The sequence below is a fragment of the Pedobacter sp. KACC 23697 genome, from assembly GCF_045348445.1.
In the GTDB taxonomy this organism is placed as follows: Bacteria; Bacteroidota; Bacteroidia; order Sphingobacteriales; family Sphingobacteriaceae; genus Pedobacter.
Window position 1 is genome coordinate 5,017,272 of sequence record NZ_CP157485.1, and the last position, 57,671, is coordinate 5,074,942.

52 protein-coding genes (2 of these 52 cut by a window edge) are annotated in these 57,671 nt (G+C 38.4%); 34 read left to right on the top strand and 18 right to left on the bottom strand.

Annotated elements, in window-relative coordinates:
• The 22 genes from ABEG20_RS20505 to ABEG20_RS20610 form a co-directional block, all read left to right on the top strand.
• Positions 1–1,637: the 3' portion of a tetratricopeptide repeat protein gene (locus tag ABEG20_RS20505; protein WP_406825081.1), read on the top strand. It extends 85 nt beyond the left edge of the window; the window shows 1,637 of its 1,722 coding nt (coding positions 86–1,722); its start codon lies off the left edge, out of view; the stop codon is at positions 1,635–1,637.
• Between the two features lie 82 nt (positions 1,638–1,719).
• Positions 1,720–2,091, top strand: coding sequence for an NADH-quinone oxidoreductase subunit A (locus ABEG20_RS20510; protein WP_138819655.1), 372 nt, complete (start codon positions 1,720–1,722; stop codon positions 2,089–2,091).
• 226 nt (positions 2,092–2,317) lie between these two features.
• Entirely contained in the window at positions 2,318–2,860 is a 543-nt protein-coding gene (locus ABEG20_RS20515; protein ID WP_108197409.1) for an NADH-quinone oxidoreductase subunit B, read from the top strand.
• Positions 2,860–3,360: an NADH-quinone oxidoreductase subunit C gene (locus ABEG20_RS20520; protein WP_406825082.1), complete on the top strand. Its 501-nt coding sequence runs from the start codon at positions 2,860–2,862 to the stop codon at positions 3,358–3,360. Before ABEG20_RS20515 ends, ABEG20_RS20520 begins: the two co-directional genes overlap by 1 nt.
• 3 nt (positions 3,361–3,363) lie before the next feature.
• Entirely contained in the window at positions 3,364–4,578 is a 1,215-nt protein-coding gene (locus tag ABEG20_RS20525) for an NADH-quinone oxidoreductase subunit D (RefSeq protein WP_406825083.1), read from the top strand.
• Positions 4,571–5,086 carry an NAD(P)H-dependent oxidoreductase subunit E gene (gene nuoE / locus ABEG20_RS20530; protein ID WP_293787518.1) on the top strand — a complete coding sequence of 172 codons (516 nt, stop codon included), beginning with the start codon at positions 4,571–4,573 and terminating at the stop codon, positions 5,084–5,086. Before ABEG20_RS20525 ends, nuoE begins: the two co-directional genes overlap by 8 nt.
• 75 nt (positions 5,087–5,161) lie before the next feature.
• Complete coding sequence (gene nuoF / locus ABEG20_RS20535; RefSeq protein WP_406825084.1) at positions 5,162–6,529, top strand: NADH-quinone oxidoreductase subunit NuoF; 1,368 nt, start codon at positions 5,162–5,164, stop codon at positions 6,527–6,529.
• Positions 6,530–6,586: 57 nt separating this feature from the next.
• A complete protein-coding gene (locus tag ABEG20_RS20540; protein ID WP_406825085.1) occupies positions 6,587–7,126 on the top strand; it encodes an ORF6N domain-containing protein in 540 nt (179 codons plus the stop codon).
• 69 nt (positions 7,127–7,195) lie between these two features.
• On the top strand, positions 7,196–8,206 hold the full coding sequence (locus tag ABEG20_RS20545) for a 2Fe-2S iron-sulfur cluster-binding protein (protein ID WP_205058712.1): 1,011 nt from the start codon (positions 7,196–7,198) through the stop codon (positions 8,204–8,206).
• Entirely contained in the window at positions 8,206–9,243 is a 1,038-nt protein-coding gene (gene nuoH, locus ABEG20_RS20550; protein ID WP_406825086.1) for an NADH-quinone oxidoreductase subunit NuoH, read from the top strand. The genes ABEG20_RS20545 and nuoH overlap by 1 nt, the downstream gene beginning before the upstream one ends.
• A 2-nt stretch (positions 9,244–9,245) precedes the next feature.
• The gene (locus tag ABEG20_RS20555) at positions 9,246–9,749 is read left to right on the top strand and encodes an NADH-quinone oxidoreductase subunit I (RefSeq protein WP_090504254.1); all 504 of its coding nucleotides are present in this window, start codon (positions 9,246–9,248) and stop codon (positions 9,747–9,749) included.
• 134 nt (positions 9,750–9,883) lie between these two features.
• Positions 9,884–10,387 (top strand): NADH-quinone oxidoreductase subunit J, encoded by a 504-nt coding sequence (locus tag ABEG20_RS20560; RefSeq protein ID WP_108197414.1) that lies wholly within the window; start codon positions 9,884–9,886, stop codon positions 10,385–10,387.
• Positions 10,387–10,716 (top strand): NADH-quinone oxidoreductase subunit NuoK, encoded by a 330-nt coding sequence (nuoK, locus tag ABEG20_RS20565; RefSeq protein WP_055908793.1) that lies wholly within the window; start codon positions 10,387–10,389, stop codon positions 10,714–10,716. The genes ABEG20_RS20560 and nuoK overlap by 1 nt, the downstream gene beginning before the upstream one ends.
• 19 nt (positions 10,717–10,735) lie before the next feature.
• Complete coding sequence (nuoL, locus tag ABEG20_RS20570; protein WP_406827405.1) at positions 10,736–12,631, top strand: NADH-quinone oxidoreductase subunit L; 1,896 nt, start codon at positions 10,736–10,738, stop codon at positions 12,629–12,631.
• Positions 12,632–12,650: 19 nt separating this feature from the next.
• Entirely contained in the window at positions 12,651–14,114 is a 1,464-nt protein-coding gene (locus ABEG20_RS20575) for a NuoM family protein (RefSeq protein WP_406825087.1), read from the top strand.
• A gap of 3 nt (positions 14,115–14,117) precedes the next feature.
• Positions 14,118–15,491 carry an NADH-quinone oxidoreductase subunit N gene (locus ABEG20_RS20580; protein ID WP_406825088.1) on the top strand — a complete coding sequence of 458 codons (1,374 nt, stop codon included), beginning with the start codon at positions 14,118–14,120 and terminating at the stop codon, positions 15,489–15,491.
• 47 nt (positions 15,492–15,538) lie between these two features.
• Complete coding sequence (locus ABEG20_RS20585) at positions 15,539–16,198, top strand: DedA family protein (RefSeq protein WP_406825089.1); 660 nt, start codon at positions 15,539–15,541, stop codon at positions 16,196–16,198.
• 2 nt (positions 16,199–16,200) lie between these two features.
• Positions 16,201–16,752 (top strand): inorganic diphosphatase, encoded by a 552-nt coding sequence (locus ABEG20_RS20590; protein ID WP_025146339.1) that lies wholly within the window; start codon positions 16,201–16,203, stop codon positions 16,750–16,752.
• Positions 16,752–18,176, top strand: coding sequence for a hemolysin family protein (locus tag ABEG20_RS20595; protein ID WP_406825090.1), 1,425 nt, complete (start codon positions 16,752–16,754; stop codon positions 18,174–18,176). The genes ABEG20_RS20590 and ABEG20_RS20595 overlap by 1 nt, the downstream gene beginning before the upstream one ends.
• Positions 18,177–18,184: 8 nt before the next feature.
• Positions 18,185–18,889, top strand: a complete 705-nt coding sequence (locus tag ABEG20_RS20600) for a 16S rRNA (uracil(1498)-N(3))-methyltransferase (RefSeq protein WP_406825091.1) — start codon at positions 18,185–18,187, stop codon at positions 18,887–18,889.
• Positions 18,890–18,975: 86 nt separating this feature from the next.
• Entirely contained in the window at positions 18,976–19,593 is a 618-nt protein-coding gene (locus tag ABEG20_RS20605; protein WP_406827406.1) for a DUF4159 domain-containing protein, read from the top strand.
• A gap of 3 nt (positions 19,594–19,596) precedes the next feature.
• Complete coding sequence (locus ABEG20_RS20610) at positions 19,597–20,097, top strand: acetyl-CoA carboxylase biotin carboxyl carrier protein subunit (protein WP_406825092.1); 501 nt, start codon at positions 19,597–19,599, stop codon at positions 20,095–20,097.
• Positions 20,098–20,391: 294 nt separating this feature from the next.
• Here ABEG20_RS20610 and ABEG20_RS20615 read toward each other — a convergent pair whose 3' ends face one another.
• The gene (locus tag ABEG20_RS20615) at positions 20,392–22,074 is read right to left on the bottom strand and encodes an SUMF1/EgtB/PvdO family nonheme iron enzyme (protein ID WP_406825093.1); all 1,683 of its coding nucleotides are present in this window, start codon (positions 22,072–22,074) and stop codon (positions 20,392–20,394) included.
• A gap of 641 nt (positions 22,075–22,715) precedes the next feature.
• On the opposite strand from ABEG20_RS20615, the gene porV reads away from it, so the two are divergent.
• Positions 22,716–23,906 carry a type IX secretion system outer membrane channel protein PorV gene (porV, locus tag ABEG20_RS20620; RefSeq protein WP_406825094.1) on the top strand — a complete coding sequence of 397 codons (1,191 nt, stop codon included), beginning with the start codon at positions 22,716–22,718 and terminating at the stop codon, positions 23,904–23,906.
• A 17-nt stretch (positions 23,907–23,923) separates the two neighbouring features.
• Positions 23,924–24,400, top strand: coding sequence for a 2-C-methyl-D-erythritol 2,4-cyclodiphosphate synthase (gene ispF / locus ABEG20_RS20625; RefSeq protein ID WP_406825095.1), 477 nt, complete (start codon positions 23,924–23,926; stop codon positions 24,398–24,400).
• 84 nt (positions 24,401–24,484) lie between these two features.
• On the opposite strand, the gene ABEG20_RS20630 is transcribed toward ispF, so the two are convergent.
• From ABEG20_RS20630 to ABEG20_RS20675, 10 genes are all read right to left on the bottom strand, one after another.
• Positions 24,485–27,781, bottom strand: a complete 3,297-nt coding sequence (locus tag ABEG20_RS20630) for a glycosyltransferase (protein ID WP_406825096.1) — start codon at positions 27,779–27,781, stop codon at positions 24,485–24,487.
• Positions 27,782–29,280: 1,499 nt separating this feature from the next.
• Positions 29,281–30,150 (bottom strand): pirin family protein, encoded by an 870-nt coding sequence (locus ABEG20_RS20635; protein ID WP_406825097.1) that lies wholly within the window; start codon positions 30,148–30,150, stop codon positions 29,281–29,283.
• Positions 30,151–30,227: 77 nt separating this feature from the next.
• Complete coding sequence (locus ABEG20_RS20640) at positions 30,228–30,758, bottom strand: YceI family protein (RefSeq protein WP_406825098.1); 531 nt, start codon at positions 30,756–30,758, stop codon at positions 30,228–30,230.
• Between the two features lie 253 nt (positions 30,759–31,011).
• Entirely contained in the window at positions 31,012–31,599 is a 588-nt protein-coding gene (locus ABEG20_RS20645; protein WP_406825099.1) for a Crp/Fnr family transcriptional regulator, read from the bottom strand.
• Positions 31,600–31,611: 12 nt separating this feature from the next.
• Entirely contained in the window at positions 31,612–31,770 is a 159-nt protein-coding gene (locus ABEG20_RS20650; RefSeq protein ID WP_084153161.1) for a FeoB-associated Cys-rich membrane protein, read from the bottom strand.
• Between the two features lie 226 nt (positions 31,771–31,996).
• Entirely contained in the window at positions 31,997–33,184 is a 1,188-nt protein-coding gene (locus tag ABEG20_RS20655) for a hypothetical protein (protein WP_406825100.1), read from the bottom strand.
• Positions 33,185–33,221: 37 nt separating this feature from the next.
• Positions 33,222–34,049, bottom strand: a complete 828-nt coding sequence (locus tag ABEG20_RS20660) for a type 1 glutamine amidotransferase (RefSeq protein WP_406825101.1) — start codon at positions 34,047–34,049, stop codon at positions 33,222–33,224.
• 8 nt (positions 34,050–34,057) lie between these two features.
• Positions 34,058–35,158: a carboxylate-amine ligase gene (locus ABEG20_RS20665; RefSeq protein WP_205058729.1), complete on the bottom strand. Its 1,101-nt coding sequence runs from the start codon at positions 35,156–35,158 to the stop codon at positions 34,058–34,060.
• Positions 35,159–35,187: 29 nt separating this feature from the next.
• Positions 35,188–36,267: a RimK family alpha-L-glutamate ligase gene (locus ABEG20_RS20670; protein WP_406825102.1), complete on the bottom strand. Its 1,080-nt coding sequence runs from the start codon at positions 36,265–36,267 to the stop codon at positions 35,188–35,190.
• 99 nt (positions 36,268–36,366) lie between these two features.
• Positions 36,367–37,074 (bottom strand): esterase family protein, encoded by a 708-nt coding sequence (locus ABEG20_RS20675; RefSeq protein WP_406825103.1) that lies wholly within the window; start codon positions 37,072–37,074, stop codon positions 36,367–36,369.
• A 171-nt stretch (positions 37,075–37,245) separates the two neighbouring features.
• Here ABEG20_RS20675 and ABEG20_RS20680 point away from each other — a divergent pair, with 171 nt between their 5' ends.
• The 3 genes from ABEG20_RS20680 (at position 37,246) to ABEG20_RS20690 (ending at position 40,796) form a co-directional block, all read left to right on the top strand.
• The gene (locus ABEG20_RS20680; protein WP_406825104.1) at positions 37,246–38,058 is read left to right on the top strand and encodes an alpha/beta hydrolase; all 813 of its coding nucleotides are present in this window, start codon (positions 37,246–37,248) and stop codon (positions 38,056–38,058) included.
• Between the two features lie 324 nt (positions 38,059–38,382).
• A complete protein-coding gene (locus ABEG20_RS20685; RefSeq protein ID WP_406825105.1) occupies positions 38,383–40,047 on the top strand; it encodes a sensor histidine kinase in 1,665 nt (554 codons plus the stop codon).
• Entirely contained in the window at positions 40,044–40,796 is a 753-nt protein-coding gene (locus ABEG20_RS20690; RefSeq protein ID WP_406825106.1) for a LytR/AlgR family response regulator transcription factor, read from the top strand. The genes ABEG20_RS20685 and ABEG20_RS20690 overlap by 4 nt, the downstream gene beginning before the upstream one ends.
• 138 nt (positions 40,797–40,934) lie before the next feature.
• On the opposite strand, the gene ABEG20_RS20695 is transcribed toward ABEG20_RS20690, so the two are convergent.
• Complete coding sequence (locus ABEG20_RS20695) at positions 40,935–41,612, bottom strand: TIGR02117 family protein (RefSeq protein ID WP_406825107.1); 678 nt, start codon at positions 41,610–41,612, stop codon at positions 40,935–40,937.
• A gap of 141 nt (positions 41,613–41,753) precedes the next feature.
• On the opposite strand from ABEG20_RS20695, the gene ABEG20_RS20700 reads away from it, so the two are divergent.
• A complete protein-coding gene (locus ABEG20_RS20700; protein ID WP_406825108.1) occupies positions 41,754–42,206 on the top strand; it encodes a VOC family protein in 453 nt (150 codons plus the stop codon).
• 83 nt (positions 42,207–42,289) lie between these two features.
• Here ABEG20_RS20700 and ABEG20_RS20705 read toward each other — a convergent pair whose 3' ends face one another.
• Complete coding sequence (locus tag ABEG20_RS20705) at positions 42,290–42,637, bottom strand: hypothetical protein (protein WP_406825109.1); 348 nt, start codon at positions 42,635–42,637, stop codon at positions 42,290–42,292.
• Positions 42,638–42,919: 282 nt separating this feature from the next.
• Here ABEG20_RS20705 and typA point away from each other — a divergent pair, with 282 nt between their 5' ends.
• The 5 genes from typA (at position 42,920) to ABEG20_RS20730 (ending at position 49,440) form a co-directional block, all read left to right on the top strand.
• Positions 42,920–44,725 carry a translational GTPase TypA gene (typA, locus tag ABEG20_RS20710; RefSeq protein WP_406825110.1) on the top strand — a complete coding sequence of 602 codons (1,806 nt, stop codon included), beginning with the start codon at positions 42,920–42,922 and terminating at the stop codon, positions 44,723–44,725.
• Between the two features lie 296 nt (positions 44,726–45,021).
• The gene (locus ABEG20_RS20715) at positions 45,022–45,942 is read left to right on the top strand and encodes a lysophospholipid acyltransferase family protein (RefSeq protein WP_406825111.1); all 921 of its coding nucleotides are present in this window, start codon (positions 45,022–45,024) and stop codon (positions 45,940–45,942) included.
• A 91-nt stretch (positions 45,943–46,033) separates the two neighbouring features.
• A complete protein-coding gene (locus ABEG20_RS20720) occupies positions 46,034–46,954 on the top strand; it encodes a lysophospholipid acyltransferase family protein (protein WP_406825112.1) in 921 nt (306 codons plus the stop codon).
• A gap of 32 nt (positions 46,955–46,986) precedes the next feature.
• Positions 46,987–48,177 (top strand): serine hydrolase domain-containing protein, encoded by a 1,191-nt coding sequence (locus ABEG20_RS20725; protein WP_406825113.1) that lies wholly within the window; start codon positions 46,987–46,989, stop codon positions 48,175–48,177.
• Positions 48,178–48,396: 219 nt separating this feature from the next.
• Positions 48,397–49,440, top strand: coding sequence for a hypothetical protein (locus tag ABEG20_RS20730; protein ID WP_406825114.1), 1,044 nt, complete (start codon positions 48,397–48,399; stop codon positions 49,438–49,440).
• A 137-nt stretch (positions 49,441–49,577) separates the two neighbouring features.
• Here ABEG20_RS20730 and ABEG20_RS20735 read toward each other — a convergent pair whose 3' ends face one another.
• From ABEG20_RS20735 to ABEG20_RS20755, 5 genes are all read right to left on the bottom strand, one after another.
• Positions 49,578–50,138, bottom strand: a complete 561-nt coding sequence (locus ABEG20_RS20735) for a type 1 glutamine amidotransferase domain-containing protein (protein ID WP_406825115.1) — start codon at positions 50,136–50,138, stop codon at positions 49,578–49,580.
• A gap of 65 nt (positions 50,139–50,203) precedes the next feature.
• Positions 50,204–51,631: an ATP-binding protein gene (locus ABEG20_RS20740; protein WP_406825116.1), complete on the bottom strand. Its 1,428-nt coding sequence runs from the start codon at positions 51,629–51,631 to the stop codon at positions 50,204–50,206.
• 104 nt (positions 51,632–51,735) lie between these two features.
• Positions 51,736–52,482, bottom strand: a complete 747-nt coding sequence (locus ABEG20_RS20745) for a glycosyltransferase family 2 protein (RefSeq protein ID WP_406825117.1) — start codon at positions 52,480–52,482, stop codon at positions 51,736–51,738.
• 4 nt (positions 52,483–52,486) lie between these two features.
• Positions 52,487–53,212, bottom strand: coding sequence for a DUF1016 N-terminal domain-containing protein (locus ABEG20_RS20750; RefSeq protein ID WP_406825118.1), 726 nt, complete (start codon positions 53,210–53,212; stop codon positions 52,487–52,489).
• Between the two features lie 110 nt (positions 53,213–53,322).
• Entirely contained in the window at positions 53,323–54,603 is a 1,281-nt protein-coding gene (locus tag ABEG20_RS20755) for a glycosyltransferase family 4 protein (protein WP_406825119.1), read from the bottom strand.
• A gap of 127 nt (positions 54,604–54,730) precedes the next feature.
• Between ABEG20_RS20755 and ABEG20_RS20760 the strand changes: the two genes are divergently transcribed.
• Positions 54,731–57,671, top strand: partial view of a S41 family peptidase gene (locus ABEG20_RS20760; RefSeq protein WP_406825120.1) — the 5' portion only. 257 nt of this gene lie beyond the right edge of the window; 2,941 of the gene's 3,198 nt are visible here — the first part of the coding sequence; the start codon lies at positions 54,731–54,733; its stop codon lies off the right edge, out of view.

Consider the following 57,671-nt stretch of genomic DNA (forward strand, 5'->3'; position numbering starts at 1 on the left):
CGAAAAAAGCCATCGACGCGGAGCAATATCAAAAAGCATCATCAATGCTTAAATCGCTGGTGAGCTCAAAAGCTTCAGATGGTGAAAATTATTACAATCTTGGTTTGGTTTATTTAAAAACCGGTTATATAGATTCAGCTAGAGCTGTATTTAATAAAGGTATTACCGCTGATCCTAAAAATAATTTAAACTTAATTGGTTTGGGCGAAGCGGATCTGTTATCTAATGATCCAACATCAGCAAAAACTAATTTTGATAAAGCTGTAGCATTGGCTCCTAAAGATTACAAAACTTATTTGTATATCGGTAAAGCTTATTTAGCACAGGATAAACCAAGTGATGATGTATCAAAACCTGACTTTACCAACGCTTTAGCCAACATCACTAAAGCTGATGAGTTGGATGCTAAAGATAAGGATGCAGAAGTTTTCCTGGCACAAGGTGATGCTTATGCTTTACAAAAGAAAAATTCTGAAGCATTAGGCCCATATATGCGTGTAAACGATGTTGATCCGAACAATAGAAGAGCAAAAACGCAGATCGGTAAAATGTATAAGGAATCGAGGGCTTTTCCTGAAGGAGAAAAAGAGTTACAGGATGTAATTGCAGCAGATGCTAATTATGGTCCGGCTTACCGTGAATTAGGTGAATTATACTTGCAATGGAGTAGCTTTGGTGTTGATAAAGAAAAAGCTGCAAAAGCAATTGAGAATTATAAAAAATACATGGATTTAACTGATAAATCTTTAGAGTCTCAATTACGTTATGCTCAATTCTTGTTTTATGCAAAAGATTATAAAACATTAGAGCAAGTGGCTTCTTCGTTACAGGTTCCCGCAAATGATCCTAAGGGCAATGTTGTTGCGAGGATGAAAGGTTGGGCCGCTTATGAAAACGGCAATTATCCTCAGGCATTAACCAGCTTAACTGAATTTTTTGCAAAAGAGAAAGACAAATCTAAAATTTTAGGTAACGATTATCTTTATTTGGGTAAAGCTCAATTAAAAGCTGGCCAGGATAGTTTAGGTGTAAATAATATTATCGAAGCAGCAAAAATCGATTCGACCAACGCTGATGCATTAGCAGAGGCTGGTTTAGCTTTGTATAAAGCGAAGAAATACGGTAAGGCAGCTGAAATTTATACTTTAGCAACTAAGTACAATCCAAATGGTAAAGGTTCATTAACCAATTACTATTATATAGGTCAAACCAGGTTCTTAGAAGGATATTTTGCGCAAAAAGATAAAAAGCCTTTAAATACCGCTGCATTAGTTGAAGCCGATTCAGCATTGAGTCACTTAAATAAAGTTTCTCCTGAATTTGCATTAGGTTATTTTACAAGAGCAAGGATTGCTAATCTTTTAGATGATAAAGCAAATCCAAAATATGCTTCTATTCCACTCTTTGAAAAATATATCAGCTTGGTTAAACCAGAAGAACAAGCTACAAATAAAACAAACCTTGTAGAAGCTTATGATTATCTTGGTGCATATTATGCTGATAAAGATAAAGCAAAAGCTATCGACTTTCTAAACAAAAGTATAGCGTTAGATCCTCAGGGTCCTTTTGCTGCCGCCAAACTTAAAGAATTGCAGTCGCCGGCAGGTGCTTCAAAAGCAAAAGGTAAAGGAAAATAATTTTAAAGTTAAATAATTTAGAAAAGGCAGAGTTTGGTTACTCTGCCTTTTTCTTTTACTTTTGCATCACAAAATAAAGATTATGCAAGCGCAAAGTTCAGCTATAGATTTTTTACCAATTATATTCCAGGTAATTGTTGCTTTAGGTTTTGTGGTAACAACATTGGTTGCTACCCACTTTTTAGGCCCAAAACGCAAAACGAGTGATAAGTTAGAAACTTTTGAAGCAGGTATAAAATCTGTGGGTAATGCCCGTCAGCCTTTTTCTATCAAATATTTTGTAGTAGCCATCTTATTTGTACTGTTTGATGTAGAGGTTATTTTTATGTATCCCTGGGCGGTTAATTTCCGTGCATTACGGATGGATGGAATGATTGAAATGTTCATCTTCATGGGTACATTGTTGCTTGGTTTCATTTACGTCATCAAGAAAAAAGTTTTAGACTGGAACTAATTCAGTTCACAGTTTTTAGTTCACAATTGGCTGTTAATAGGACTCGGTTATAGACATTAAACTGCAAATGGCCAACTGAAAACTGAATGTGTATCACATACACTAACTAATGGCATCTTTTTTATTTAGAAAGGTTCTAAATCAAGTAAAGCTCGCTCGTTTGCCTTTAAAATATTGTAAATTTGTTGCTCATTCTGCAAAGGGATGAGCATTTTTTGTTTATAACATGAGTGAAATTAATATAGTTGATGCGCCTCCAGGAATAGAAGGATCTGGCTTTTTTGCCACTTCTCTTGATAAAGTGATTGGTTTGGCCCGCTCAAATTCATTATGGCCTTTACCTTTCGCAACTTCATGTTGTGGGATCGAGTTTATGGCAACCATGGGTTCTCACTACGATTTAGGTCGTTTTGGTGCAGAGCGTTTAAGCTTTTCTCCCCGCCAGGCAGACGTTTTGATGGTTATGGGTACCATTGCAAAAAAAATGGCCCCGGTATTAAAGCAGGTTTATATCCAGATGGCAGAGCCACGCTGGGTAATGGCAGTTGGTGCCTGCGCAAGTAGTGGCGGTATTTTCGATACTTATTCCGTGTTGCAAGGCATTGATGAGGTAATTCCCGTAGATGTTTATGTTCCGGGATGCCCGCCAAGGCCAGAAGCTATTTTAGATGGTTTCCAACGTATTCAGGATTTAGTGAAGAACGAATCGGGCAGAAGAAGAAATTCTGATTATTACAAAGAACTTTTAGGCCAGTATGGCATTAAATAATGGAAGGAACGACACTAAATAACGACATACACGTTAAACTGACTGAAAAGTTTGGCGAAAAAGTTACTGCTGTTTCTGAACCTTATGGTTTATTAACTTTTGTAACTTATAAAGATGTTATCGTAAATGTGCTTTCACATCTTAAAGAAGAATTAAAATTTAATTTTCTAACAGATATTACAGCAGTTCATTATCCGGGTAAAGATCATGGTATAGCAGTGGTTTACCACTTGCACAACATGGTTGAAAAAGTAAGGATCAGGATTAAAGTATTCATTTCAGAACAAAACCCAACTATCCCTACGGCCACAACGGTATGGAAAGGTGCAAATTGGATGGAGCGTGAAACTTACGATCTGTTCGGGGTTAAATTTGAAGGCCACCCTGATTTACGCCGTATTTTAAATATGGATGATTTAGGTGTTCACCCGATGCTGAAACAATATTCCTTAGAAGATCCGAATAGGGTAGATAAAAAAGATGAATTTTTTGGAAGGTAAACTATGAATCATAACCATCCGGTATTTACAGATAACGACCCGCAAAGTGAGCTGGTAACCCTAAATTTAGGTCCAACACACCCTGCAACCCACGGCGTTTTTCAAAACGTTCTGCAATTAGATGGCGAACGTATTGTGAGCGGCGTTTCTACTATTGGGTATATACACCGTGCTTTCGAAAAGATTGCCGAGCATCGCCCATTTTATCAGATTACACCACTTACCGACCGTTTAAACTACTGTTCTTCGCCTATCAATAACATGGGCTGGCACATGACGGTGGAAAAGCTGTTGAATATTCAGATGCCGAAACGTGTAGATTATCTCCGGGTAATTATTATGGAGCTTTCGCGTATTGCCGATCACATTATTTGTAATACCATTATTGGTCAGGATACAGGAGCTACCACTACTTTCCTATATCTTTTTCAGTTTCGTGAGCATATTTACGAAATCTTTGAAGAAGTATGTGGTGCACGTTTGACCACGAATATAGGGCGCATTGGTGGTTTTGAAAGAGATTTCAATGATATTGCCTTTGCCAAAATCGATAAGTTTTTAAAAGAATTCCCTAAAGCATTAAAAGAGTTTGAAAATCTGTTAACGCGTAACCGTATTTTTATTGACAGGACGGCTGGCGTTGCAGAGGTAACTAAAGAAACTGCTTTAGAATACAGCTGGACTGGCCCACTGTTACGGGCTACCGGAGTAGATTATGATGTGCGCATAAGCGATCCGTATTCCTCGTATCAGGATTTCGACTTTGAAGTACCGGTGGGTACAAGTGGCGATATTTATGACAGGTATTTGGTGCGGAATGAAGAGATGTGGCAAAGTGTCCGCATTATCGAACAGGCAGTTGTGAAGTTAAAAACAGAGCCGAAAGGTATTTTTCATGCCGATGTTCCTGAATTTTACCTTCCTCCAAAGCAGGAAGTTTACAATAATATGGAAGCATTAATCTATCACTTCAAAATTGTAATGGGTGAAATTGATGCACCAAAAGCAGAAGTTTATCACGCTGTAGAAGGTGGAAACGGCGAATTGGGATTTTATCTGATTAACGATGGAGGACGTACTCCATACCGTTTACACTTTCGCAGACCAAGTTTTATAAACTACCAGATGTTTGCACCGATGAGCGAAGGCATGTTGTTGTCTGACGCTATCATCAACATGAGTAGTATGAATATTATTGCAGGAGAATTAGATGCTTAAAGTAGAAGAACAAACACCTGTAGTGTTTTCATCAGAATTGCTGGCCAAATTTGATGAAGTAAAAAGCCGTTATCCGGAAGGAAAACAAAAGTCAGCTTTATTGCCATTATTACATTTGGTACAGGCTGAATTTCTTTGGGTGCCTACTTCAGCTATGGATCAAGTTGCTGAATATTTAAATATCCAGCCAATTGAAGTTTACGAGGTAGCTACATTTTATACCATGTACTTTTTAAAACCACAAGGTAAATATGCCCTGGAGGTTTGCCGTACTGGCCCATGTTGCCTGGTTGGTGCTGAAAAAATATTAAGTCACCTGGAAAATAAATTGGGTGTTAAAGAAGGTGAAGTTACTGCCGATGGTTTATTCAGCTTTAGAGGGGTTGAATGTTTAGCCGCCTGTGGTTATGGCCCGGTGCTACAAATTAGCCCGGAATATACTTTCTACGAAAACTTAACTACTGAAAGTGTAGATAAATTGATTGAAGATTTGAAAAATAAGTCCTAAGTCGAGTGTCTTAAGTCATGAGTCGCTTTGATTCAGGACTATGGACTATAGACTACAGACTATAGACTAATTAAAATGTCTCGAAAACTGTTACTTGAGCATATAAACGTACCGGGCATCAATACACTTGAGGTCTATCGCCAGAAAGGTGGGTACCGTGCTGTCGAAAAAGCCCTTAAAACCTTAACACCAGAAGAAATTGTGGAAGAGGTTAAAAAATCAGGCTTACGCGGTCGCGGAGGTGCAGGTTTCCCAACCGGGATGAAGTGGAGCTTTTTGGCTAAACCAGAAGGTGTTGCACGTTATTTGGTGTGTAATGCTGATGAATCAGAGCCAGGAACTTTTAAAGACCGTTATTTGATGACCTATATTCCCCATGCTTTAATTGAGGGAATGATTGTTTCCAGTTTCGCCTTAGGCGCAAAGGTTTCTTATATCTATGTACGTGGGGAGATGATGCCTCAAATCCGCATTTTGGAAAAAGCAATTGCTGAAGCTAAAGCTGCCGGATGGTTGGGTAAAAACATTCTAGGAACAGGTTATGATTTAGAATTGTATGTTCAACCCGGCGGTGGTGCCTACATTTGTGGTGAAGAAACTGCTTTGTTAGAATCACTGGAAGGCAAAAGAGGTAATCCACGTATTAAACCGCCGTTTCCGGCCATTGCGGGTTTATATGGTTGCCCTACTGTAGTAAACAATGTTGAATCTATTGCTGCAGTAGTGCCGATTATTAATGATGGAGGCGATGAGTATGCCAAAATCGGTATTGGTAGAAGTACGGGTACAAAATTAATATCAGCATCTGGTAATTTAGTTAAACCGGGTGTTTATGAAATAGAATTGGGTTTACCTGTAGAAGAATTTATCTACTCGGATGAATATTGTGGCGGTATTGCCAATGGCAAACGCTTAAAAGCAACAGTTGCCGGTGGTTCATCCGTGCCTGTTTTACCGGCTAACCTCACTTTAAAATTGGCCAACGGCGAACCTCGTTTAATGAGTTATGAATCCTTATCAGAAGGTGGATTTGCAACTGGAACCATGTTAGGGTCGGGTGGTTTTATCGCTTTTGATGAAGATCAGTGTATCGTACGTAATACCTGGAATTTCTCTCGCTTTTATCACCACGAAAGCTGTGGACAATGTTCTCCTTGTCGTGAAGGTACAGGATGGATGGAAAAAGTATTGCACAAAATCGAACACGGACATGGAACCATGGAGGATGTTGATTTATTGTGGGATATCCAACGTAAAATTGAAGGAAATACGATTTGTCCGTTGGGTGATGCTGCTGCCTGGCCGGTTGCCAGTGCAATACGTCACTTCAGGGATGAATTTGAATGGCATATTAAAGAGCCGGTAAAGAGCCAGAGCCAAAATTATGGTATTGCTAATTATGCAAACCCAATTGAAAAAGCTCCGGTAACGGAAGAAAAATAAGTAATATTTTACTTAGGAGCTGGTCGCAATTTGCGACCGCCTTTGAAATATATAACTATGGCTAAAGATAAATTGTCGGTAAAAATACCAGCTGAGATTATCCTCAATAAAATTATTGAAATGAGAGATAAAAAAGTAATGGTTGATACTGATTTGGCCGAGCTTTATGGGGTAACTACTAAAAGATTAAATGAGCAGGTAAAACGAAATATAAAACGCTTTCCAGAAGATTTTATGTTTCAGATTACAAAGGATGAAAAAGATAGTTTGATTTCGCAATTCGAGCACCTAAATAAATTGAAATTCTCATCAGCTCTACCTTATGCTTTTACAGAACATGGGGCGGTAATGCTGGCAAGTGTATTAAATAGCGATAAAGCCATTGAGGTAAATATCCAAATTGTTAGAGTATTTACAGAAATTAGAGAATTATTGGCTTCGAACCTGAACTTAAGATTAGAAGTAGAAAAGATAAAAAAGAAAGTAGATAACCAGGATAAAAACATTGAAGTCATCTTCAGGTATTTTGATGAGCTACTGGAGCAGCAACAACAACCAAGAAAAGAAATTGGTTATAAAATCCCGGAAGGGAAATAATATAATTGAATGGGTTAGTGGAGACACAAACCAATGCGAGATCAAGAAATAAAAAGAATATCATTAACCATGAGTGAAAAAGTTAAGGTTACGATAGATGGGATAACAGTAGAGGTTGATAACGGAACAACCATTCTGAATGCTGCAAGGCAAATCGGAGGTGATATTGTTCCGCCGGCAATGTGCTATTATTCTAAATTACAGGGCAGTGGCGGTAAATGCCGTACCTGTATTGTAAAAGTGACTAAAGGTTCGGAGAAAGATCCCCGCCCAATGCCTAAGTTGGTGGCTTCCTGCCGTACCACCGTAATGGATGGGATGGAGGTGCTTAATATTACTTCACCTGAAGTTTTGGAGGCGCGTGCAGGCGTGGTAGAGATCTTATTGATTAACCATCCTTTAGATTGTCCTGTTTGCGATCAGGCAGGGGAGTGCGATCTCCAGAATTTGGGTTATGAACATGGTTTGCAAAAAACACGTTATGAGTTTGAGCGCCGTACTTTCGAGCGCATTGATATTGGTGATAAGATCCAGTTGCATATGAACCGTTGCATTTTATGCTACCGTTGTGTTTTTACAGCCGATCAGATTACCAATAAGCGTGTTCATGGTATTTTAAACCGTGGCGATCACTCAGAAATTTCTACTTATATCCAACAAGCTGTTGATAACGATTTCTCGGGAAACGTAATCGATGTTTGCCCGGTAGGTGCTTTAACCGATAAAACTTTTCGTTTTAAAAACCGCGTTTGGTTTACCAAACCTGTTGATGCACATCGCGATTGTGATCACGAAAAATGCAATGGCAAAGTAACTCTTTGGTATAAAGGAGCAGATGTTTTACGTGTTACTGCCCGTAAAGATCAGTTTGGGGAAGTAGAAGACTTTATTTGCAATACTTGCCGCTTTGATAAAAAGGCAACTGCTGATTGGGTAATTGAACGTCCAACACATATTGATGATACTTCGGTAATTGCATCTAACCACTACGAAACCTTAAAACCTTTGCATGTAATACAGCCAAATGAGGCTTTACAGGCTGCAAATGAAATTGAATTACATAAAACAGTTAAATACTAATGGATAGCGCTTTTGTTATAGAAAAATTTATCCTGGTAGCTGTAATTTTCGGCATCAGTTTAGTTATTGCCATGTATTCTACTTATGCAGAGCGTAAGGTTGCTGCATATTTACAAGATCGTTTAGGTCCCGATAGAGCTGGTCCGTTTGGTATTTTACAACCACTGGCAGATGGTATTAAGATGTTTATGAAAGAGGAGATTATTCCTACATCATCAAACAGATTCTTGTTTATCGCTGGTCCTGGTTTGGCATTACTTTGTGCCTGTATTGGTACGGCCGTTATTCCATGGGGTAGCCCGGTTTTAATTGGCGGCAAAACTATTTCCTTACAGGTTTCAGATATCAACGTTGGTGTTTTGTATATTTTCGGTGTAGTATCTTTAGGTGTTTATGGGGTAATGATTGGTGGATGGGCCTCAAATAATAAATACTCTTTATTGAGTGCTATCCGGGCGGCTTCACAGAACATCAGTTATGAAATTGCAATGGGGTTATCAATCATCGCTTTGCTTTTAATGACCAATACCTTAAGCTTAAAAGAGATTGTTGGTCAGCAACATGGATTAAACTGGAATGTTTGGTATCAGCCACTTGGATTTTTAATCTTTATGGTTTGCTCTTTTGCTGAAACCAACCGTGCACCGTTCGATTTACCTGAATGTGAAACCGAGCTGATCGGTGGTTATCATACTGAATATTCATCAATGAAATTAGGTTTTTACCTTTTCGCAGAATATATCAACATGTTTGTATCGTCGGCAGTAATGGCAGCCTTATATTGGGGCGGTTACAACTATCCGGGTATGGATTACGTTGCTGCGCATTTAGGCCCAACCTGGGCACCGCTTATCGGTACGGCTGTTTTCTTCGGAAAAATAGTCATGTTCATCTTTTTCTTCATGTGGGTACGTTGGACCATCCCTCGTTTCCGTTACGATCAACTGATGAATTTAGGTTGGAAAGGTTTAATACCTTTGGCTATTGCCAATATTATAATAACAGGTGTTGTGATTGCGATTATTGAGAAGTTTTAATTATGGAATCATTAAGTAATAAGAAAAAAGTACTGGAACAAAAGCCATTGAGCTTTATGGAGCGTATGTACCTGCCGGCAATTGCCAAAGGCATGGGCATTACCATCAGTCACTTATTTAAAAAAGAGGCTACCGTAAGATATCCTGAAGTAGAACGCGAATTCTCGACCAACTTTAGGGGAATGCACTCGCTAAAACGCGATGAGAACGGTAAGGAACGATGTACTGCTTGTGGCTTGTGTGCTTTATCTTGTCCGGCTGAAGCCATTACCATGATTGCCGCAGAACGTAAGCCTGAAGAAAAACATTTATACCGCGAAGAAAAGTATGCAGCCACTTACGAAATCAATATGTTGCGTTGTATTTTCTGTGGTTTATGTGAAGAAGCTTGCCCAAAAGAGGCTATTTACTTAGATGGCCCTATTGTACCTGCTGATTATCTGCGTAAGGATTTTATTTACGGAAAAGATAAGTTGGTAGAGGCGCCATTGGAAATGAAAAAATAATTATTGTCATCCTGAGCCTGTCGAAGGACTAAACAAGAAATGCCATTAGGCCTCGGTTCGTGTCTTCACGAAACGAAAGATAATTAATGGTTTGTGGAGACACAAACCATGGAACATAAATAAATAAACAATTAATGAGTACACAAGTATTCTATTTCGTAGCCACATTAAGTATCATTTTTTCACTGCTGGTGATTTTTGCAAAAAATCCGATCCACAGTGTATTGTACTTAATCCTTACCTTTTTTACCTTCACTGTTCACTATGTGCTTTTAAACGCACAGTTTCTGGCAGTGGTAAACTTTATTGTTTACATGGGGGCAATTATGGTGCTTTTCTTATTTGTACTGATGTTGCTTAACCTGAATAAGGAGACTGAGCCCAGTAAATCACCGTTGATTAAAATTGTTGGGGTTATTGCTGGTGGTTGTTTGGTGGTAACTTTAATCGGTTCTTTAAAATCAGCAAGTATTACCAGTCCGTTAATTTTGAAAAACCCGGGATTGGGATTGGTAGAAAATCTGGGCAAGGAGCTTTTTGGCCCATTTTTATTGCCATTCGAGTTGTCATCCCTGTTACTATTGGCCGCAATGGTAGGAGCCGTTTTATTATCTAAAAGAGATGAGGTAGAAGCATAATGGAAAATTTAACATCACAACTTCAGGGCGTTCCGCTAAATCACTACATCTATTTAAGTGCCATTATTTTTTCTATTGGCGTAATTGGTGTACTTACCCGTAGAAATGCCATCGTAATCTTTATGTCGGTTGAGCTGATGCTTAATGCTGTTAACTTGCTGTTGACCGCTTTCTCTGTGCATAGTAACGATCCGTCCGGACAGGTTTTCGTATTCTTCATTATGGCGTTGGCCGCTGCAGAGGTTGCGGTAGGTTTAGCCATCATCGTAATGGTTTACAGAAATACGAAATCGATAGATATTAATGTTTTAAATCGCCTTAAGTGGTAAATATATAATAAGAATGACAATAGAACAATTGATTTGGTTGGTTCCGTTACTACCTTTCTTAGGGTTTGTAATTAATGGACTGGGCAGAAACACTTTATCTAAAGGACTGGTTGGTATCATCGGAAGCGGGGTAATTTTGACCTCCTTTGTTATCAGTTTAGTTATTTTCTTTAGTTTACAAGGCGACACACAAAAATCTCACGAAGTATTTTTATTCGATTGGATCAGCGCGGGTGCGTTACACATCCCACTATCTTTTTTAGTTGATCCATTGAGCGCTATTATGCTTTTGATCATTACCGGGATCGGTTTTCTGATCCATTTATATTCCACCAGCTATATGCACGATGATGCCGGGTTCGGTAAGTTTTTTGCTTATCTAAACCTGTTTATATTTTTCATGCTTTTGTTGGTATTGGGTTCAAATTACATCGTCATGTTTATCGGTTGGGAAGGTGTAGGTTTATGTTCTTACCTGCTAATCGGATTCTGGTACACCAACAGCGCCTATGCATCGGCAGCTAAAAAAGCTTTTGTCATGAATCGTATTGGCGATTTGGGCTTTCTGTTAGGTGTGTTTTTAGTTTTTACTACTTTTGGTAGTGTAGAATTTGCCAAAGTTTTCCCTCAGGCAGCTAATATGCTGCCAGGCAATGATACTTTGGTTTTAATTACTATTTTACTGTTTATCGGTGCCTGTGGTAAATCGGCTCAATTGCCTTTATTTACCTGGTTACCTGATGCCATGGCCGGACCAACGCCAGTTTCAGCGTTAATTCATGCTGCAACGATGGTAACGGCAGGTATTTATATGATCGCACGTTCCAGTGTATTGTTTGATCTTGCGCCGCTTACCCAGCACATTATTGCCATTGTAGGTGCGGCAACAGCTCTTGTGGCTGCCATTATTGCCTTAACACAGACTGATATTAAAAAAGTATTGGCTTATTCTACCGTATCACAACTGGGATATATGTTTTTAGGTTTAGGCGTTGGCGCTTATACCGGTTCATTCTTCCACGTATTAACACACGCATTTTTTAAAGCATTATTGTTCTTAGGCGCAGGTTCAGTTATTCATGCCATGCATCATGAGCAGGATATGCGCCATATGGGCGGATTGAGAAAGAAACTTCCGGTTACTTTTTTAACCATGTTAATCGGTACGATTGCCATTGCAGGTTTACCACCATTCTCTGGTTTCTTCTCTAAAGATGAAATTTTAGCACATGCTTTTCAGGCTAGCCCAATTTTATGGGGAATAGGGGTTTTAACTGCATTCCTAACAGCATTCTATATGTTCAGAATGATGTTCTTAACTTTCTCTGGTAAATACCGCGGAACACATCATGCTGAAAGCCACGTGCATGAATCGCCAACAGCGATGACTTTGCCTTTAATTATTTTAGCTATTCTTGCTGCAATTGGTGGAGCAATTAATCTTCCCCATGTTTTTGGTGGTAACGAATGGTTGGCCCATTGGTTATCAGGAGCAGGTGTTGCACAGCATGAATTGGAGCTAAGCCACTCGACTGAATATTCATTAATGGCTGTTTCGGTAGCGGCTGCTGTAGTAGCATTATTGTATGCTTACACCAGATACGTTAAGGGAGCACGGGTTCCTGTTGCTGATGAGGCACCACGTTCGCTATTGGCAAAACTATCATACAACAAATTCTATTTAGACGAGATTTATGATTTCATCATCACCAAACCATTAGATGCACTATCGAAATTCTTTTATAGGATTATCGATAATAAATTTATTGATGGAATTGTAAATGGATTGGGATGGAGCACTAATGAGGCCAGTAAAGGTATTCGTTTATTGCAAAGTGGAAACGTGGGTTTCTATATATTTATGATGGTATTTGGTATCGTCGCATTGCTATTGTATACATTTTTCTACATATAAAAAGGGTTCAAAATAAATAATGGAACAACTTTTACTACTTATATTTCTACCGCTTGCAGGTGCAATTATTACGGCACTTGCTGGTAAGTCGGCAAAAATCGTTTCTACCGTGTTTGCGGTGGCTTCTTTGGTGTTGGCTTTGGTTGTCGCCTGTAATTTCATTCCGGATGCCAGTACCCAGTTTGAGGTTAACCTGCCATGGATTGCTGATCTCGGCATTAATTTCCACGCAGGTATTGATGGTATTAGCCTTCTGGTGGTATTGCTTACTAATTTACTGGTACCAATTATCATTTTAACAAGCTATAACCATGAGTATAAAAATCCGGCTGCATTTTATGCGCTGATTTTATTCATGCAAACGGGCTTACTATTGGTATTCACCGCACTGGATGCTTTCTTGTTCTATATCGGTTGGGAAGCAGCATTGATTCCAATCTATTTTATCTGTGCCATCTGGGGCGGAAAAGATCGCATCCGGATCAACATGAAATTTTTTGTGTATACCATTGCGGGTTCTTTGTTTATGTTGATGGGGATTATTTACCTCTATCTTCAAAACCCCGCGCACAATTTTAACATTCAAGCTTTTTATACTTTAAACTTAGACAGTGCGCAGCAAGGATGGATTTTCTGGGCATTCTTTATTGCTTTTGCTATAAAGATGCCGATTTTTCCTTTCCATACCTGGCAGCCTGATACTTATACTGCAGCACCTACACAAGGAACCATGTTATTATCTGGTATTATGCTTAAAATGGGTATTTATGGTGTAATCAGGTGGCTGTTGCCAGTTGTCCCTGCAGGTGTTCACGATTGGGGCCAGGTGGCTATTATTTTATCAATCATTGGTATTGTTTATGCGTCGCTGATTGCTTTTACCCAAAAGGATGCGAAACGTTTAGTTGCTTATTCATCTATCGCTCACGTTGGATTAATATCAGCAGGTATCTTCGCTTTCAATCAGCAAGGTATGCAAGGCGCAATGGTACAGATGTTGAGCCATGGTATTAATGTAGTGGGGTTATTCTTTGTGCTGGATATCATCTTCAGCCGTGTAAAAACAAATAAAATTGAAGAGTTAGGCGGAATCGCAAAAGTAGCACCACAATTGGCACTTACTTTTCTGATTATCGTTTTAGGCACTGTAGCTTTACCAGGAACAAACGGATTTATTGGTGAGTTTTTATTGCTGATGGGCGTTTACAACTACGGCATCTGGGCTGCAGCCCTTGCCGGTTTAACCATTATCTTCGGAGCAGTTTACATGTTACGCATGTATCAGAACGTCATGCTGGGCGAAACCAATAGCTTAACCATCACCTTTACCGATATCAAAGGAACCGAAAAATTGGTTCTTTATACCATATGTGCATTAATTATTGTTTTGGGGGTTTATCCGAAACCGGTTTTGCATTTAACAGAGGCATCTGTACAACATTTATTAGAACAGGTAAATCAAAAATTAAACACAGTAAATTAAGCAATGAATATTATTATAACCATTAGTATAACAGCTTTTATAGTGCTTTATGCAGGTTTGTTTAAAGCAAATAAAGCATTACTACCACTTACCGTTGTTGGCTTACTTACTGCGCTGGGATTTACTTTTTTTGCATGGAATGGCAATGCTGTTCATTTCGGGATGATGCAGACAGATAACTTCGCACTGGCATTTTCAGGAATCTGTATTGTGGGTACACTTTTGATCTTTTTGTTAACACAGAACTACTTCCACGCCAAAAGCGATAACATAGCCGAGTACTATACCTTGATTCTTTTTGCACTGGCGGGAATGATCATGATGGTATCATATAAAAATATGGCCATGTTGTTTGTAGGCCTGGAAATTATGTCGGTGAGTTTATACATTTTGGCGGGGATCCGTAAAAAGGATTTTGCCTCTAACGAAGCTTCATTAAAGTATTTCCTGATGGGAGCTTTCTCAACCGGCTTCCTGTTATTTGGAATTACCTTAATTTATGGTGCTACAGGCTCATTCGATTTAGATAAAATACAAGCTTATCTTGTAAATAATAGTCAAACGATTTCTCCAATATTTTATCCGGGAGTGATCCTGATGATGATTGGTTTAAGCTTTAAGGTAGGTGCAGCTCCATTCCACTTCTGGACACCAGATGTATATGAAGGTTCGCCATCTTTGATCACTACTTTTATGAGTACGGTGGTTAAAACTGCAGGTTTTGCTGCGTTTTTAAGATTATTTGCTGATGCATTTGCACCACTGCACGATTTTTGGGTTGCGCCGCTAATGGTTATTGTTTGTTTAACCTTATTTATTGGTAACGTAACGGCTCTTTTCCAAAAGAACTTTAAGCGTATGTTGGCATACTCCAGTATTTCGCATGCGGGTTACCTGTTGTTCTCTTTGATTGTACTGACCAAAAACTCCGGAAACAATGTACTGGTTTATGCATCCGCCTATACTTTTGCATCAATTATTGCTTTTGCTGTATTAATTTTAGTAAAACAAAAAACAGGTAGTGATAGCTTCGAAAGCTTTAATGGTCTGGCTAAGCGGAATCCATTAGTTGCATTATGCTTAACCGTAGCCATGCTTTCGTTGGCTGGTATTCCACTTACAGCTGGTTTTATTGGTAAATATTTAATGTTCCTGAATGTAATGACGGAATATAAAACCCTGCTTGTGGCATTTGCGATTTTAAATGCGCTGGTTGGCTTCTATTATTATTTTAGGGTAATTGTAGCCATGTGGTTTAAAGAAGGTGCAGAAACAGAGCTTTCAACCCCTGTACAATATAAAGTGGTTTTGTTGGTTTCTGTTGCAATTACATTGGTATTGGGTATTTATCCGGCAATTATTTTAAACCTAATATAGGTATGGTGTTGTTTAATAATTATTTGTAGTTTTACGAATAATTGAATATGCACGATTTTTGGAATAACCTGCATCAGCTACTTGATCCCGAGAAATTATTGAGGGAGGGCGGATTCTATTTAGTCGCATTCGTTATCTATGCAGAAACAGGCCTGTTTTTTGGCTTTTTCCTTCCTGGTGATTATTTATTGTTTTTGGCGGGAATGTTTGTCGCAACAGGCAAACTTGATGTGAACATTGCTGTACTCCTGGCTGGTTTATGCATAGCGGCCATTTCTGGAAATTTTACAGGTTATTGGTTCGGCCGAAAAACTGGCCCGGTGTTGTATACTAGAAAAGACAGTTTCTTTTTTAAGAAACGTTATTTGAAGGCAGCAGAAGATTATTATAACAAACAAGGTGCCTTTGCGTTGATTATGGGCAGATTTGTGCCGATTGTTAGAACTTTTGCACCGATTTTTGCTGGGGTGGTAAAACTGGATTTCAAAAAGTTTGCATTGTACAACATTGTAGGTGGCGTACTCTGGATCTGCTCCTTAACTTTACTGGGCTATTTTTTAGGCAGAAGGTTTGAAAAAGAAATTACTGATTATTTATTATATATTATTATTGGCTTTATCCTTATTACAACTATACCTTTATTAATTACCTTTGTAAAAAGTAAAGTAGTGAAAGGTCCTGAAGAGGATAAAACAGATTTAAATTAAAAATGGCAAAAGACGATCATCACGCGTGGCATAGCGTATCCCCTGGGCATAACGTTCCAGAAATTGTAAACGCAATTATTGAAATTCCAAAAGGTTCAAAAGCAAAATACGAAATAGATAAAGAATCAGGTCTGATTAAATTGGATAGGGTTCTTTTTTCTTCAGTAATGTATCCGGCAAACTATGGTTTTATCCCGCAAACCTATTGCGATGATAAAGACCCATTAGATATTTTAGTACTTTGTTCAGTAGATGTTTATCCAATGACATTGATTGAAGCGAAAGTAGTTGGTGTAATGCATATGGTAGACAATGGTGAACAAGATGATAAGATCATCGCTGTAGCTGCCCACGATATGTCGGTAAACTATATCAACGATTTAGATGAGTTGCCTCCGCACCAAATGAAAGAAATTGTTCGTTTCTTTCAGGATTATAAAGCATTAGAAGATAAAAATGTAACGATCGAACATTTACTTGGTGTTCGCTATGCGCATAAAGTAATCAAAGAAAGCATAGAACTTTATAACACAACATTTAGAGAATTAGCTTAATGGATTTACCCACGGTCTGTTTGTTTTTAAATTTAGAGCTAAGTGCAATTCTGCCCACAAACGTAGTTTTGGCTGCAGTACAGGAAACTGATACCACTTCTGTTGGATGGAGATTATTCCTTGCCTTATTTTTGGTGTTACTTAACGGATTTTTTGTTGCAGCAGAGTTTGCAATTGTAAAGGTTAGGGCATCACAAATTGAAATTAAAGCAAAAACAGGCAGTCGTGTTGGCAAAATGGCTAAGGGGATTATCCATAATCTCGACGGATATTTGGCCGCCACACAGCTAGGTATAACGCTTGCATCACTTGGCTTAGGCTGGGTAGGTGAAGGCGTTATGCATACCATTTTCAAAAATCTTTTTGATAGTTTAGAGTGGGGTTTAAGCGATGCTTCTATTCATACTGCCTCAACAGTTGTTGCCTTTTCGCTTATCACGATCATGCATATTGTGTTTGGTGAATTGGCACCAAAATCTTTCGCTATTCAAAGACCTGTAGCAACAACACTTTTTGTTTCTATACCGCTTCAGTTATTTTATGTGGTATTTAAACCATTCATTTGGACACTAAATAGTCTAGCTGCCATTATTCTTAAACCATTTGGGATTGATGCCTCTGCCGGCCACGAATCTATCCACAGCACCGAGGAATTACAGTATTTGCTCGATCAGGGTAAAGAAAGCGGCGCATTGGATAATAACGAACACGAGCTGATCAAAAATGTATTTGATTTTAATGAGCGTGTGGTGAAGAATATCATGGTACCCAGAACCAAGATTTCGGGTATAGAATTAACTTCCCCAAAAGAAGAAGTGATTGATACCATTATTAAGGAAGGATATTCACGTTTGCCGGTTTACGATGATATTATGGATAAAATTGTAGGGATTATCCATGCAAAAGATATTTTACCATTGGTTGCGGCAGGTAATCAGCACTGGACATTAAACGATATTATCAGAAAACCCTATTTCGTTACAGAAACCAAAAAAATTAACGATCTGATGAGCGAACTGCAAAGTAATCGCATACAGATTGCTATTGTATTAGATGAGTTTGGTGGTACAGCAGGTATGGTTACCTTAGAAGATATTGTAGAAGAGCTTGTAGGAGAAATACAAGATGAGTACGATGAAGAAAAACCGTTGGTAGAAAAGGTTTCTGATAATGAGTTTATCGTAAATGCATTTGCTACAGTGTACGATGTAAACGAGCATCTGCCTCACGATTTGCCAGAGGATGAAGATTTTGATACCGTTGGTGGATTGGTTTCACATATTTTTGAACGTATTCCAGAGGTGGGTGAAAGCAACGAATCATACGGTTACCTGTTTACCATCTTAAAAAAGACAGAGCAAAATATAGAAACCATTAAATTGGAACTGGTAATCAATAAAGAAGATATGGTTGATAATCATTAATTTCAACCATGCATATTTTTTATACACCAGATCTAACCCAAAATACTTATACGCTCAACGAAGAAGAGAGTAAACATTGCGTCAGGGTACTTCGCCTTACCATAGGTTCAATCGTTAACCTGGTTGATGGGAAAGGTGGTTTTTATACCGCTGAAATTACTGCCGATAATCCAAAAAAAGTTTCTTTAGCCATTTTAAAAGTAGAAACGGAGTTTCATAAAAGAAATCATTACCTGCACATTGCAGTTGCGCCAACTAAAAATATCGACCGCATGGAGTGGTTTTTAGAAAAAGCTACAGAGTTGGGCATTGATGAAGTTACACCTATTATCACCGACAGATCGGAGCGCAGGGTGGTTAAAGAGGATCGCCTTAATAAGGTAATTACCGCTGCCGTAAAACAATCTATCAAAGCTTACCACCCCAAATTAAACGATGCCATTGCTTTTGATTCTTTTTTAAAAGAACCATTTGACGGCCATAAATTAATTGCACATTGTATTGATAACGGAGAAAAACGATTTATATCCGAATTGGTGGCTCCACATCAAAAATATTTAATTCTTATTGGTCCTGAAGGAGATTTCACACCAGATGAAGTTAATTTAGCTTTGAACAAAGACTTTAAAGCATTAACTTTAGGTGATAACAGGTTGCGCACAGAAACTGCGGCTTTATCTGTTTGTTTTGAAATCAATTACCTTAACCGATAATCAATTTGAAGTTTTCAGTTTTCAGTTTTCAGGTTCCGAAATTTTTGACACTGGCTTTTAGCTTTGCTGTTTTAGTCTTTAGCTTTATGCTTTTCGCTTTCACTCCGCCAACCTATCGCATGGCCAAATTAAAGTATAGTGGTGGTGGCGATTGGTATGCAGACAGAACAGCTTTGCCAAACTTAATTGCCTATTGCAATGCCAATCTGAAGACTAATTTTTACACTGAAGAGAGCATCGTGGAAGTAGGTTCAAAAGAAATTTTCAATTATCCGTTTATTTATATGACGGGGCATGGTAACGTTGTTTTTAGCGACCAGGAAATCAAAAATTTAAGGCAATATCTTACCGGTGGTGGATTTCTTCATATTGATGATAACTACGGCTTAGATAAATTTATCAGGCCTCAGATGAAAAAAGTATTTCCTGAGCTTAGTTTTGTAGAATTGCCTGCCAGCCACGCCATTTATAATCAAAAATTTAAATTTCCGGGCGGCTTGCCGAAAATCCATGAGCATGATAATAAACGCCCTCAAGGATTTGCTTTAATTTATAAGGGTAGGATGGTTTGTTATTATACCTATGAGTGCGATTTAGGGAACGGCTGGGAAGACTATGGTACTTACCCTGAAGATACACAGGAAACGCGAACCAAAGCACTAAAAATGGGCGCGAATTTAGTTCAGTATGCTTTAACCCAATAAGCCATGTATAAAGTAAAAGTAAATAACCAGTTTTTATTTGAAGTTGAGAATAAGGATTCAGCTTTTTTGGTAAATGGGGAGCAGGTTCAACCCGACCTGAGTACAATTGCAGATAACATTACGCACGTACTATACCAAAACAGGTCTTTTAATACAGAACTTGTTGACATCAATAGGACTGAAAAAACCTGTAAAATAAAGGTAAATGGGAATATTTATCAAATTAGTATCGAAGATCAATTTGATGTCTTATTAAAACAACTTGGTCTGGATAATTTGACCGCTACTAAAGTTTTAGAGATAAAAGCGCCTATGCCTGGTTTGGTGCTAAAGGTTTTGGTTGAAGAAAATACTGAAGTAAAAAAAGGTGATAATCTTTTGGTACTGGAGGCGATGAAAATGGAAAATATCCTGAAATCATCAACAGATGGAGTGGTTAAAAAGATCTTGGTTAAGCAGGGAGATAAGGTAGAAAAAAACCAAATCTTAGTTCAGTTTAAGTAGCTATGTGTTTTTATCATGAAGGTATTAATTAGTGTCGTCACCCTGAATTTATTTCAAGGTTTTTTAACAGGAAAAATGCTGAAATAAATTCAGCATGACGATCCGTTTAAATAAAAGTAGTGGAGTGCGAAGCAATTGAGAACCACAAAGTGCTTAGCGAAACTAAATCTGTCTGAATAGATCGCTCCATTCCACTGCGTTTCAGTCGAGATGACGAGTTTCGTTTGAATTGTTCAAGTTAGATTACCAAAACATAACGCATAAAAAAGTCCCGATTTGCTTCGGGACTTTTCTTTATTTACCTCTTTTTACCCTATAGGGCTTTTGCGGAGGGTTTTTAAAACTTCTTTTGCCAGCGGTACTAATTTCTGGAGCACCAAGCATGGTCATGGCACAGCGGAAACCTACTTCAGCTGATGACTCATCCTGTTGCATAAAGCGGCGCGTTGCAGGGTTTAACCAGTAAGCCATATCATTCCAGGATCCGCCTTTATAAACCCTTGATTTATCGTTTACAAGCGTTACACCTTCTTCATTTAATAAAGTATTTTGTCTGTCGCGATAACCTCTTTGATCGGCTTGATAAGTAGTTGATGCTACTGGCGATTGTGGATCAGTCGATTTGGAAATCGAATCTGAACGTTTTGCCTGTGCCTGTTTCTCAGCCCAGGTCTGTTTTCTTCCGGCGTAAGCGTTTTCCTTAATCGGATTGCCATACTTGTCTAATGCAATTTTTCCGCTTTGAGGATCTGCTAACTTTTTATTGGTGAAATAGTTACCACGGTAAGGGTTAAATGCATCTGCATCGGTAAACGTACCGGTTCTGTAAACGTCGTTCACCCATTCGTTTACATTTCCTGCCATGTTGTATAAGCCGAAATCGTTTGGCGCGTATTGGATAACCGGAACAGTTAAATCTCCCTTATCGTTTAAAGAACCGGCAACCCCCATATAATCTCCTGGAGCTCTTTTAAAGTTGGCCTGAATCATACCCCTGGTTTTCTTTTTAGCAGAACTAACACCTAAGCCATTCCAAGGGTAAATTTTATTCTGATTGATGTTCTCATATTCCGTGTTGCCAATTAAACCCAAAGCTGCGTATTCCCACTCGGCCTCAGTTGGTAGACGGTATGGCTGCATAATTACACCATCTTCCAGGGTAGCTGTTCTTCTTGGCTGATTATTTTTACCTGTACCTGCAGCTGCAGTTCCGCCTGCTGTTGTGGTAGCAGCACCTGATTTAGTATTGTAATCAACAAATGCATTTTTACCCTTATCATCATACTGGCCATTTAAATAGGCATCTGTATTGAAAGGTTTGTCTGGTTTAGGCGTTGAGGCAGCAGTGGTCGCACCAGCTTTGCCTTTTCCATTACCGGCAAGCGTTTTATAATCAGTTAAGATTCCTTTTTCACGTAAAATAAATTCGTTTGCTCTTGAAGTTCTCCACTCACAATAACGAGAAGCCTGTTCCCAGGAAACACCTACTACAGGGTAATCACGATAAGCAGGGTGTCTTAGATAATTGTCTACATAAGGTTCATTATAAGATAATGCCTGGCGCCAAACTAAAGTATCAGGGAGCTCATTATAGTAATATTCCTGATCTTCAGGATAATTATATCTGATCCAGTGCAGGTATTCCAACCAATCGGTATTTGATACCTCTGTCTCATCCATATAAAAAGATGGCACTGTTACCTGTCTTTTGTAATTATAAATATTAGGCTCAACACCTGGTATTTCAATGGCACTACCACCAACAACCAAAACCCCACCTTCAATTGGAATTAAACCAGGTCCTGGCGCCCTTTTATACTGTGTAGCCACCGCAAAAGCCCCTGATTGATTGTTTTTACTTTTCCTATCGGCATAGGGAATACCTGTTTTGCTAGAGCTCGCGCTTTTTGAGCTACAACTCGAAAGCAGGGCGGCTAATGATAAACAAGTAAGAGAATATAGTATCAGTTTTTTCATATGAAGCAACGGGATATAGCCTTTATGGCCTTTCAACCGATAAAATTAAACAAATTTTAAATGAATATATAAATAATCTGGCAATAAAATATCTTCTGTGTTTTTGAGTGATAACCTGTTTTTTTTACCGTATGAAGTCTGTTTTATTTTTAAACGAAATTATTGCTAAATAATTATAAATAAGTTAGATAAAATATTTGTGTCAAGGTTTTGCAGTCTATTTGTAATCAATAATAATTTCTTTATATGAAGTTTATCACAATATAAATTTGATTAAAATTGATGGATAACATGGCCTGGCATATGAGATCCGGTTGATATCCTTCGTAAGAAGTGTCACAAATAATATTTGGTTTGGAATATATCATGAGATTTGCCACATTTGGTTTTTGGCTTTTTAACGCGGCAAATTAATTGCCGACGAGATAAAAATATATGTATAGCATTTTTTTTACTAAAGGGCTATTAGCATTGTACTTACATTTTAAGTACTAACACCCATATGTAAAAATCGTATGTTTAATTAGTAAATAATCTTAGAATTCGTATTTTGGTGAAATATAAGTTTTGGTTTTACGTTACTGATATATTCTACAGTGAATACTAAATACCAAAATCTAAAATTACGTACCTTTATAAGGATGAATTTCAAGTACATCAGTAAACTTGCTTTTTCTGCACTCTCAATGGCATTGGTGTTTGGTAAAACAAACGCGCAGGTAACCATAGGTAATACCCAAACAAACGGTAGCGAGGCAAATAATATTGTAACAGCAGTTCCATTTCTGCTCATTACACCCGATGCCCGTGCTGGTGCAATGGGTGATGCAGGCGTAGCCGTGGCAGGTGATGTAAATTCAGCCAGTATTAATGCTGCTAAGCTTGCTTTCCTGGATAAACCTTATGGGTTTTCTGTATCTTACAGCCCATGGTTAAAAAGTCTGGTGCCTGATATTAATCTCGCTTATTTAAGCGGATTTTATAAACTGGACGACCGCAATACCATTGGTGCGTCTTTACGATATTTTTCTTTGGGCTCCATCCAGCTTACAGATATTAACCAACAGGATCTTGGGATTGCCAATCCTAATGAACTTGCTTTTGATGTTTCTTTTGCCCGTAATTTTGGTAAGGAGTTTTCGTTGGGGACTTCGTTAAGGTATATTTATTCGAATCTTGCTTCCGGTCAATTTTCTTCATCCGGACAGGTGCATAGTGGGAATTCGGTAGCAGTTGATGTGTCAGGTTTGTATAAAACAGCCACCACATTGTTTGGCAGAGAGGCCATTCTTTCTGCCGGAGCCAATATCTCTAACATCGGAACAAAAATGAGCTATTCTGATGGTGGAGAGAATTTCTTTTTACCCACTAATTTTAAAATCGGAGGGGCATCTACATTTACCGTAGATGATTTTAGCACTTTAACCTTTGCACTTGATTTTAATAAATTGCTGGTACCCACACAACCTATTTACGATTCGAACAATAATATTGTAAGCGGGAAAAACCCGAACCGTTCGGTACCTGCCGGAATTTTTGGCTCATTTAGCGATGCACCGGGTGGTTTTAGCGAAGAATTAAAAGAGGTGGGGATTTCTACAGGCCTTGAATACTGGTACAATCAACAATTTGCGGTCAGGGCAGGTTACAACTACCAGAGCCCGATGAAAGGCGATAGCCGGTATTTTACTTTAGGACTTGGATTAAAATACAATGTCTTTAACATCGATTTCTCTTATTTAATTGCAAATGCACAAACTAGTCCACTTGCAAATACACTCCGTTTTAGTCTATTGTTTAACTTTGGCGAAAATAAGGCAAAAGATAAATAAGATTAAAGCAAATAAACATGAAAATTAGAGTAGGTTTCGGATTTGATGTACATCAGTTAAAAGATCAGCATCCTTTTGTTGTTGGCGGTGTTACCTTAGATCACCATAAAGGGGCTTTTGGGCATTCTGATGCTGACGTTTTACTTCATGCCATTTGCGATGCACTTCTAGGTGCAGCCAACCTGCGCGATATTGGTTTCCATTTTAAGAATACAGATGAGAGGTGGAAGGGCATCAGTAGTTTGATCCTGCTGAAAGAAACCGTTAAACTACTGGCTGAAAAAGGCTGGCGGATCGGAAATATTGATGCCATGCTTTGTTTAGAAGCGCCCAAAATTAACCCTCATATTCCTGCTATGCAGCAAAACATTGCTGAAGCAACCGGAATTTCCACAGAAGATATCTCTATTAAGGCAACCACCAATGAACAGATGGGTTTTGTTGGTAGAGAAGAGGGCGTTGTTTCTTATGCCGTTTGCTTAATCGAGAAGTAAAAGATTTTTTAATTGAATCAAAGAAGTCAAGTTTTTGATAGCACACTGGCTATTAAAACTTGACTTCTTTTTCACCAAATTCCATTAAGCTACTTGTTCCTTAACATTCCCTGTTCTTTTTATCGTTCCCCATGTTTCCAGTTCCCCTTTAATCGCTTTCCTGAACGAACGGAATAATACAACATACATCAATTGTCTCCAGAAAAAACGCTGAGGGAAAATATAAAGTAAATTGGTGTACTTTTCTTTCTCCATACGGAAAGCAATGGCCGCAAAAATCATATCAACGAGGATGAAGATAATGTAATAAAAGAGTACCTGACCAAAACCATTGTGGAGGCTTAAAATTCCTGAGAATCCGGTTAGCGTTAAATTATTAATAGCGCTTAATGAAAACAGGCCGCTAATCAAAGAAATAAGCATAAAAAGATCGGCAAGCGGAGAAAACAATGGTAAAATAATCTGGTAGATCAGGATATTTGGCATTCCTACCATCCCAAAATAGCCATACTTTTTGTTTAGCAACGTTTTCCTGTTTTTCCAAAAACTTTGCATTACCCCAAAACTCCAACGGAAACGTTGTTTGAGTAACATATTTACTGTTTCCGGTGCTTCTGTATAAGCAATTGCGCCATCGCAGTTTTTTACTTTATAACCAGCCCTTAAAATGCGCATGGTTAAGTCGCAATCTTCCGCAAGGGTATCGATAGTGAAACCACCAATTTCAAGAATCACATTTTTTCTAAAGGCACCTATTGCTCCAGGTACGACAGTAATCGTATTTAATAAATCGAAAGCCCTTCTGTCCATGTTTTGAGCAGTAATGTATTCTATTGATTGCCATTTGGTGATGATGTTGTTGGTATTTCCAACTTTTACGGTTCCGGCTACGGCTGCGATCTTATCGTTATAGAAATAGCGCATCAGTTCGGTTACCGCATCATTTTTTAACTGCGTATCAGCATCTATACAAACTACAAATTCGGCTGTGGCTTTTGATATCCCATAATTTAATGCAGAAGCCTTGCCTCCATTTTCTTTACGGAAAACCTTTACCTGAGGATGGTTACCAAAATTTTCGTTTACGATTTGAAAGGTTTTATCCTTAGAACCATCATCAACAAAAATCAATTCAAAATCGGGGTAGGTGGTTTTTAAAAGACTATTAATGGTTTGAACTGCGGTAACTTCTTCATTGTAAGCCGGAATGATGATACTCACTTTTTCTGAAGGATGCTGTACTAACTTACCCACGTTACGTTTTGCTCTTTTGCGCTGTCTGATGGCCAGATAAGCAATAAATATGGTTCTTAAGATCGCAAGTACGATTGCGACAGAAAATATGATGTTTAAAACCATATTGCCGTAATAGAAGAAATTGATGAAAAAGTAATCACCAGAACCTGAAAAACCACTGTTTGCGGTAGATTTTACTGCTGGCATGAGCTCTGATCTTTTTTTACCCATCAAATCGCCCACTGTGGTAAAGGTGTAACCTTTGGCTTTAAAGAATTTGATGATTCGTGGTAATGCTGCAACGGTAGCTTCACGGTTTCCGCCAGCATCGTGAAGTAACAGGATGTTACCGTTATCTTGCTGTTTTACCACCTCATTAAAAATCTGATCGGCAGTTTTACCCGGTTCCCAGTCTTCTGGGTCGATATATTCTCCAATATTGATGTAATTCTCTTTGCGGCTTTGTGCAACCGGTAAAATTTCGGAAATGTTTTGTGGTTCGGCATCGGCATTAAATGGTGCACGGAATAAAATGGTACTGTGTCCGGTAACGGCTTCAATTAACCTGCGGGTCGCATTCAGCTCAAATTTTACCCTTTTAGGACCAATGGCCGACATATCCGGATGAAAAAAGGTATGGTTTCCAATTTCATAACCGTCATTATATTCCTGCCTTAACAATTCCATATTTTTTTCGGCCATAACGCCAACTACAAAGAAACAGCCAGGTACTTTTTCCCGTTTCAAAATATCCAGTACCTGCGGTGTATAAACAGGATCGGGGCCATCATCAAAAGTTAAAGCAATTTTTTTATCGGCCTCTCCAAATCTTTTAATTACGTATTGCTCCGGAAGCCTGGTATACTTTTGATCGGCAATAGAAAAATCGTCTTTATTTAAAGTAAATCTTACACTTCCAGGTTTAGGGGTAGAGATGAGGTCTAATATTTCACCATCGCCCAGATAGGAGATTCCTCCCATGTTTAATGAAGCAATTTTGCGTAAATCGAATGGTTTTTTCTTTAATGTATCTAAACTTAGGTCGTTAGAAATAAAAGACCATAAACGTTTATCTTCAGAACCCAAACGCCATAAAGCCACACCGGCGATATCCCAGTCATCAGCCTTGCGGATTAAATTAAAATAAGTAGCTGCATCGGTAAAATAAACTTCATGTTTAATGCCGCTGCCATCATTGTAAGTATAGTTTAAATTGGCAGAAGCGGGATCGTAATTTATCTTGCTTTTATAAGTAACAGCCCTTGTCATCGCCTGCTCGTAGGTAACCGCTTCTCCAATGCTATTTTTTGGCCAATCGTAACCATAGCACGCCAATGCCAGGATTACTTTGTCGGCATCAACTTTATTGCAGATATCATCGAGCTTTTCCTCCACCCATTCCTGGTGTGAAATGTCGCCGGCATTACTGAGTTCGGTATGCTGATCATAAGCCATTAACACCAGGTAATCGTTATACTTTTGAAGAATTTCTGGCTGATAATCGTCATTTTCTGGTGAAATATCCTGAGATACAATCAGTTTTTCAGCATGAAACTGCGTATACAGGTTCTTCATAAAAGCGTTAAAACTATCGCTGTTTTTAAGGTTGAGCTCTTCGAAATCGATGTTGATCCCCCGATAACCATATTTTTTGGTTATCGCTATCAGTTCGTAGATCAATTTTTGCTGAGCAGGCTGATCATCTAATAATCTTCTTACCGCTCCGCCGTCCCAATGGTCTTTATTATAATTTGAAACTACAGCAATAGCCGATTTTTTGCCTGCATGTATCACTTTCAAGGCGGCAGTATCTGCTTTATCTACAATAGAATCTCCATTTAAAAAAAACGATTCTGTAGCCACCATGTCCAGATGGCTGATGTTGCGTTTTAAGTCTGATATTGATGATTCTTTGCTTCCTGCCCAACTCACATAAAATGCCATGTTGATGCGCTTATTATTTCCGTGATGCGTTAAGATGCGGCGTTCACGATCTTTCCTGATCTTTTGCAGCTTTGATTTTTCGATAGTGAAATCCTTATACCGTTGCGATTTTTTTAACTTCTCTAACTGTTTTTGTGTTAAGGGTGTATTCGTGTTGATAAAAGGCAAATTAGGTGCCTGCACTGATGATAGTGTGTACACTACGCAAATGATTGCGACAATGAAGACTACAAAAAACGTACGGCTTACCCATGTAAATGCGTGCCAGCGTGTTTTAGTCTCAGTTTGAAATATTTGTTTTCCGGACATTTTTCTTTTCTGATTTATTGATTCAAATGTCACTAACGAATATGAAGATTGGATGAATGATTTAAAGTTAGGCGCCGTAAATTAGATCGTTAGTTCTACCCTAAGATACTATTTTAATCCTGTATTGAAATTTTTAAAGAGCGTTGTCACGCCGTCCTGTAGCGCAACGGAAAGCTGCACAGTAAACCGATCGATCCATGAGCGAGCTCACCGAAGGCAACTCGTTTCAGGGGCTGTTTTACCAGAAAGAAGCTGAAATAACTAGCACTGACAAACTCCAACAGTAAGTCGTCATTCTCGCGCATGCGGGAACCACGAAGTGCTCAGCGAAGCTAATCTTAAGATACTTGCATTACGATTTATTCACGAGTTTTTCTTTTTCCCAGTGATCACCCATGCTAAGTATTAAAGGCCAGTTTTTTTATCAGAAAAGTAATTAGGGCCAAGTTTTCAGGTTTTGGAAACGAAAGGACGGTGTTCCATCGGGGTGTGCAGTCCTGCTGTTCGCCGTAGCCCTCATTCTTCGGGGCTGCCGCTACCATCAGGTTTATAAACATCGTTTGTGCACTTGTAAACCGTTAAAACAAAATACTCTCTTTGCTTTATACCCCTGGGTGTAGCGGTATCCTGCAGGGCAGAGAAACGATGCCCGAAGCGTACAAGTGGAACACAGGAACTCCGTTATTTTCTTGCACAGACATTGCGCTCTCAAAGAAGATAAACTAACCACCTATTTATTTGGAAACGAAAGGACGGTGTTTCATAGGGGTGTACAGTCCTGCTGTTCGCTGTAGCCCTCATTCTTCGGGGCTGCCGCTACCATCAGGTTTATAAACATCGTTTGTGCACTTGTAAACCGTTAAATCAAAATACTGTCTTTGCTTTATAGCCCTGGGGGCAGCGGTACCCTGCAGGGCAGAGAAACGATGCCCGAAGCGTACACGTGGGACACAGGAACACCGTTATTTTCTTGCAGAGTTATTGCGCTCTCAAAGAAGATAAACTAACCACCTATTTATTTGGAAACGAAAGGACGGTGTTCCATCGGGGTGTGCAGTCCTGCTGTTCGCTGTAGCCCTCATTCTTCGGGGCTGCCGCTACCATCAGGTTTATGAACATCGTTTGTGCACCTTGTAAACCGTTAAAATAAAATGCTGTCTTTGCTTTATAGCCCTGGGTGCAGCGGTACCCTGCAGGGCAGAGAAACGATGCCCGAAGCGTACAAGCGGAACACAGGAACTCCGTTATTTTCTTGCACATACATTGCGCTCTCAAAGAAGATAAAAACTACCTTATATGCAGTATAAAGCAAAAAAAAACGGCAATTTTATAAAAAAAAGGCGCCGTTTTTAAATTCGTTTTAAAAATAATATTAGGTAACAATGATCAGTTTATTCTTCTAAATAACCAAATCTACCTTGATTGTAATCTTCTATGGCCTGATGAATCTCGGACTCGGTATTCATTAAAAATGGGCCATATTGTGCAATAGGTTCGTCGATGGGTTCTCCGCTCAACACTAAAATCACACTGTTCTCTAAAGCTTCGATTTTAATTGCTGTGCCCTTATTGCTGAAGTGTACAAAATGATCTGCAATAGCAGTTTCCGATCCATTTATTTTAATCGAACCTTCAATCACCATCAATCCGGTGTTAAAATGCTCAGGAAAGTTAAAAGTAGCCTGGCCACCTTTATTTAGCCGGGCATTATAGAGTTCTATCGGGCTAAAAGTGTTTGCATTACCTTTTATGCCTTTATAATGGCCTGCTATAATTTCAATTTTTCCTCCATTTTCAGGGATGTCAAAACGGGCCATATCAGCTTGTTCAATAGCTTGATAGCCTGGTTTGCCCATCTTATATCTGGCAGGAAGATTAATCCATAACTGTACCATTTGAAAAGGACCTCCAGCCAGGCTGTAGTTTGCTTCATGATACTCTTTGTGCAGTATTCCGCTTGCTGCGGTCATCCATTGTACATCACCAGGATAAATTACCCCGCTGTTTCCAGCGCTATCATGATGTGCAACCGCACCATGATAGGCAATTGTTACGGTTTCAAAACCACGATGTGGATGAACGCCGACACCCCTTGGTTCTTTCCTTGCAGAAAATTCGATCTTTGAGCCATAATCCATCAGGAAAAAAGGACTCATATGGATTTGATAACCGCCTGGGAAAAAATTATGTACCCTAAATCCATCGCCAACCATATGTGGCGCCGGAGCCTTTAGTACTTTTTCTATTTGTTTTGTTTCCATGATTGGAACCTTTCTGTTATGCGTTTGGCGTATGGCGTACATTACGCTAATCGCCAAACGCCTATCGCTTATACGCTCTACGCTTGTTTCACAAACTGTAATTCGCCTAAAATGCGAACTTCCTCACTCACCATTACCCCACCGGTTTCCAGTGCCGCATTCCAGGTTAAACCGAAATCAGAACGGTTAATTTTTCCACTTAAGGTAAAGCCTGCTTTGGTGTTGCCCCATGGATCAGTAGCAATGCCCCCAAATTCTGCGGTTAATTTTACGGGTTTAGTTTCGCCCTTAATCGTTAAATCACCTTTAACGATATAATCGCTACCATCTTTTTCTACTGAATTGGATTTAAATTCGATATGCGCAAATTTTTCAGCATCGAAAAAATCGCCACTTTTTAAATGGTTATCGCGGTCAGTATTTCCGGTATCCAGCGAACCGATATCGCCTTTGAAAGAAATCTCTGCATTTTCGAACTCATCACCTTCAGATAATAATTCTGCTGAGAAAGATTTTAAACTACCAGTTACAGTAGTAATCATTAAGTGTTTTACTTTAAATTGCAATTCGCTGTGGGTTGGATCTAATGTCCATTTCTGTTGTGCCATATCTTTTGTTTTTTAGCTTTTAATATTAATAACACAAAAGTACAGTCCAGGTTTTTACTACCTATTGATGTATGGTAAGAAAGGGAAATGATTGAATGAGAGTAGGATAGATTGATGGAATGATGGAATGATGGAATGAGGGAATGAAAGAATGATGGAATGATGGAATGAGAGAATGAGAGAATGATGGAATGAGAGAAAAGTTAGATTTTAAAATACCATTTACTCATTCAAAACTCACTCATTCAATTGCCTATGGTCTGAAATGTTTGTTCGCCAGCTCTTTTCTTACACGGCTTAACGATTCGGGCGTAATGCCCAGATAGGATGCAATCATCCACTGTGGCACGCGGAGGGTAAGGTTAGGATAAAGTTTAATAAAATCAAGGTATCTTTCTTCAGCCGTTGCACTTAATAACATGTTAATTCTTTTCTGCATAAAGCGGATCGAATTGTTGAGTAGCCTAATTTGCATGGGCTGTAAACAGGGTACTTGCCTGGCTGCTTCTTCCATGAAATTGTTGGGCATTAACACGGCTTCGCTTGCTTCTATGGCATCGATGAAAAATATCGAGGGTTCGTTATTCATGTTATTGCGGTCAGAAATCAGCCAGTTTTCGGGGGCAAACTGAAGGATGTGTTCTTTGCCTTTTGCATCAATCGAATAGGCGCGTAATAAACCTTTGCCTACAAAATATCCGTGTTTAAAATTATCACCCGTGTATTGAACGATTTCGTTTTTCTCGAATTTTTTAATTTTTAACGCAGATGATATGCTTTCGAACTGTTCATCAGTGATCTCTATTTTTTCCTGTAAGTATTTTTGAAACTGATGAATCATAAAGATGGCTTATTATTTTTTTATGGGCTTAATATCGGAAAAATCTACTCCACATTTACAATTGCCACCACATCCATCTTTTTTTACCTGTAAAGATTTAAAAACCAAACGGCCAACATATACCAGTGCTACCGCAAAAAGTAAAAAGACTAAAATCGTTTGAATATCCATAATACAAATATAAGTGCTTTTAAGAGGATGGGATTCAGCTAAATGTAAATATTGAGTACAAATCTTGTTTACCACAGAGAGAACGGAGTTTTACACAGCGGACACAGCGCATGTGTTATTCGTGATCGGATCAGGTTCATTTATACGGAAAATTTTAGTTTTGCCACAGACCTACGGTGGGTATTGTCTGATCCTTAGTGATCTATGTGGGTAAAGAAAACATGGTTTATTCCTCCATAAAACCGATAGTACCGCCAACCCAATCAAAATCGGCATTGTAGCGTACGCCAATCATTTTACCACGACTAAGGCGGGCAAGATTAATACAAAGCTGAGGTTCGCCGCCATCCGGCCATAAATACATCATCCTGATTTCGGCCTTTACCCCGCCATCGGGCGCCTGAACTGCAGGTTCGTAATTTACTTTCCGTTGCAAAATCCAGTTTTCAGGATCTTTGATACTGGTAATGTCAGCTTCGGTTACATCGATAATTACACCCATGCCGGCGAAAGAGAATAATGGCTTAAGTACGTAGTTTTCTAAATCTTCGGGGATATGCTTTACTTCATTCAGAAAGCGGGTTTCCGGTACAAATTCGCTTTGTAAAAATGGCATGGTGTACTTACTGATCCGATAGAACCAGTTGGGGTGTGTTACCCATTCCACCTCAAGTTCCTCACGCGGATCGAAACTTTTTTTAAAAATTTCGGTGTTATTAGCCACTTCATCGAATATCAGTCGGTTATAAATTCTTTTTAACTGAATCTTCTTACCATCTTCTTCATAAAATAGTTGTTTGCCCACTTTTTTTATGTCTTCCAATGCCAAAATCTTAATGCCTAACAGTTTTTGGGTTACAAAAAAATCAATGGCGGTTTTTTGATTCGGCGCATCTACATCCATCAAGGCTACCTCTTCTGGCTGGTGGGAGCCAATGATCACCTCTTTAAGAAGTTTGATGTACTTTTCTTCATTAAAGCCGTTTAAAAAATAATTTATAGAAGAGTCTATATCGAAACTCGTTTTAAAAGTTTTTGCCAAATGGTGCTGAAAACCATATAACGAGGGGAAACCCTGCATTTCAATCAACATCGGTGTGAGCTCTCCGTTATTATCTTTGCAGATACCGAAATCGAACGTTAAAAAGTGTGGTTGTTTATTTTCATTAGGTACGTTCCAATCTGCAGGAATTGCTTTTTGTGTAAGTGCCTTAAAGTTAGGTTGCTTAATGAGGGTTATGATTTCTTCCCCTGCCGTGAGTAATTTTTCTTTTAAAGCTTTTGAAATAAAAACAGGCGTTTCTGCAACCCGAAAAGGGATTTCCGGATAACCCCTTTGCAGTTGGGTGAGGAAGTGTTGATACTTCTTGTTGGTGAACTGTTGGTTGTATTTTTGGCGTTGGTCAGGTATCATAGGTTTTGGTGTTTGGTTTTTGGTGCCTGAGCGAGTATTACACCTCTTGCAAATGCCCAATTGCTTTTTGTAAGAAATTAGGTAAAATAACACTTTGTGTTAATACAATCCTTGCCGGATCATCTAAACTGTTCAGCATATCCAAATACTTCTGTTCGCCATGCAGATCAATGATTGCTTTTTTCTTTTCTTCCTGAAGTAAGTACATTTTCATGCCCACTGGATCAGCCTCAGGGTGAAACTGCGTACCGATAATTTCATCAGAAAAGCGGATCGACATCATGCAGCGTTCTAAATCTACATGTTTGCGTTCTTTTTCAATGGCCAATAATTTTGCGCCTTTTTTCTCAAAAGCAGCAAAATCTGGTTCTATAACCTGCCAGTCTCTGCTATCGACCGAAAAAAAGGGGTTCGTAATGCCATTAAAAATTTCGTCTCTTTCTCCATCTTCAGTCAGGGTTATCGGGAAAATACCAAAAGCATTCGACCGTCTTTCGGTTACATTGCCCAAATCATATTTTCTACAGGCCAATTGAAAGGAGTGGCAGATCAAAAATGCATACTTTTTTCTTTCTTTGTTTTTATGGTTAAAATCTTCTATCCGATCTAAAAGATTAAAGAAATCATTTTCCCATTTTTCGCCTTTACTTTCAATTGGGCTGCCTGGGCCACCACTTGAAATATAAGCATCGTAACCAATGCCTGGTATTTCTCCTTTTTGCCTTAAATCAAAAATATCAAAACTTAAATCGATATTGTTTTCATTTTTAAAACGGGATAAAATTTCCTGAATTCCCCGCATGCCCTGGTTGGGTGCACCGTTATTCATATCAATAACGGCTACCTTTAAGCTTCTTTTATCCATTTCTAAAATTACTTTGCGCCAATAAGTGTTTGATTAGTAATATAATCTACCACCGCCTCAAAGTTACCCGTTTGTTGGTAAACGGCCAACTGCCTGTCCGCACCGGTACCGTGTTCTAATATTTTATGTACATAATTGATATCATCGCGGCAGCCCAAATCATCCACTACATCATCAACAAAATCTAATAATTCTAAAACAAGGTTCCGGCAGTTTACTTCCATTTCTTTCCCGAAATCAATGAGGTTTCCATCAATTCCGTAACGCGCAGCCCGCCATTTGTTTTCGTTAATCAAAGCTCTGGAATAGCTGATAAACTCCATGTTCTGTAAACGCAATTTGTACAGTTTGGCACACAAAGATTGAAATAAAGCGGTAAGCGCCATGGTTTCATCAATCAGCATCGGGCAATCACAAATGCGGAATTCAACGGTATCAAAGAAAGGGTGCACACGGATATCCCACCAGATTTTTTTGGCGTTATCCATGCAATTGGTTTTGATGAGCAGTTTTACATAATTATCATAATCTTCGATGCTGTTAAAAATATCAGGAATTCCCGTACGTGGAAATTTATCGAAGATTTTAGTGCGGAAAGATTTGTAACCGGTATTCCGGGATTCCCAAAAGGGAGAATTGGTTGATAAGGCAAAAACGTGCGGTAAGAAATACCTCACCTGGTTGGCAATGTGGATAGCCAGTTCGCGCGATTGGAAACCTACATGTACGTGAAGACCAAAAATAAGGTTAGAGCGTGCAGCTTCCTGCAGCTCGTTCACAATTTCGTTATAACGCGGATGTTCGGTAATCAGTTGCTTTTCCCAGTGTGAAAAAGGGTGTGTACCTGCAGCACCAATTCTTAAACCTTGCTCTCCGGCCAGTTGAGAAACCGTATAGCGCAATTGAGCAATTTCCTGACGGGCTTCGGTAGTGGTGCGGCAAATACCTGTACCCACCTCTACCACGGCCTGATGCATTTCTGCCTTAACCTGGTCTTTGTGTATTTTTTGTGCGGCCTCCACAATTTTTTGTTCGTGAGAAGTCAGTTCTCTGGTAACGGGATCAATTACCATATATTCTTCTTCTATGCCCAGCGTAAACTCGTTCATCTTTTTATTGATTAAAAATTAAATCCCTATTATTTTTTTGCTGCAGCTTTTTTAGGTTTTACGGATGTTTTTTCAGTTGTTGCCGTTTTATCCTTTGCTGTATTGGCAACTTTCTTTGGCGCGGCTGTTTTGGCAACTGTTGATCCAGCCCTGGTTATTAAAGGTTTGCCCCCAACTGACGATTTAATGTATTCGCCCCAGGTTAAATTATCTTGTCCGTCTTTTTGCGCTTTAGCTCTTTCTATCGCATAATTTGCAGTGGTTTCTACTACCCAGTCAAAATTCTCCTGGCCAACACTTTTAATATCAGCATCAGGGGCAGGATTACAGAAGTCGATGGCAATAGGTACTCCATCTCGTACAGCGAACTCAACCGTATTGAAATCGTATCCTAAATAATTACATAGTTTTAAGGTGTATTCTTCTACTGTTTTAAGCAATTTTGGATCGGGAGATTTACCTTCTGTTGCATAGCGCAAATGATGTGGATTGCGTGGGTCGTACTGCATAATATGAACATGTTTGCCACCTATACAATAACACCTGAAATATTCCTCGAAAATAATTTCTTCCTGCAGGAGCATGACCAGTTGTTGGGTGCCACCGTGTTTATCAAAAAAGTCTTCCTTGTCATGAAGTTTATATACATCTCTCCAGCCACCGCCATCATAAGGTTTCATGTAGGCAGGAAAGCCCACATACTCAAAAATCGCATCCCAGTTTAATGGCATTTCGAGATTAGAAAATGATTCTGAAGTTGTTCCGGTTGGATGTTCTCTGGAAGGGATCAGGGCTGTTTTAGGTACGGGAACACCAATTTGTTCGGCCAGGGCATTATTAAAAAACTTCTCGTCGGCACTCCACCAAAATGGATTGTTGATTACGGCAGTTCCGGTAATGGCCGCATTTTTCAGGGAGGCGCGGTAGAAGGGTACATCCTGCGAAATCCGGTCAATAATTACCGAATAACCCAGCGGCACATTTTGAAATATTTTATCGATTTTAACCGCTTCGGCAGTAATGCCTTTTTCTGCTTTTTGATTAATTCTTTCGATTACGGCTTCAGGAAAAGAGCGTTCCTGTCCAAATAAAATCCCTATTTTCTTCATTGGTAAATATTGTTTATTGTGTAACTGGTTAATCGGTTAATTGTTTGTAATTCTAGCTCAAATCGACTATAGACTAAGGACTCCAGACTAACGACTAAGCTATAGCTGTGCAATATAATCCGGAAACATCTCTCTCCAGATCGGCCAATCGTGATCTGCGTTTGGCCTGATATCCAGCCAGTGGTTTATGCCCTTTTTGTTTAAAATATTGGATAAACGCTCGTTATCTGCCCTGCACATATCCCGGTCAGTGGTGCCCAGTACAATTTTCATATCATGTAGCTCGGGATTGCTGTTGTTCAACACGAAATCAACCGGGTTATTGAAATAAACATCGTCGTTATAAAAACCGTCTAGCTGGCCCGTTATATCGAAAGCACCGCTCATGCTAAACATATGGCTAACTAGCCAGGGATGCCTGAAAGCAAAATTAGCAGCATGATAACCGCCAAAACTGCAGCCGGCAGTAATAATTTTACGATGTCCGGTTTCTTGTCTGGCCAGCGGGGCTACCTCTTCCAATAAATACTTATCGTACCAGATGTGGTTTTTAACCCTGTCAGCAGGATGAATACTTTTGTTGTACCAGCTTAGTTTATCAACACCATCCGGGCAATAAATTTTGATTTTTCCTTCATTGATAAATCCCTCAACAGAATCAATCAATTTGAAATCCTTATTCTCAAAATATCGACCCATGCTTGTTGGGAACAGTAGGATAGGGATACCACCGTGACCAAAGATGAGCATGTCGATTTCGCCACTTAAATTCGGGCTGTACCATTTCTTATGTTCTTCTTTAACCATAATACAAATTGAATGTTTAAGGTATAAATTAAAACTTATAATAAAAATAGTGTAAACCTTAAAATGAGGTGGTAATTGTAAAAATTAACCTATGATAATTAATAGTTTATGGAGATTTGTACCTTTGCACCCTAATGCTGAGGCGATAGCCATGTGATAGGGATCTTGATTATGAAGTACACCACAATTTTATCGGTAAGAATTAATACCAGCAACTTTAAAATATCTTCAAATTATTTAAAGCGCGAGGTAGAAATAGATATTTATACACCCGAAGGTATTTTGGGCAATGAAAAAATAGAACTTCTGTTATTAAATGACGGACAAGATGTTGCCAAGATGGATTTTAGCCGGATTTTGGAAGATGCCCACCATGGCAAAAGAAACCATCGGTTAATTGTTGTGGCCATTAAGGCCTCCGAAGACCGTTTAATGGAATACGGTGTTGCTGGCATACCCGATTTTAAAGGACGTGGGGCGAAAGCCAATCTGTATAGCGATTTTGTGATCAAAGAACTTTTGCCTTTTGTTAAAAAGAAAATTGCAATGCCGATTACCGGTAAAGTGGGTTTTGCCGGTTTTTCTCTGGGAGGTTTATCTGCTTTTGATATTGCCTGGAATAATCCTGCTGCGTTTGATGTAGTTGGCGTTTTTTCAGGTGCATTTTGGTGGAGAAAAACGGATTTAAATGAAGGCTATACCGATGCTGACCGCATTATGCATCAGCGATTGGAAAACACTTCCAGCAAGCCGGATATGAGATTCTGGTTGATGGCCGGAACAGAAGATGAAAAGGCTGATCGCAATAAAAACCTGATCATCGATTCTATAGATGATACTATTGACATGGTTAAAATCCTCTTAAATAAAGGCTACAGAAGGCCTGATCATATTTTTTACTATGAAAAAGTTGGCGGCAAACATGATGTGCCAACATGGGAGAGTGTAATGCCTGCTTTTTTAAACTGGGCATTTGAGGTTTAGAAATGGTATTGTGTAACCTGTTTAAAGTCAATTAGATAAGTTTTTTTTGCATTAATACGTAATAAATTTCATTGCGGCGGTAGCAATTTAAATATTCTCAAAAAATTAAATCTCTCCTCATTATTCTGATTTGCTACCTTTCTAAGAACAAAACTTGGGAATCAGAATTTCGTAATTATACTTCGAAACGACCAGATTCTAGTTTCTTTCTTCCGTATCCTCAAGAGATGTTGCCCAGATTATTTTCAAGCTACACTTTTGCGATAGTACAATTTAAATTTAAACGTAATTATGACAAGAAAGATTCTTTTAATCTGTAGCCTAATGCTTGGAACTATTCTCCATGCGAGCGCACAAGGATTTATGTTCCATGTTGGAGATGGAAACTATTATAGCATACCTGATAACGAAATTTTTAAGGGAGTCGAATTATTAGTGCAATACAGAAATGAAAATCAAGCTCCAAATCTCGCTACTAACTTTCAGATAGGACTGTTGTCTAGATTCAGTTCTTTAACTAAAAAACCCAGTCAGTTTTGGGGCGCTCCAATACAAGTGGGTACTAAAACTTACCCCAGCTATTTGATCGATGACGGTTCTGCTGCTACGCTCATCGCCGTGGGCATTTCCAAAAAAGATATAAAAGATTACAAGTACCACGTGATAAAAAACGATAGTACAGAAATTGTGCCCTGGTCGCCCCTGTCAAAATTAGAGATGAAATATGGAGCCAAAGTTCCCTATGCAGCATTGGGAACTTTTACTTCACCAGAGGGTACAATCATGGTAGAAGTCATTAACAAAAAAAAATACAATGTTAGAGATGGCGTAATTTACGACTGGAGAACCCATTACAAGCCATTTATTACGGGTATATCAATGTTCAAAGATACAGTTCGTTATGAACTAACTGATCCAAAACGGAATAATGGTTATTCCAGTCACGTAGATCCGCTAACCGGTGCGCCAAAGGAGTTGTATTTTCCTGCCGATTCTATAGCCACCCTGCATATCAAGTTCAAAGCTCATGAAACTATCCCTTATCGCATTTGTCTGGAAACTCTGGATAAGAATACCATACGGAATAAGGAACTAATTTATTATCTGCTAAAGGATTATTATGATGTTGAAACTAAACTACTTAAGAATCCTGGAAAATATCGGATAAGTATACAGCCTCTGACACCAGGTTACGGGGATCAAAGCAAGGGGGCTAGAGGCAATATAGTTTACATCCCGATTACGGTAAAACCGAGACCAGCTCAAGAGGCTTCGATGAAGCAAATGCTGCCTTATATCTTGATAATACTCTCGGGTGCTGCTTTGTTATTTTTTATTTACCATACCCGTAACCAGCGTAAATTGAAAACTACCATTCAAGAGAAACAACTTGCCGGACTGAAACTTAAGTCAATCCGTTCGCAGCTTAATCCGCATTTCATGTTCAATGCGCTATCTTCCATCCAAGCCCTAATGAACAAAAATGATTTAGACAAAGCGAGTTATTACCTCTCTATTTTTTCTGGTCTCACCAGACAGGTACTGGACGGCAATAATGAAGACATGTTGAGCATTAGCGACGAATTAAAAATGCTTGAAGATTACCTGCAAATGGAGCAACTTAGGTTCGGGTTCCAATATGAGATTTCAATTGAAAAAGGCTTGAATTACGATAACATAGAGATTCCGGCCATGCTGTTACAACCCTTGGTAGAAAATGCAGTAAAGCACGGTGTTTCAGGACTAAGAGAACTGGGAAAAATCCACATCAATATTGCAAGTGTACACCATAATCTTAGCATATCGCTTTCTGATAATGGCAAAGGATTTAATCCATTAGAAAAAACTTCAGGCTACGGTATCAAATTAAGCCTGGAAAGAATTACCTTGCTTAATCAAATCTACAGCGATCAGCCTACCCATCTGGACATCAAAAGCGACAAGGGGGGTACTATAATTACGATAACTTTAACCAATTGGCTATCATGAACATCAGTGCAATAATTATTGATGACGAATCCCATAACATCGAAAATTTACAACTTATCATTACAAAGTATTGCTCCGATATCACCATTAAAGCAACTGCGGCCAACGCTATAGATGGTGTATCAATCATTCAGCAATATCAGCCAGATCTGGTATTCCTTGATATCCAAATGCCAGATCAGTCCGGATTTGATTTATTGAGCAAACTATCAAGTATTACATTTGAAATTATTTTTATCACCGCCTATGACAAGTATGGGATACAGGCTATTAAATTTTCAGCGCTCGATTATCTCCTAAAGCCTATTAATGTGAGAGAATTTGGGCTTGCCGTAGAAAAGGCCAGATTGAGAATTCAGGAAAAACAACGCAATAGCAATTTGGAAAATCTCCTCAGTTACATTAAAGCAGGTAATCGCGATCCAAAAATCGCCTTGCCCACTCAAAAAGAAACGCTTTACGTGAAGATCAGCGACATCATTAGATGCGAGGCTGTTAACAACTACACAACTTTTTGTCTAAAAAACCGAGAACAAATCCTCGTTTGCAAAACCTTGAAAGAATTTTCCGATCTGCTCAAACCACAGGGATTTGCACGTACTCATCAATCACATCTGGTAAATATAAAGTATGTGAAAAGTTATCTGAAAGAAGATGGCGGGACGCTATTGCTTGATAATCAGGATAAAATTCCAATATCCAGGCAAAATAGAGAATCGATTAAAATCGTATTAAATCAAATGCTTTGATTCAATCTTTGAAAATAATCAATCTTATACAATCAAATTGTATTGTTTTCGGGTTGACAATAGATACTTCGATGAGTACTCCGTGGTTCCCATCCGATGGTTATCGGATCGAGTTGGGAATGGCGATCGATCGCATGGCTACTCATACTTCAAAAAAATACCGGTATCAAATATCGTCCATAAGCAACTTCTTTGTCCACAGCTTTTTAAAGCAGCATTAGCCCAGGTATTGCAGGTTTTGAAAATACTATAACTGCCCTTTGCTTCATAAAAGGCATCACCGATGTCATAATGAATGTTTGATTTAACAGGGATTAAATGTCCTGTGTCATCTTTTTTAAAACTATTTAAAATATAACGGATCAGCTGCCGGTATTGGGTTTTGCTGATCATGATTTTTATACAGTTTGCGTCTTCACTTATGTTTTTATAATAAGTAGTGTGCATGGCCGATGTGCTCAGACCAGAGATTGCCCGCAGTCCGTTACTCAGTTTAAGGTCTGAAAATTCCGGGGTTTCCAGGTAGAATTTTTTATCTCCCCAGCCCATGGCCAGGTATTGATAACTGCTATCTGCTGCTAAAGTATTCTGATAACGGATTTCTTTTGTCCAGTTCAGTTCGGCGCTAACAGCCGGAACCACAATATCAGTGTGCACGCCATTGGTCATAATATATATGGCAACTTCTTTAGCATTCGTTGGGTTGGCATTTATTGTAATACGCGAGCAGCAAAATGCAGTGAGGAAGTAAATCCCGATCCACACCATCAAAACAATTAAAAATCTGCCCGTATATTTTAGAATCCTTTTGTTCATCCCAATTTATTGTTTGAATTAATGCCTCAATTGCATTTTTGGTAACCCAATTTATAGAATATTTATGTTAATCGATTTTATTGATATTGATATCGAAAAACATGATTTTTTGCGTGTACAGGTTATCCCTACCTTGAGCGCATGATAAAAGGATTGTTTGAAACGCATATTTATGTGGAGAATTTAGAAAGGTCGATTGATTTTTACAGCAATGTTTTAGGTTTAACGCAATGCCATTATGAAGCGGAACGGAGAATTGCATTTTTCTGGATTGGCAACCCGCAGGAGGCCATGTTGGGGATTTGGGAAAAACCAAAAGCAGAAATCGATATGCGACACTTTGCATTTCGCTGTGAGGTGGATGATGTATTGAATAAATCGGTTCAATTTCTGGAATCGAAAAACCTTCAGCCTTATAATTTTCTTAAGAGCGACAATTGTGAGCCTATGGTTTTTGCCTGGATGCCTGCTGTAGCTATTTATTTTAACGACCCTGATGGACATGCCTTAGAGTTTATTGCTGTTTTGGAAGGTGAAGCGAGGCCGGAACTAGGGGTGATTGCTTATCCGGATTGGTTAAAAGTAACCTTATAAACTGGAATTTACGAATGCTATCTAATACCTTAATGGTTCAGCTTAACAGGTATAATTTTTATGCCTCATTAATAGTTATGGCATTAATTAATTTCTTTATCTTCAATTATAATGCCACCACCTTCGCAATGAATCAACACAGTACAGGCATCCCGTTTATCTTTTACCAGAACTTTGGTATTGATTTTACAAAGTTTTTTTGCCAGTTCATCCTGAATTTCAGACCACTCCTGGCTAAGGGTTTCCAGTTCCTTCTCTTTGTGTTCCCTATCTATACAGGCAATAAGGTGTTCGTCGGCCTGTATGGCGGTAATGTACTCTTCTTTTGATAAATCTTGTACTTCAGCCGCATCCATAGCTCTTTTTGCTGCTTCTACTTCAAGCGACTTTGCTTCATACTGATCAAACAATTCTTGTACTGATTTTTCCATTTACATAATACCCTTCAAACTAATCATTTGTTTTGTTCATTTGAACTCGAACGATTTCTTTAAAACAGGCTTTGATTTCTAAACCTGATGGAAACGGCAGCACCGAATTTTTTATGAGGGCTAAAGTGTACAGCAGGACCGATTAAACCGAAATGCTACTGCAATTGCTTTTCTAACTAAAAATGAGACCATTGCATCGTTATTGAAGCATTAAATAGTGAGCGATATAGTGGAAAATCCATTTCTAAACACTATCTTTGCGCCAAATTTGAGGCGCATTTTATGCAAAAGATTAGAAATATAGCTATTATAGCACACGTTGACCACGGTAAAACCACGTTGGTTGATAAGATTTTACACTCTTGTTCTATTTTTCGTGACAACGAACAAACAGGAGAGTTGATATTGGATAATAACGATTTAGAGCGTGAGCGTGGTATCACAATCGTATCTAAAAACGTATCAGTTCAATACAAAGATGTAAAAATTAACATTATCGATACACCTGGTCACGCGGATTTTGGCGGTGAGGTAGAGCGTGTTTTGAAAATGGCCGATGGTGTACTTTTACTTTGTGATGCTTTTGAAGGTGCAATGCCTCAAACGCGTTTCGTAACGCAAAAAGCTTTGGCACTTGGTTTAAAACCGATTGTGGTGGTAAACAAAGTAGATAAAGAAAACTGCCGTCCTGAAGAGGTTTACGAGCAGATTTTTGAATTGTTCTTTAACCTTGAAGCTACTGAAGAGCAATTGGATTTTCCGGTTATTTACGGTTCATCTAAACAAGGATGGATGAGTACTGACTGGCAGAAACCAACTACTGATATTTTTGCTTTATTGGATGCTGTTGTAGCTAACATTCCACCGGCACCAATTAACGAGGGTACTTTGCAGATGCAGATTACCTCGTTAGATTATTCATCTTTTGTAGGTCGTATTGCAATCGGTCGTGTTCACCGTGGTACCATTAAAGAAAACCAACCGGTTACTTTAATTAAACGCGATGGTAAAATTGTTAAAACAAGGGTAAAAGAACTTTATACTTTTGAAGGTTTAGGAAAAATCCGTACTCAGGAAGTAGGTTCTGGTGATATTTGTGCGGTTGTAGGTATTGATGGTTTTGATATTGGTGATACCATTGCTGATTTCGAGGCGCCGGAGCAACTACCTGTAATTAGCATTGATGAGCCAACAATGAACATGTTGTTCACCATTAATAACTCACCATTCTTTGGTAAAGAAGGTAAACTGGTTACTTCTCAACGGATCAAAGATCGTTTGATGAAGGAAATGGAGAAAAACTTAGCATTAAAAGTTGTTGAAACTCAGGGTGCAGATTCTTGGTTAGTTTATGGCCGTGGTATTCTTCACTTATCTGTATTAATTGAAACGATGCGTCGTGAAGGATACGAGTTGCAGGTTGGTCAGCCACAGGTAATTGTGAAAGAAATTGATGGTAAAAAACATGAGCCAATTGAAACGCTAATTGTAGATGTACCTGCTGAAGTTTCTGGTAAAGTAATTGAATTGGTAACCCAACGTAAAGGTGAGTTATTGATTATGGAACCAAAAGGTGATTTACAACATTTAGAATTCGAAATCCCATCCCGTGGTATTATCGGTTTACGTAACAATGTATTAACTGCTACTGCTGGTGAGGCCATTATGGCGCACCGTTTCAAAGCTTATGAGCCTTGGAAAGGTACTATTCCCGGCCGTTTAAATGGTGTATTAATTTCGATGGATAAAGGTACTACTACTGCGTATTCGATCGATAAATTACAGGATAGAGGTCGTTTCTTTGTAGATCCGGGCGTTGATATTTACGAAGGACAAATTTTAGGAGAGCATATCCGTGATAATGATTTAGTAATCAATATCGTTAAAGGTAAAGCTTTAACTAACATGCGTGCATCAGGTACTGATGATAATACACGTATTGCACCGGCAATTAAATTTTCGTTGGAAGAGGCTATGGAATACATCCAGGCTGATGAGTACATCGAAGTTACTCCGGTAAGCATGCGTTTACGTAAAATTTTCTTAACAGAGCAAGAACGTAAAGTTAAAGGAAAGCAATTCGCTTAAGCCTAAATCCCTGAAATGGGAATAAAATATAGATCACTAAGCCTCGATATTAATCGGGGCTTTTTTGCGTTTAAAAGGCTTTTAGTGGAATCATTTTAATACTAAAACAGACTAGAAAAGTAATTAACACATACATGAGTGGATAATACTTCGATAATTTTTTAATCACAAAAGCCATTTTCTGTCAGATGTTTTTCATAAAACTTTCGGGAATAAAAAGTTAACAATCGGATGGCAATCAAATTTATTGGAGCTTTTAGTTTTGTGATTTATCAAACAAACTAATTTTCCATATTGTGATTAATAAAGGATTATCCAGGGTGGGTATATTTTTATTAAGTATGCTTTCTCTATTGCCGCTATTTGTATTATACAGGTTGGCAGATGCTTTTTATGTTGTAATCTTTTATGTTTTCGGTTACCGCAGAAAAGTGGTTAAAGAAAACCTGGTTAATGCCTTTCCTGAGAAAACCCTCCCTGAGATTTATGCAATAGAAAAACGGTTTTATAAATTTTTAGCTTCACTCTTTATCGAAGTGATCAAAATGAAAAGCATTTCTAAAAAGGAATTAAACAAAAGGGTAAAATTTAAAAATGCCGATCTTGTAGAAGCCTATCTTAAAAATAATGAGAGTGTACTTTTCTGCTCATCACATTATGGTAACTACGAATGGGTATGTATGGCTATCGGTTTAAACTTTTCTGGCGGACATTTTCCGATTTATAAACCTTTAAGCAGCGAAACCTTCGATAATTGGTTTCTGGAGATGAGAAGCAAATTTGGCAATAACATGGTATCGATGCGGCAAACGTTAAGGGCTATCCAGGCTAACAAGCATCAGCCAACCATATTTACCTTTGGTAGCGATCAGGCACCTTCAAAAGAGGAATCGAATTATTGGACAACTTTTTTAAATCAGGAATCTGCTATACAGTTGGGTTTGGAGAAAATTGCGAAGAAAACTAACCGTCCTGTATTCTATCTTAAAATCAATTATTTGAAAAGAGGATATTACGAAGTTGACTGTGTTCCGATCTGTTTAAATCCATCCGAAACAGCCGAGTTCGAAATTACCAACATGCATACTCTTTTTTTAGAGGATATCATTAAAGAAGCGCCAGCTTACTGGTTGTGGAGCCATCGGAGATGGAAATATCAGCCTGAACCAAAGATTTCATCAACCCGTGTGAAAGATTATGATACAATGGATGTTTAGCCCGATCCATCTTTTGTAAAAATGAAATCTAACATTTTAATGGCAAAATTTCTCCAGGCGCTTTATAAATTAGCACTTCAACTAGCCTGATGTGATTAAAACGTGTATTTCCCATTTGGGAATATTTCTTTTAAGTTTATTGTCCCTGCTGCCATTATCTATTTTGTACATTTTGGCTGACGGGGCTTTTCTACTACTTTATTTTGTGTTTAGGTACCGTAGGAAGGTGGTGAGGGAGAATCTGTTAAATGCACTTCCTGACAGGACATTACAAGAGATCTTAATGATCGAAAAGCAATTTTACCGTTATCTGGCTTCGCTGGTTTTCGAAATTGTTAAAATGCAAAGTATCTCCAGACAGGAAATCAAAAGGCGTTTTGTATTTAAAAATAAAGAACAGGTTCAGGGGTATTTAGACAACGGCCAGAGTGTATTAGTCTGTTCAGCGCATTATGGAAATTGGGAATGGGGTACTTTGGGTTTGGGACTTAATTTTTCTGCAGATCATTATCCAATTTACAAACCCTTAAGCAACCCGGTATTTGACAACTGGTTTAAAAGAATTAGAAGCAGGTTCGGGAATAAGCTCATTGCCATGCGGCAAACCATGCGTGCCTTGCAGGCTAGTAAAGGTAAGCCAAGCCTGTTTAGTTTCGGGAATGACCAGGCACCCGCTAAAGATGAATCACATTATTGGACTAATTTTATGCATCAACCCAGTTCTATACAGTTAGGGATTGAAAAAATAGCCAAGCGTACTAACCAGCCTATATTTTATTTCAAAGTGAAAGTGTTAAGGCGCGGTTTTTATGAAGTTGATTGCGTGCCGCTTTGTTTAAATCCGGCTGAAACCGCTACGTTTGAAATTACTGAACTACATACCCGTTTTCTGCAAGAAATCATCAATGCACAACCCGAATATTGGTTATGGAGCCACAAGCGCTGGAAATATAAACCTCAACATTCACTTCTTTTTGAAGGAGATAAGCGGAAAGCAAGTATAATTTCCTAAATACTTTATATTTGCATTTATAACGCCTATCCATGAAAACCTTTAAAAAAATACTATTAATCCTGATTTATTCGTTTTTTTTATCATTGTTGGCTTTATTCCTTTGGAAACCATATTTGCTAAATGTACTAAAATACAGAACACCGAATGCTGAAACCTATAAAATTTTTCCACAGGAAGTTTCGCATAAAAGTGATTCGGTTTTTCATTTTATAAGACAGGTACAACAACGAAACGACTTAGATACCTTACATGTTTTGGATGGGAATAATCAATCTATTCCCTTGAAAGAATATCTGAAAAATGGGCAGATCAATGCTTTTATCGTAATCAGGAATGATAGTGTCTTGTATGAAAGATATGTTAAAGGTTATTGCGATAGTACCTTGACCAGTATATTTTCTGGAGCTAAAAGTATGATTTCTATTGCAATTGGTCAGGCATTGGCAGATAGAAGTATTAAAAGCTTGGATGATAAAGTCACACAGTACATTCCTGAATTAAAACCAAACCCTGCTTTTGCACAGATTACCTTAAAAAATTTGTTGGATATGAAATCAGGTCTTGAGTTTCAGGATGCATTAGGTGGAGTAGTAAAAGCATTTTTTTCTGACGAGGCTAAATATTATTATACCAATGATATGAAAGCGCAGCTAATGAAAGTTAAATTGGTTAATAAACCTGGTACGGTTTGGGTATATAAAAGCATCGATCCTATATTGTTGGGCTGGGTCTTAAAAAAGGCAACCGGTAAGTCAGTCGCACAATATTTTGAAGCCAATGTATGGAAAAAGATCGGGACAGCATACGATGCAACCTGGGGTTTAGACCAGGTTAATGGTCTTACCAATACGGCAAGCCGTTTTCAGGTTACGGCCATTGATTTAGCAAAGATAGGGCGGTTATATCTAAACAAAGGTAAATACAGTGGAAAACAGGTACTCCCTGAAAGCTGGGTAAATCAATCCATCTATATTGGAACAGAAAAGCCCGCATCTGCAAAAGGATGGCAAAAATCGGCACATCATTATCTCTGGTGGATTCCGCAAGAAGGGGATAAGGGTGATTATGCGGCAGAAGGTATGCTTGGACAAAGGTTGTACGTTGATCCCAAAACGAATACTATTATCGTGCAGTTTGCCGATCATGGTGCCGGGAATTATCCTTATCGTAAAATCAGCAGGTATCTGGCGGGCTTGCCGTTTAGTTATCCAAAAGGTTAATAACCACAGAGAATGCCGAGTTTTCGTAAAAAGGAGTTGACCAGACTGTTTTCCCATTTAATACCGGGGAATCAGATAATATCTTATGTGTCCTGTACTTCGGTCGACAATGCATTATTTCACTTTTTAATTATCCGCTGTTCCCTCTATGCCGGTTCTCCGTTAACTTTGTGGTGAAAGATTTAGACATATTTCCATAAAATAGTACCTTGTCATTAAATGGAAAACAACGACGTAAAAATTTCAAAAAAGAAGCCTATTTTTCCGGTTAGCCCTGCTTTGCAGAAATATTTGCGTACCTACCAGCGTGAAGCAAAATTGCCTATCAGCTATAATGATCTGATGCAATTTAACGAGGCTTTCCCTTTAATGGATAAGTTTGGTAAAGATTCGCTCTGGGAAGGCCCTATATATGCGCAGGATTTAATCGAAAAACTGCATGATGGTTTAAAGGAAATTTATGCAAATCTTAAAGCATCAGGTAACCTGCGCATAGTTGAGCATAAATATATCGATAAAATAGAATATTGTACCTTCGGAAATACCCATCCTTTCCGTATCCGTATTGTGAACCGTTTAAATGATGTATATGATTACTTCTATATTAAAAAGGCTGATGCTTCGCGTATTTATGGCTTAGAAATGGAAGAAATACTTTCGCCCAACCAGGTAAATTACCTGGTAGATGGCAATACCCTGGTTGAAGAACATATTGCCGGCATTCCGGGTGATGTGTTTACAAAAGGGCAGTTGTATACACCAGAGTTTAACCCTACCCGTATAGCCAAAGAGTTTGTAAAGTTTAATGAGCGCTGTTTGATTATGCTTTTAGGCGATATGCGTGCCTATAATTTTGTGGTTCAGATTACACCTGATTTTGATGATATCCAGTTCCGCATCCGGGCTATCGATTTTGATCAACAGTTTTACGAAGGCAATTTAAAGGTTTATCTGCCGCAGTTTTTTAAAGAGAACCTGCCATATGTAAAAATGAGCATGGAGCAACTGACGGAGAAAACGGTACTGCAATACCAGCAGGAAGAACGCTCTTCTATCGTGCACCGGGTGAGGAGTGAGCGACACCGATTAACTGATCTCCGTGACGTTTCTAACAAAGAAGAACTTACCACACCGGAAAATATCGCTTTACTTAAACAGGGCATGAGCGATTATTTTAAGGATAAGAATTATTTAAGGTGTAAAACCATGACCGATATTATTGAACTGAATATCAAGAATATCATCAGGCAGGTTAAGCTATAAGTGTTGTTGGAGGTTACTATCCAACACTCAAAATAAATTTGCCCGTCAGCAGGTAACATCTTAAGCCACAAAAAGAAAAACGGCTGGCGAAATGGCCAACCGTTTTTGAGTGAATCTAGAAAGAGCGTCCAAAGTTGTTAGGCATGTTGGCCCTCATGAACACCTTCAGCAAATTCCTCTACAATTTTATCGTTAAAAGCAGGTAAGTCTTCAGGCGTGCGGCTCGTAACCAAACCCTGGTCTACCACTACTTCTTCGTCTGACCAGATGGCTCCGGCGTTAATTAAATCCTGTGAAATGTTTTTTACTGAAGTTAATTTTCTTCCCTGTACTAAATCTGCATTGATCAAAGTTTGTGGACCATGGCAAATGGCTGCAACTGGTTTCCCATCAGCAAAGAAAGATTTTACAAAAGCCAATGCATCCTCATTAACCCTTAACTGATCGGGATTAATTACACCGCCTGGTAAAAGTAGTCCATTGTAATCCTCAGCGTTTGCTTCCGAAATGGTTTTATCTACATCAACTTCTATCGACCAGTGATCCTGATCCCAGGCTTTTATTTTTCCGCTTTTTGAGGAGATGATGTGAACGGTTGCGCCCTCCTCTTTTAACCTTTTAACTGGTTCGGTTAATTCTACTTCTTCAAATCCGCTTTCTGAAAGTACAGCAATGGTGCGGTTACTTAATTGTCCCATAATCTTTAATTTTTTAATAGGTGATATATTAAAGACAGTTGGGAAAAATTATTGTTTTTAGAAATTTAAGATTCCATCATGGTATTAGCTCCAATAGTATAGGCGTAAGATGAGGCTGGAATAAAGTTTAATTCTATATTGTCATATACAATAACTTCCTGTAAGGATATTGTTGTGATCAGCGCTTTTGAAAGGCTGTTTTCTTTGCAGAATTTTATTAAACTTTTTAGTTCTTGTGGCTTAGATACATATCTATCTGTCCATTTAATTTCTAAGCTCCAAAGTGCCTGAAGATTTTTAGCACTTATCCCAACCATATCAACTTCCCCACTGTTCCACCGGGCATACCAGGGCGTAAAGTTTAACCGATGTAACCATTGTGCATAAATTGCTGTTTCCGTCATCTGTCCCATATCTTCATCTGTTGCATCAATTGGTGAAAAAAGAGCGGCTCTAAGAGAGGGATTTGTTAGATAGATTTTGAAGAAATTGTCTCTTAAAAACCTTTTTCCAGAGTGATCAACTCTTTTAATTGTTTTAATGAGAAAGGCTGCTTCTAAATATTCGAGGTATTTTTTTATTGTATTTTTAGGAATAGCTGATTGTTTACTAAGGGTATCAAGCGAAAACTCGTTTGCGGTATTGTAAGCTATTGTAGTAAATAAAGAATTAAGTTGTTGCACATCACTAATACCGTATAAACTAGGTAAATCTCTTAGTAAGACTTTATCTACTACGTCGCTTCGAATAAATCTTTGTGGATTATTTCTGATTGTTTCTGAAAATATGGCTTCCGGATAACCACCATGATTAATATAATCTAAAAACAACTTATTAAGATATTTTATGTCGGCCGCTGTGTAGAAATTTACCTGATTTTCTCCCCACGGTAATTGCGTTGGTTGTACAACATGATTTAGACCCTGCATCTCGATAAATTCGTAAAAAGTAATAGGTGGGAGCATAAAATCAGTAAAACGACCTGCTCCACTTTCTTTACTTTTATATTGTAATGCTGCTGCGGCCGAGCCCGAAACAATAAATTTAATATTTCTATAACTTTCAACAAGAGATTTTAAATGGATGTCCCAATCTTTAAGGTACTGGATCTCATCAAATATAATATACCACTTATCATCAGGTTTATTTGTTGATCCAGTTGCAATTTTGCCGTTCTTTACAAGTTCTTCAAGCGAAATTTTAATGTAAATCGGATTTTCGACAGTGATAAAAAGTATACGTTTTGGATTAAACCCAGAATTGATGATGTGCTGGACAAAATGATATAATAGTACAGTTTTGCCAACCCTCCGTGGACCCATTAAAACGATTGCTCTATTTATGCTTGTTTCTGATGCGAGTTTACAAAAGGATTTATAATAAGCCCTTCTAGGCATTTCGCTAAAATAATTATCTATAGTACCTGAAGTCCACCAGGGATTTTCAAATCTAAGTCTATCTAATACCTGTGAAATAGCGATATTTTTTAGCATAAAAATACTTATTTTTGTTTAAGAAATAAAATAAGATCAAATGTTTGATCTTATTTTATTTATAATTCAAATATAAGAAATTTTACGAAGATAATTTTTCTTATTTAATCATTTGTTCTTCTATGCTTAATAAAGTACCATGCTAAATTGCCAGCAATAACCACATGATTAAAGATATTGGGGATCAAACCATAATATTTACTGAAGATTTTAAACCGTTCTTTTAGGCTTTCCCGGTGTTTTTTCTTACTCATGCCGCCAACGAGATATTTGGCTACATATCGATGTACGTTTACAATATTCGAAGCCTTTTTTGCAGCTTTGATAATCCAATCGATATCAGCACTGTATTTATAGGCTAAATCGTAAGGGGTGATAATGCTGCGGCGAATATAAATGGCCTGATGGCTAATGCTCATGCCATATTTAAAACTCGTCCAGTCGAATTCATCGGGTGCCTCGTGCCTTCTGCGCCCTAAATTTTCCCAGTTATCATTATACATTTCAGTTTCTCCATAATAAATGTCAGCACCCGGAGCAGCAGCAAAAACGTCTTCAACGGTATATTCATCATAAATCTCATCTCCTGAGTTCATAAATAAAACATAATCGCCTGTTGCTAATGTCAGCCCTTTGTTCATGGCATCATAAATACCTTTATCTGGTTCTGATACGATTTTCGAAATCTGATTTGTATACCTTTCAACTACCTGCAGTGTTCCATCAGTTGATGCACCATCAATTACGACATATTCGATGTTTTGATAAGTCTGATTTAAAACAGATTTTATAGTACGTTCAATATCGCGAACGTTATTGTACACAATGGTGATAACAGTTAATTTGGGCATGGGTTTAATCCATTAATTTTTTAAAGGTTTCGGCATCGGGGATTAAACCTTTAAATGCTTTTGGTAATGTTGTACTGGTTTTATAGGTAGAAATACCCATTAATTCTTCATTGGAAATCGTTTTCGAAAAATTATTTGATAAACTTCCTGAATTGCTAAACGACTTATTTTTGAGTTGATGTTTTAAAGTGGTTAAACTCCAGAATGCTGTGGCTGTTTTCTGAATATAATATACCCTTTCAGCAAGCGTTTCTGTAGCCAGAATGAGTTCAATGTGATGCGAAAAACTTAATTTGAAAAAATAACTTCCTATTTTGTCCAACAGTGTTGGACTAAATTCAATATCCTCTATATCAATAAGTTGTGTTTGATCCAACACTGTTGGACTAATTGTAATCTCATCAGTGTAGATGACAGATAGTTGCTCTGTTGCTGATGGTTTAATATAAATATGTTTTTCCCAGGATTCAAAAAAAAATCTCATTCTTTTAATTCCTGTTGCCGAAAAACCTCTTAAACCCGGTAGTTCTGCCTGCAAATCCGTTGAAAGGTTATCAATAACTTTTGCGCCCCATTTCTCCTTTTTTATCTTTTCGGAAATGAATTTACCTGCCGTAAAATAAAGCAGCAAAAGCTCTTTGTTTACAAAAGTAGCTGCTTTATACCTGCTCGATAAAATAGCCGATTTTAACGCTTTAATACTTTCAGAATAGTTTGCGATGCTTTCCATTTAAGAGTTTCAGTCGGTATAAATTTAATAAAGATTGACCAAATTTTAATTTGTTAAACAGAAAATGAGATTTTGCAAACTGAATTGTAAATTTTAATTAAAAAATCAGATTATTTCGGCTGTAAACCAATTAAGGTTTCGTAAAGATGGGTGTGTTCTGCGGCGATAACTTCCTCCGAAAAATCGGTTAAAATACTTAATCTGGCTGCTTTTTGGATTTCTTCCTTATTAGGACGGTGATACAACCATTCAATACCATTTGCCAAATCTTCTGCATTCTGATATTTGGCCAGGTAGCCGTTTTGCATGTGCTTAACCATATCCGGAATCCCGCCGGTAGTAAAAGCAATAACTGGTGTGGCGCATGATAAACTTTCCATCACGGTATTCGGCAGGTTATCCTCTAAAGAAGGTGTAATAAATGCATCAGCAGCAGAATAGCATTTCGCTAAATGATCATCTTTGTTAATGGTACCCAGGAAAGTAGTTTTGAAAGGGAATTCGGGCATTTCTGCATTTTCTTTGTTTCCGAAAATAACCAGTTCAATATTTTCTTTTTGTATGCCACTTCTGCGTGAAAGGATTTCCAAAGCTTCGATCAAATAGGGGGTTCCTTTATGTTTGTCGTTTTTTGAGGGCATAAATCCGCTCATCAATACAAATTGATCCGGATTGATCTTCAGGACTTTCTTTGCTTCTGATTTAACATAAGGTTTGAAAATTTTTGTTTCGATCGTATTCGGAATAACGGTCGTTTTCCTGGTACCCAACAAACTGCTGAATTTTACCGAAGCAGCCATCCATTTACTCGGCGCTACAATATGAAAGTTTAATTTAGTATAAGCCTGCTGTTTACGCATCCAGGTTTTGTGCGAAATATCGTTTTTACCGCTGATTTTCAAAATCGGACAATGGCCACATTGCTGGTGAAAATGTTCACAGCCATAACGCACATGGCATCCACCCGTAAAAGCGTTGCTATCATGAAAAGTCCAAACAATCGGTTTTTCCAGTTCATCGAGCTGTGCCAGAAACTTAGGGTTAAGAAAACCATGATTTACCCAATGTAGATGGATAATATCTGCATTTTTAATATCGGGATGGTTGATCACCGAACGGCCGAACCATTGCAAACTGAAAGGTGTTTTGACCGATTTGCTTAACCACTTGGCAAAATATCTTTCTGATAAGATATTATAAACGGCTTTGGCTTTCTGTAAAGGTGACTTGCTGAAAGTGTCTATTTCAGGATTCCGGCCAAATTTATAATAAACCAATACCTTCGAGTCGATCCCGCTGGCCTTTAAAGCATCACTTAAGCGCAAACAGGCTCTCCCTGCTCCGCCATTTCCGTCATAGGTATTTAGGTGTACTACTTTCAAATCAATCAAAAATACATTTTATTGTTTACGAATATAAAATCTGTTGCGTAATTTCATCCATAAATTTTATCGTTCTTAAGGTTAAGCTGTTTTTATCAAATAATAACTGCCTTTCCGAAGCCAAACTAACTTAATTATGATTAAATCCTTAGTAAAATCACTTGTGGCACTGGCTTTTTTATGGCCGGTACATTCATTTGCCCAAAATCAAACTTATTTCGCTGCATATCCAGCTTTAACGCCCGATGCGCAGACCATCGTATTCAGCTATGATGGCGATATTTGGAAAGTTCCGGTAAAAGGTGGCGTAGCATCGCGCATCACGGCCATGCAGGGCGAAGAAATTAATCCTAAAATATCTCCTGACGGCAAATGGATGGCTTTTTCATCTAACCAGTTTGGTAATTATGATATCTATGTAATGCCTTTAACAGGAGGTGATATTAAACAGTTAACGTTTAACGATGCCAGTGATGAAGTAGATAACTGGAGCTGGGATTCCAAAAACATTTATTTTACCTCGGGTCGTTATAATTCTTTTTCGAGTTATAAAGTAAATGTAAACGGGGGTACAGCGGTGCGTTTGTTTAATAATTATTTCAATACCACACATCATATTGCCGAATCGCCAACCGGAGAGTTATTTTTTAACGATACCTGGGAAAGTATGCGCTTCGCCAACCGTAAACATTATAAAGGAGCCTATAATCCCGATATTCAATCATACAATCCGAAAACAAAAAACTATAAACGTTATACTGATTATATCGGGAAAGATTTCTGGACGAGCGTTGATCAAAAAGGCAATATCTTTTTTGTATCGGATGAAAGCAACGATGAATATAACCTATATACTTTTATCAATGGCAAAAAAACTGGTTTAACCAATTTCGAAACTTCCATTAAACGTCCGTTCGTTTCGGCCAACGGAACTACGGTGGTGTTTGAGAAAGATTATCAATTGTATACCTATGATGTGGCTTCGAAGAAAACAGAGCGCGTTAATATTAGTACGTCGCGCAATCAGGTATTGAGCAAAGAACAGGAGTACGATGTACGCGGGAATATTGCTGCATTTGATGTTTCTACAGATGGGAAAAAAATGGCATTCATTTCACGTGGTGAAGTATTTGTGAGCGATGCCGATGGAAAGTTTATCCGGAAAATAACCAATAGTGGCGAACGTGCCCTGGAATGTAAATGGCTGGCTGATAATAAAACAATTCTGTTCAGTCAAACCACTAATGGTTACCAAAATTGGTTTACCATTACAGGCGATGGAAAAGGTACGGTAAAACAGCTTACAAAAGATAAGGCAAATGTACGCGATATCACCTTGAACAAAACTAAAACCATGGCGGTGTATTTAAGCGGCAGGAATGAGCTTAAACTGATGGACCTTAAAACTTTTGATGCCAAAACTTTGGTCACTGACGAGTTTTGGGCCATACAGAATGCAACACCAAGTTTTTCGCCAAATGACGAATATGTGCTTTTCACGGTGTACAGGAATTTTGAACAGGACATTATGGTGCATCACATCAAAAACAATAAAACCATCAATTTAACCAACACGGGCGTTACCGAAACCAGTCCGGCATGGTCGCCGGATGGCAAATATATTTTCTTTACCAGTGCCCGTACCAAGCCTTCCTATCCAACAGGAATGCAAAATGCACACATCTACCGTATGGCTTTAAACAACTACGATGAGCCTTATCGTTCTGATAAATTCGATGATCTGTTTAAAGAAAGCAAGCCAGCGCCAACGGATGTGAAGCCTGCAGCACCGGAAAATAAAAATGATAAAAAGGCTAAAACCGATACAGCTAAGAAGAAAACAGAAATTAAACCTACACCTAAGCCAGCCAATGTAATTACCATTAATACCGAAGATCTTCTGGATAGAATAGAGTTGGTTGGTCCTTCATTTGGTGGCCAGTACGGAACAGATGTGTATGCCAAGGGCGATAAAACTTATGTTTTTTATTCGTCTAACCACGAAGGTGGAGCCCCGGGTCTGTATCGGACCACTATCGAGCCTTTTGAAGCTAATAAAACAGAAAAAGTTGCCGATGGTAGTGATTACTCCATTATTTCTGCCGGGGATAAATTTTTCGTTTTATCCAGAGGCGCCATTAACAAATATACCTTAGAGGGAAATAAGTTAGATCGCGTAGATCACGGTTATAAATTTACCAGAAACCTGAATGCCGAATTTAACCAGATGTTTTATGAAACCTGGGTAGGCTTAGATGAAAATTTTTACGACGAAAAATTTCATGGGGTAGATTGGGATCAAATGAGAACACGTTATGCTACCTATTTGCCTTACGTAAATAACCGGAGTGATTTAAGGATTTTATTAAATGATATGCTGGGCGAATTGAATTCTTCGCACATGGGCTTTAATAGTGCAGGTGCAGAGGAACGCAAAAACCTGAATTACATTACCAATGAAACAGGAATTATCTTCGATAATGAAAACCCTTTGAAGGTAGAACGTATTGCTGCTAAAAGTAATGCCGCCCGCGCTCGAAACAACATTTTAGCGGGAGATATTTTAACAGAAGTAAATGGCGTTAAAGTAGATGAAAAAATAGACCGCGATTATTATTTCAGCAAACCATCATTAGATCGTGAAATGACATTGACCTTTAAACGCAACGGGAAGGATGTTTATGTAAACATTCATCCTGAAAGTTCGGGTACACTCCGGGGAAACCTTTACGATGAATGGATTAGCCAAAACCACAAAAACGTAGATAAATGGAGCAATAACCGCATCGCTTATTCCTACATGAAAAACATGGGTGGTGGTGAGCTTGAAAATTTCCTTTTAGATATGGTTGCACAAGAAGAGAATAAGGAAGCCATTATTCTCGATCTGCGTTACAATACTGGTGGAAACGTACATGATGATGTACTGAAATTCCTTTCTCAGCGCCCTTACCTGAAATGGAAATACCGCGGAGGTAAAATGGCCCCGCAAAGTAATTTTGGCCCTGCTGCGAAGCCTATTGTACTGCTCATTAACGAGCAGTCTTTGAGTGATGCTGAGATGACTGCCGCAGGTT

What these genes read in the sequence shown, in the direction of transcription:
- ABEG20_RS20510 (WP_138819655.1), top strand. Translation starts at nt 1,720, where the DNA reads ATGCAAGCGCAAAGTTCAGCTATAGATTTTTTACCAATTATATTCCAG.
- ABEG20_RS20515 (WP_108197409.1), top strand. Translation starts at nt 2,318, where the DNA reads ATGAGTGAAATTAATATAGTTGATGCGCCTCCAGGAATAGAAGGATCT.
- ABEG20_RS20520 (WP_406825082.1), top strand. Translation starts at nt 2,860, where the DNA reads ATGGAAGGAACGACACTAAATAACGACATACACGTTAAACTGACTGAA.
- ABEG20_RS20525 (WP_406825083.1), top strand. Translation starts at nt 3,364, where the DNA reads ATGAATCATAACCATCCGGTATTTACAGATAACGACCCGCAAAGTGAG.
- nuoE (WP_293787518.1), top strand. Translation starts at nt 4,571, where the DNA reads ATGCTTAAAGTAGAAGAACAAACACCTGTAGTGTTTTCATCAGAATTG.
- nuoF (WP_406825084.1), top strand. Translation starts at nt 5,162, where the DNA reads ATGTCTCGAAAACTGTTACTTGAGCATATAAACGTACCGGGCATCAAT.
- ABEG20_RS20540 (WP_406825085.1), top strand. Translation starts at nt 6,587, where the DNA reads ATGGCTAAAGATAAATTGTCGGTAAAAATACCAGCTGAGATTATCCTC.
- ABEG20_RS20545 (WP_205058712.1), top strand. Translation starts at nt 7,196, where the DNA reads ATGAGTGAAAAAGTTAAGGTTACGATAGATGGGATAACAGTAGAGGTT.
- nuoH (WP_406825086.1), top strand. Translation starts at nt 8,206, where the DNA reads ATGGATAGCGCTTTTGTTATAGAAAAATTTATCCTGGTAGCTGTAATT.
- ABEG20_RS20555 (WP_090504254.1), top strand. Translation starts at nt 9,246, where the DNA reads ATGGAATCATTAAGTAATAAGAAAAAAGTACTGGAACAAAAGCCATTG.
- ABEG20_RS20560 (WP_108197414.1), top strand. Translation starts at nt 9,884, where the DNA reads ATGAGTACACAAGTATTCTATTTCGTAGCCACATTAAGTATCATTTTT.
- nuoK (WP_055908793.1), top strand. Translation starts at nt 10,387, where the DNA reads ATGGAAAATTTAACATCACAACTTCAGGGCGTTCCGCTAAATCACTAC.
- ABEG20_RS20575 (WP_406825087.1), top strand. Translation starts at nt 12,651, where the DNA reads ATGGAACAACTTTTACTACTTATATTTCTACCGCTTGCAGGTGCAATT.
- ABEG20_RS20580 (WP_406825088.1), top strand. Translation starts at nt 14,118, where the DNA reads ATGAATATTATTATAACCATTAGTATAACAGCTTTTATAGTGCTTTAT.
- ABEG20_RS20585 (WP_406825089.1), top strand. Translation starts at nt 15,539, where the DNA reads ATGCACGATTTTTGGAATAACCTGCATCAGCTACTTGATCCCGAGAAA.
- ABEG20_RS20590 (WP_025146339.1), top strand. Translation starts at nt 16,201, where the DNA reads ATGGCAAAAGACGATCATCACGCGTGGCATAGCGTATCCCCTGGGCAT.
- ABEG20_RS20595 (WP_406825090.1), top strand. Translation starts at nt 16,752, where the DNA reads ATGGATTTACCCACGGTCTGTTTGTTTTTAAATTTAGAGCTAAGTGCA.
- ABEG20_RS20600 (WP_406825091.1), top strand. Translation starts at nt 18,185, where the DNA reads ATGCATATTTTTTATACACCAGATCTAACCCAAAATACTTATACGCTC.
- ABEG20_RS20605 (WP_406827406.1), top strand. Translation starts at nt 18,976, where the DNA reads ATGCTTTTCGCTTTCACTCCGCCAACCTATCGCATGGCCAAATTAAAG.
- ABEG20_RS20610 (WP_406825092.1), top strand. Translation starts at nt 19,597, where the DNA reads ATGTATAAAGTAAAAGTAAATAACCAGTTTTTATTTGAAGTTGAGAAT.
- ABEG20_RS20615 (WP_406825093.1), bottom strand. Translation starts at nt 22,074, where the DNA reads ATGAAAAAACTGATACTATATTCTCTTACTTGTTTATCATTAGCCGCC.
- porV (WP_406825094.1), top strand. Translation starts at nt 22,716, where the DNA reads ATGAATTTCAAGTACATCAGTAAACTTGCTTTTTCTGCACTCTCAATG.
- ispF (WP_406825095.1), top strand. Translation starts at nt 23,924, where the DNA reads ATGAAAATTAGAGTAGGTTTCGGATTTGATGTACATCAGTTAAAAGAT.
- ABEG20_RS20635 (WP_406825097.1), bottom strand. Translation starts at nt 30,150, where the DNA reads ATGGAAACAAAACAAATAGAAAAAGTACTAAAGGCTCCGGCGCCACAT.
- ABEG20_RS20640 (WP_406825098.1), bottom strand. Translation starts at nt 30,758, where the DNA reads ATGGCACAACAGAAATGGACATTAGATCCAACCCACAGCGAATTGCAA.
- ABEG20_RS20645 (WP_406825099.1), bottom strand. Translation starts at nt 31,599, where the DNA reads ATGATTCATCAGTTTCAAAAATACTTACAGGAAAAAATAGAGATCACT.
- ABEG20_RS20650 (WP_084153161.1), bottom strand. Translation starts at nt 31,770, where the DNA reads ATGGATATTCAAACGATTTTAGTCTTTTTACTTTTTGCGGTAGCACTG.
- ABEG20_RS20655 (WP_406825100.1), bottom strand. Translation starts at nt 33,184, where the DNA reads ATGATACCTGACCAACGCCAAAAATACAACCAACAGTTCACCAACAAG.
- ABEG20_RS20660 (WP_406825101.1), bottom strand. Translation starts at nt 34,049, where the DNA reads ATGGATAAAAGAAGCTTAAAGGTAGCCGTTATTGATATGAATAACGGT.
- ABEG20_RS20665 (WP_205058729.1), bottom strand. Translation starts at nt 35,158, where the DNA reads ATGAACGAGTTTACGCTGGGCATAGAAGAAGAATATATGGTAATTGAT.
- ABEG20_RS20670 (WP_406825102.1), bottom strand. Translation starts at nt 36,267, where the DNA reads ATGAAGAAAATAGGGATTTTATTTGGACAGGAACGCTCTTTTCCTGAA.
- ABEG20_RS20675 (WP_406825103.1), bottom strand. Translation starts at nt 37,074, where the DNA reads ATGGTTAAAGAAGAACATAAGAAATGGTACAGCCCGAATTTAAGTGGC.
- ABEG20_RS20680 (WP_406825104.1), top strand. Translation starts at nt 37,246, where the DNA reads ATGAAGTACACCACAATTTTATCGGTAAGAATTAATACCAGCAACTTT.
- ABEG20_RS20685 (WP_406825105.1), top strand. Translation starts at nt 38,383, where the DNA reads ATGCTTGGAACTATTCTCCATGCGAGCGCACAAGGATTTATGTTCCAT.
- ABEG20_RS20690 (WP_406825106.1), top strand. Translation starts at nt 40,044, where the DNA reads ATGAACATCAGTGCAATAATTATTGATGACGAATCCCATAACATCGAA.
- ABEG20_RS20695 (WP_406825107.1), bottom strand. Translation starts at nt 41,612, where the DNA reads ATGAACAAAAGGATTCTAAAATATACGGGCAGATTTTTAATTGTTTTG.
- ABEG20_RS20700 (WP_406825108.1), top strand. Translation starts at nt 41,754, where the DNA reads ATGATAAAAGGATTGTTTGAAACGCATATTTATGTGGAGAATTTAGAA.
- ABEG20_RS20705 (WP_406825109.1), bottom strand. Translation starts at nt 42,637, where the DNA reads ATGGAAAAATCAGTACAAGAATTGTTTGATCAGTATGAAGCAAAGTCG.
- typA (WP_406825110.1), top strand. Translation starts at nt 42,920, where the DNA reads ATGCAAAAGATTAGAAATATAGCTATTATAGCACACGTTGACCACGGT.
- ABEG20_RS20725 (WP_406825113.1), top strand. Translation starts at nt 46,987, where the DNA reads ATGAAAACCTTTAAAAAAATACTATTAATCCTGATTTATTCGTTTTTT.
- ABEG20_RS20730 (WP_406825114.1), top strand. Translation starts at nt 48,397, where the DNA reads ATGGAAAACAACGACGTAAAAATTTCAAAAAAGAAGCCTATTTTTCCG.
- ABEG20_RS20735 (WP_406825115.1), bottom strand. Translation starts at nt 50,138, where the DNA reads ATGGGACAATTAAGTAACCGCACCATTGCTGTACTTTCAGAAAGCGGA.
- ABEG20_RS20740 (WP_406825116.1), bottom strand. Translation starts at nt 51,631, where the DNA reads ATGCTAAAAAATATCGCTATTTCACAGGTATTAGATAGACTTAGATTT.
- ABEG20_RS20745 (WP_406825117.1), bottom strand. Translation starts at nt 52,482, where the DNA reads ATGCCCAAATTAACTGTTATCACCATTGTGTACAATAACGTTCGCGAT.
- ABEG20_RS20750 (WP_406825118.1), bottom strand. Translation starts at nt 53,212, where the DNA reads ATGGAAAGCATCGCAAACTATTCTGAAAGTATTAAAGCGTTAAAATCG.